This window comes from Acinetobacter sp. GW821-FHT01C12, from assembly GCF_059422625.1.
In genome coordinates, this window is the sequence record NZ_JBWKXD010000009.1 from 1 (window position 1) to 57,671 (window position 57,671).

The following is a 57,671-nucleotide window of genomic DNA, read 5'->3' on the forward strand; positions in this document are numbered from 1 at the left end:
GTTTTACCATGGTCGACGTGACCAATTGTACCCACGTTTACGTGTGGCTTATTACGTTCAAACTTAGCCTTAGCCATTTGCTCTTCCTCGTTTATGTCGAACACGAGTTAAACAACTCAGCATCGACAATCGTCTAAAAAACTAGACACCTAATACTTGAAAAGCAGACTAATAAGCCTGCTTTTGAGAAACTGGTGTAGAATAATCTACCAAATTGTATCTGGAGCTCTTATCGAGATTTGAACTCGAGACCTCTCCCTTACCAAGGGAGTGCTCTACCACTGAGCTATAAGAGCATCATCTTCGATGGAGCGGGAGACGAGGGTCGAACTCGCGACATGTAGCTTGGAAGGCTACCGCTCTACCAACTGAGCTACTCCCGCTTAATGTTGGTAATTACCACTTATCGAAGTAATGGTGGTGAGAGAAGGATTCGAACCTTCGAAACTTTCGTGGCAGAGTTACAGTCTGCTCCCTTTGACCGCTCGGGAATCTCACCTTTACACTTACTTTCAGTGTCGTTCTTCAACATTATAACACAAAACCTTAAGATGGTGCCGGCACACGGATTCGAACTGTGGACCTACTGATTACAAGTCAGTTGCTCTACCAACTGAGCTATGCCGGCGTTTCTTAGTGTTTCGTACGTTTCGTATCGGAACGGTGTGCAGTTTAGCAAAACTCAGAATCCTTGCAAGTGTTTTTTGCAAAAAAAACCTCAAAAACTCATAAAATCAATCCGTTTGACGATAATTCAACCGCTTTGATCACTGCGCGAGCTTTTATTTGGGTTTCATTCCACTCTGATTCAGGATTTGAGTCAACAACTAACCCTGCGCCAGCCTGCACATAGACCTTATTTTCACGAATAACACAGGTTCTGATCGCAATTGACATGTCCATTTCGCCATGCCAGCCCAAATAACCCACTGCACCACCAAAAATTCCACGTTTTACCGGCTCAACTTCGTCAATAATTTCCATTGCACGAATCTTTGGGGCACCTGAAAGCGTGCCTGCTGGAAAAGTTGCCTTAAAAACATCCAAAGCATCGACATCATCCAATACTTCACCTTGTACATTGGAAACAATATGCATGACATGTGAATAACGTTCGATCACCATTTGATCAGTCACTTGCACTCTACCGATTTTCGAGACACGCCCCACATCATTACGGCCTAAATCAATCAGCATTAAATGTTCCGCAATCTCTTTTTCATCGGAAAGCAAATCTTTTTCAAGCGCCAAATCTTCTTCTTTGGTTTTTCCTCGCGGACGTGTACCTGCAAGCGGACGTACAGTCGCGATCCCATTTTCGAGTCGAGAAAGAATTTCCGGTGAAGAACCTACGATATGGAACGGCTTTTGATCTAAAAGGGTCTGCCCTTGTACCAAAAATAAATACGGTGATGGATTGAGATGTCGTAATGCGCGATAAACCTGTAAAGGCTCACCATCAAAATCCGACACCATACGATGCCCAGGAACAACTTGCATCACATCACCAGCACGGATGTATTCTTTAACTTTCTCAATTGACTCAAGGAATTTGTCATGCCCAGTCAGTGACTCAAAATGCGGAGCGGTATGTTTTTTAGCAACCAAGCTGATTGGCATAGCCAATAATGCCTCAATCTCATCCAGCTGTTGCTGAGCCTTGGCATAAGCCTCTGTATCATTAACACCTGCATGTACGATTAAAAACAAAGTATCTTTTAAGTTATCAAATACAATGACGGTTTTAGACAACATCATCCATAAGTCTGGCAGTCCAACGGGATCCGCCTCAGGCACATTCTTTAACCTTGGCTCAATATAACGTACTGCATCATAACCAAAGTAGCCCACCAAGCCGCCAGTAAAATTAGGCAGTGCGGGTAAATCTTGTTGGGTGGGTACTTTAAACTGCGCTTGAAAATCACGGATATATTGAAAGGGATCTGCACATGGCTGGGTATCTATCGAGCCATCTACCGATTTGATCGTAAGCTGTCCTGCATTACAGGAAAATACGATTGATTCACCCAGTCCAATAATTGAATATCTTGCCCAGTTTTCGCCACCTTCGACAGATTCAAAAAGATAAGCTTGTTGATGCTGTTTTAAACGTGCGAATACAGACAATGGCGTATCTGTATCGGCTAAGCGTTGGCGGTATACAGGGATAAGGTTATAACCCGCTGATTTTAGTTGTTCAAATTGCGCTAAGGTTGTCATCAGGAATTCTCTCTATTTTCGATAATACTAAGTATGGATGTCTCTGCATTTCACTTAGTGACGCCATCGAAAAGTGCGTTTGCTATTCATTCCTCTTCCCTTTTTTCGCAACAATTTAATATACCAGTGTTAAGCCAAAAGCTCTGTTAAATCATCCACCACTTGTTGTGGCTGACAGAGTTGAATATCTTCACCGTGATTATAACCATAGCTGACCACAATACAATCAACCTCTGCACGGCGTGCAGCCTCGACATCATTACTTGAATCGCCAATCATCAAGGTTTTGTCCGTTGATGACTGATAAGTTTCAACACAATACAACAATGGTTTTGGATGAGGTTTGCGCACTTCAAAACGATCACCACCTATTACATCGACAAAATAGTGATCCATTTGCAATTCTTCTAGAATTTTTCGTGCAGGCTGTTCTGGTTTATTGGTCACACAAATCAATTTCTTATTGTTTTCAATTCCCCACTCTAAAAATTCTAAAATTCCAGAGAATGGTTTGGTATCAACACAAGGCTCTGCATTGTAAATTTCCAAGAATGTATCCAAAAGCTGTTGATGCAGTACAGGATCCACCTCACCCTTTAAATACTTCAATGTACTTTCACAAAATAATGAGGTGCCTTTACCAATCCAAACCCGAACCTGTTGTTCAGTGACTTGGGGTAAGTTCAAACGCGCTAGACTTAAGTTCATGGCACGATATAAATCAAATGCTGAATCAACCAAGGTCCCATCCAAATCAAATAAAATCAGTTCGCGTTGGTCTAGCTTTGCCACATTCATGATTTACACCTAAATCGAGTTTTAATTTTAAAAACGAAAATACAAAAAACAAAGGCATGCGATTGCATGCCTTGAGTGTAGCGCATTCGCAAATTATTTAAACAATAGCCATGCAATAATTGCCAAAATGATCAAAATCACCAGTGTTGCCAAACCTAACTTTGCATTTTTCTGGGTTTCGACGTGTTCTTCTGCAACAATCTCAGGTGCTTTAACCTGCTCTACTTTTGGCTGTGTAGCCGCATAAATATCCACACCTTCTGGAATTGGCGCAGGTTTAGGGATTGCTACACCAGACGGCATACCTTCACGGTTGATTTGCACACTGCTATCTCGTTCTGAAAGCTCAGGCATGCCCTGTTCATTCATCTGATCTGCCACTGTACGTTCTACTGGGGCAGCTGGTTTAATTTCAGCAGTCGCCACAGCCTCAGCAGGTTGTTGAACTGGCGTTTCTACTGGAACTACAACCGGTTGAACTTCGACCTCAGGCGCTGCCTGTTCAGTTTGCAAAACAACAGGTTTTACCGGTGCAAGTACATTAAATTTAACACTGGCAAATTGAACAATATCACCATCCATCAACAGTTTATCTTGATCGATACGGATATCATTCACAAAAGTACCATTGGATGACTTTAGATCTTGAACCCAAAGCGCATCTTCTTTTAATAAGAATGCAGCATGGCGACGTGAAATTTCCGCAGCTTGCAATAACAGGTCTGCATCTTGATGGCGTCCAACCAGCATATCACGGTCAATCGTGACTTCCTGCCCTTCTAACTCACCTGTAATTGCTTGTAATTTCCAAGTCATGATTATCTTCCCATTCTAATTCAAGTCTATCTTAGCATGACATTTCTACAGTGCTAAATCAGCGTAAAACCAAGCTTTATGTTGCCCACGCCACAACAGAACACACCACAATACTTTAACAAGCTATTTTAAATATCAAATAAAGCATGCGATTAGAAGCACTTGTTACGCGAAGCCCACAATGCTACTGCTTGCGGATATCATTTGGTTCCTCTGCAACAGGTGTAGTCACCGCATTGCCTTGTACTGCACCTGTCTTGGCACCTGTAGGCACTTTTTGATACTGACTTGATGGTTGTGCTGTCGGTTGCGGTTGTACTAGCTTAGGCTGCGAACTTGGTGTGGAGTTAATTGGCAGTCGTTGCTGAAAAACATCATCTACATTGGCTGGGAGTTTAGCAAAGTTACCATCTTTATCCATCGCCAATTGCAGACTATACAGCTGATCATAACGTTGTTGAGATACACGACGTATATCAGCGTTATCACCAATTATCGTTGGATGGATAAACACCAATAAGTTACGTTTAGCATTTGATTTGCCTTCCGCTCTAAATAAACGGCCTAAGCCAGGGATATCACCCAAGAAGGGTATAGATTGGCGTGTATGGGCAGTATCATCTGAAATCAAGCCACCTAACACCACGGTTTGCCCATGATCTGCAAGCACAGAGGTCTTGATAGAGCGTTTACTGGTGACCAAATCTGTTGCCTGCCCTTTATTTTCGGCGACTGCAGAGACTTCTTGTTCTACCTCTAAACGAATCGAACCGCCCTCACCAATATGCGGAATTACCTTTAAGGTCACCCCCACATCCTTACGTTCAATTGAGGTATATGGATTGACAGTGCCTCCTGTCCCAGTACTGACTGAACCTGTAACAAATGGAACGTTTTGACCAACGACAATATACGCTTCTTCATTATCCATTGTGACAATCGATGGCGTAGATAATAAATTTGACTTGGTATTGGCTTTTAAAGCCTGAATCACTGCACCATATAGTCTACGTGAACCATCAGCACCTTCTTTATAATCTCCTAAAACAAGAGAGGCACCTGGACCGACAGCACCACCTAAACCAGCCGCACCACCTGATAGATAGCCTGCTGCCAATTTAGCTAAACTTGTACCCACTTTATCAAAGTTAATTAAACCCACACCACTACTTAGATCACCCATTGCCCATTGCACACCGAGTTGATCAGTATCATTACCCTCAACCTCAATAATCGTCGCTTCAATCAATACTTGTTGACGACGGACATCAAGCTGTTGGATGGCGGCCTCTATTTCGCGCATCAGTTGTGGCTCAGCTTTAACCACCAACGCATTTTGAGCACCATCTGCAATAATGCTCACACCATTGGCATTAAAACTGGTGATATTATTTTGATTATTGTTATTTGAGTTGCTGTTTAAATTAATTGCTGGTGTTGAAATACTGCTTCCAGTGCTTGAGCCGGTATTCGATGATGAATTGTTATTATTGTTAAAACTGTTGCTATTGCTGTTGTTAGAACTACTATTAGAAGAATTATTTGAACTAGAATTGACTGCCTGACCTGTGACTAAGCCTTGTAAAATTTCAGATAAATTCTTTGCACTGGCATATTTTAATTTAAAGACTTTAAGACCGCCTAAACGATCCGCAGATGGTACATCCAACATTTCAATCATATTGCGGATACGTTTACGCGTACCTGTATCCCCTTTAATCAAAATACGATTGGTCCGTGCATCAGCAATAATACGAACCCGTGCCCCAGCAAAGTCTTTCGATGCGCCTGTCGAACTCATGGCATCCAACTGCTTAATGATCTCTTCAGCTTGACTCTGTTGTAAAGGAACAGCTTCAATATCATTTTGCCCAGTACCATCCAAGTTGCGAATAATGGTTTCAAGTTGATAAATATTCGCTGCACGATCAGACACAATTAACGCATTGGTGCCTTGTATTGCCGCCAAATGCGCAAATTGTGGCATTAATGGGCGTAATGCTGGGATCAAATCATTGGGGTTGGTATTTTCCAACCAAATCACCCGTGTTACAACCTGATCACCACGTGCATTATTGCGTGGGTCATAAGGTACACCCGAGTTTTTTACATTACTGTCTGGTACCAAGCGAATGGTATTCCCCGATGGAATAGCCACCACACCATTGACATTCAGCACCCCTAAAAATAGGTCATAAACTTCATTTTTATTTAGAGGTTTATTTGAAATAACCGTGACATTGCCACGTACACGGGGATCGACCGCAAAATTTTTGCCCGTAATATCTGCAACTTCGTTGATAAAAGCCGTGAGATCAGCATCGCGTAAGTTAATTTTCCACGTCTGTGCATGTGCTGCTGTACTGACCGCAACCATCATTGGTGCCGCTGCAACTAAAGCCCAAAGTGGTCGATTGTGATTCAAAAAAGCCATAACTTATTATCTATCCTAATTTTATTTGTAGTCCTAGCCACTTACAAACTTTGCTGAATGGTCATCACTTGATCACCACGCTTAATTTCAATTTTTACTTTGCCATCACGCTTTGCTTGTTCTAGCAGCTGAACATCACTCTGTCCTTGACCTACTGATTGTCCATTGAGTGAAAGAATACGATCTCCAGATCTTAATCCCAGTTTATTTCGGAGCGCTGCGGGGGTCTGATCTGTCACTTCATAGCCTTGACCGCCACTTGCGTTAACCCCCATGTTCTTTAGGTATTCGTCCCGATTTTCATTCATCTTCTCAATCGCCTGCCCTAAAGCATTTTGGCTTGAATTTTGTTGTGGCGATGGCACAGGATTACTTGCTGGCGGGCTGGTATTTTGATCTGTCGATTGCCCTGGCATAGGCTGATACAAACTATCCAGCCCGGTAAAACGTAACTCTTTACTGTTATTTCCATTTTGACTTAAAACAATATGATCCCAATATACTTCGGATAACTGATAACTGGTACCCTCAATTGGATCACCCACCGCATAACGATCTGCTGTTTCTTTGACTTTAATCACCGCTGAAGAGAAACGCGCAGGATAACTCACAACTACACCTTGCAAGACCATCGGAATACTGTCATCTGCTGTCGCACTAGAACCCACTTCCTCAAACAATGAAAAGCTTGAAATATTGGGCACTTGGATTTGTTGTGAACCTAGACTCACTTGCTCTGGTTGCATGACTTGTGGCGGTGCAACCACCCACCAAAAAATCGAAGCCAGTTTCCAGCACAATGCTAAAATTAAAAGAAATAAAACAACAGGTGCAAGGTGCTCTGTTTTTTTCCAAGAAATATTTTCAAAGCGTTCTTTTATATTCATTAGAAACCACCTTGAATGAGTGGTTGTCTAGAACTAATCACAAAAGTATCTAAACCAGCCTTTCCATCATAGGAAGGCACATTGAGTAACATGCGTTGGGTTAATTGCACATCTAACATCATGGTTGGATCTATGCTGATATTGGCCATCTTCTGGCTACGTTGATCTTGTATATCCAAAATCAGTTTACCCGCCTCATCTTTAAGTTGTGCATTTAAAGACGGGATATTCATTTGATCTTGACGCTGTCCAAAAGTATAACCAAGCTCACCACCACCCCAATGCAATTGACCATCTACATCACTAAATCCAGTGTCTTTTTTAAAACGTAGGGTCATATCTGAAATTTGAATTGCATTCGCTGGCCACTGCCAATTTGCAATATTCTTTAAAGTTTCTGGTGCAATCTGACCTTGCATCTGATTAATAATTATTTTTTTACCAATACCATAACCGACAACCCCATTGAGCTGAGTTTGCCCACTATGCACTTCAACATTTGCGCCCACACGTAATAAAATCAGATCCCACGGGCGTGTTCTCCACGAAACGGAACCACGTAAATTACCCTTGCGCCAATCTGCTTGCCCTTGCCAAATATTTCCACTGACATTTTGTAAGGTTTGATTGTTCTTATAAAATTTAGAAATCAGCCATGTTGCAGGGACTTGCAAAAGTACAAAAATTAAAAAAGCGACAACTCCAGTAATCCACCACGTGATCTGTTTTGATTTTTTATTCATTCATCTTTACCATCATTCATTTATTCTTCCATGCAAGATGATGCCCTCTTGTTTATACATTATGCATAATTTTTGCATAACGCCAATTCACTCGTATAAAAAAACCAAGCAGATTTGCTTGGTTCTTTGATTTTAAGGTCTTTGAATGACACTTAGATGAAGATTAGATCAAGAAATCTTCTAATTTTGCACCTTTTTCGATTTCTGCAACCAACCAACGTGGTTGTTTACCGCGCCCAGTCCAAGTTTCAGAAGTATCTTTTTTATTGCGGTAACGCGGCTCAACAGCTTTACGCGTTGTCTTTTTACGCTTTTGCGCGCCGTACTCAATAAACTGTTCTAAAGTTAAACCAGCAGATTGCGCAATTTCAATAATTTTATTATAGGCATCTTCAATTGCTTGGTCTTTTTTACTTTCAATTAAAGCTTCTGCTTCAGCTGTTAACTTTCTTAACTCTTCAACCGATAAATTACTAATATCAGGCATCATTAACTCTCCACGTAAATTTCTTAATACTTATTTAAAATAACTTCATAGCAATAGTATTTTCATTTATTCCAATAAGCAATACATATATTCCCCAATAAACACATAAAACAACAAAAAGATTATTATAATTACCTCAAAGCGCTTATTTTTAACATCAAAATAAAGCGAATGCAAAAGAATATGCTGTCTTATGTTTTAAATATAATGATGATAACTGAGGCATTTTTATGTATTTTTCAAATCATTATGCACTGTTGCTTCTAAATCAATTATAATTTTTCGCAACTGTTGGGGAATTAATGCTTTTTTCATCGCTACTTTATCGACAAAAACAATAACTGCTTCTCCGTCCGCCACAATCTGCTGTTGTTGCTGACTGAATAATACATAATGCATGCGTATAGCACTATTTCTCATTTCTTCTACCCGCGCACCAATATGTAGCACATCAGGATAAAATACAGGTTTTAAATATTTGCATTGACTTGAGGCAACCACAGTTAAAACATCTTGGTCAAATACATTTAAATGATCAAAATATTCAATACGTGCACTCTCAATATAACGATAATACATCACATTATTTACATGACCAAAAGCGTCCATATCGCCCCATGCAACCTTTTGCTCATAAACGATCGGGAATTGTGTCAATGGATTCATGCTGGGTTCTCAAATTTTAAATTGAATATAATTGCTATCTTTTTCAAAAATTGAATTCAATTGTTGAATTAATTCATCATTTCCATTTAAAGTGGACTTGATTCTTAAATAATTCATTAGAATATCATTTGGATATAATGACAGAAGTTGATCTGCTTCATATTCCCGCTGTGTTGCAATATATATATGCCATTTAGCAAAGCAAAAAACAGGAATGTTCATATATTTAGATTCAAGATTTATAATCTGTTGCTCTAAATATTCATAATCTGGATTCTGTCTAAGCAACTGTTGCTGGAACCATAAGTGGAACACATCTTGGTCAAATTTTTCATTAAGTATTTGAATCACCAGCTGCTGCTGTTGCTGAGCAAGTTCAGGTAAGCGGGTAATAATTTTTAGCCAAAGCACTTTTGTCTCATAAGGCATTTGATCGAGTTGCGGTTCTATCTCTAAAAATTTTTGCTGTAATAGTTCAGTATCTTCAAAACTTGCTTGGTCATAACAACCCAAAAGCTGTATTAACCATTGCTGTTTAGTCGCAGTTTCTAATTGTCCGAATTGAGTTGAGTGTAAATATTGCCACGGATATTGTAGGGCGAATTGTCCCCATAATTTTTGCACGGACAATTTATAACTTTCTGAAAGTTGATTCAGCCACGGCGAAAGTTCATGTCCATTTAAAAACTCTAAATGGGTCAGCGCTTGTTGACTGTCCTGTTGGGCCAAATAAATTTCGATACGTAAGATTTCCGCCAATTCAAAAGCGGATGGGGAGCTGTGTTCTAAAGCCTTTAATGCTTCTGAATAATGCAGTTGTTTGAGTAATAATCGGGATTGCACAATCGGCTTTAATAAACCAGATTGATCAAAAATCGTTTGAATCACCTGCTCTTGCTCATCTTCACCATCTAATAACCACAATACACCAAACTGTTCAAATGGGTGCAACGTGCTAAAACTCAGTACTTGTTCTAGTTTTCTTTTTTCTCGGCGAATATAACGATTGAGGAAATACCATGCCACATGCATCAAAAAACTGATGCCAACGCCAGCAAATGTTAAGAACCATAAATTGGTTTGAACTTGAATATTGTGCCAGAGCACATAGACATAACCCGAGCCTGCGGTATAACTCAATACACTCAGTACAGCCAGAATAATCAGGCTAATAAAGGCATAGATCAGAAAAATATGTTTCATCGATCTACCCCAAAACAGCCAAGCTATTCAGCTTAGGAATCGGCGGCTGCGATGTTTGCTTCATTTTTAATATTTTTTGCTTAATCTTCTGACTAGCAGCATCGGGTAATATATCCAATTGTTGAATCATTTGATTCAGCATCTCTTGATATTCAGCAGTTTGCCCTTTGACTAATAATTGTTGCGCCAGTAATAATCTTAATTGGACTTCTTTTAAAATAAATTTACGGTTTGCCAATGCAGGCGTGTTTGTTTCAACAATATCGACTTGAAACCATTTTTCCCAAAAGTATTGCGACTGATCTTGATCTGGTTTTAGTTGATTATTTTTCAATTCGGTGATGAGTGCTTGATCAACTTGTTTAAGTAAAGCCTCTAGTTGATCTCGCTGGGCATTTCGTTCAATCACAAAGTGTTGAATACTCTGTATATCTTGCGCAATGGTTTGATGTAGGCTTTGTTTTACTGCATCTGCCAACGCATACTGATCTAAAGATTGATTTAACTGAGTAAGATGCTCAAGTGCATACACAAACTGTTGTTGTTGCATAGCAAATTGCACCAACTCTAGTTGCTGTTTAACCACTACACTGGGATGAATACCAGCAATAGGCGTTTGAATCGAAGCGGTTTTCTTTGCCACCTCTTGAGTCGGTTCATCTGTTTGTCGTTTTACTGCCACCAATTGATCATTCAAACTGGCATTCTTTTGTTCACTTTTATGCAGTGTTTGTTGAATATCATTGAGTTGTTGTGAAACAAGATAGAAGTTATAACTCAACTTAATGAGCCATCCTAAAGCGATCAACAATAAGACATAAATAAACTTCTTCATAACTTCCTTTGCAACTGCACTATGGTTTGTAGAATGGTTTCTGGCGCTAAATTTGAAATTTGAGTGCTATTCAAACAGGCCTGAGCTGCATTTTTACCATGTCTTAATAATTGATACAAACGCTCACCCAAAACTAAATAATGACAAGCACTCACGATCTCTTGATGATCTCGGGTCAAAGCCAGCCAATTGTGCCAACTGGCTTCACTGCTGATACAACACCAATAGGGCTTTTCAAATTGCTCAATTTTGTTCACAAAATCTAAAAATTGTGCCTGAGTTTGTTGAGGAAATGCGCGGTCATATAAAATAAAGTTTAAAACATCAATATGACGCGCTTGGCATTGTTGCATCATAAATTGACGCCCACCTTCACCACGCCAAAACGCAATTCTCTTGAGCTCTTTTACCTGATTAAACAGCGGTAAGCTTAGCATGCCTTCGGATGTTTCCACCGCAGGAACATGGCTTTCCACCCCATAATCTAAGAGTCGTTGCGCAGTTTTTTTCCCTACAGCAATCCACTGAATATGCTGGATCTGTGCAAGCGACAAACCCGATTGCTGAAGATATTGCATACCAATCTCAACAGCTGTAGGACTGACCACAACAATAATTTGAGTCGATAACAGCTGTAAATAAAGTTGTTGTAATGTGTTGTTATATGGACGTGGTGTTAATGCCAATAATGGCAGATCAACCACGTCAAAACCTGACTGGCGCAGACATTGGGTTAATGGCTGAGCCCGATCGATGGGACGCGTATTAATAAATAGCATTGAAGCCTAGAAACTAAGCTTGATAAAGTGCTTTGAGTATTTCTCCAGCACCTTGTTTAAGTAGGTTTTGTGCAAGTTGCACACCTAACTGCTCTGCTTGATCTGGCGTACCACTGACTTGGCTACATAATAGCGTTTGGCCGTCCGCACTCCCTACACGCCCTTCCAAAGACAATGTTTGATCCTTCAATGTGGCAAAACCTGCGATAGGCACTTGGCAGCCACCTTCTAGATAAGCATTAAAAGCACGTTCAGCACGAACACAGGCATTGGTTTCAACATGCATTAATGGCATGATTAAATCCAAAATCTCTTGATCAGCTGAGCGGCACTCTAAACCCAGTGCACCTTGGCCTACCGCGGGTAAGCTAATTTCTGCTGGTAGTGTATGACGAATACGGTCTGAGAGTTCTAAGCGTTTTAAGCCTGCACTGGCAAGGATGATGGCATCATATTGACCTGCATCCAGTTTGGATAAGCGTGTTCCAACATTGCCACGTAAATCAATCACATTTAAATCAGGGCGCTGTTTTAAAATCTGACATTTACGGCGTAAGCTCGATGTGCCAAGTGTTGCGCCTTGTGGTAAATCATCAAACTTTGCATAATGGTTAGAAACAAAAGCATCAAAAGGGTCTTCACGTTCACAAATGACCGCAAGCTCCAAACCTTCTGGTAATTGCATCGGCACATCTTTCATGGAATGAACGGCTAAATCTGCACGACCATCCATTAAAGCAGCTTCTAATTCTTTGACAAATAAGCCTTTACCACCAATTTTGGCCAAAGGGGTATCTAAAATTTTGTCACCTTGGGTTACAAAGGTAACCAATTCTACTTTTACATGCGCGTGTAATTGCTCTAAACGATCACGAATATGCTCAGCCTGCCACATTGCGAGCGGGCTCTGGCGAGTTGCTATTTTCAAGGTTTTCATCATTTCAGCTTTGCCAAACTTTTAAACACTCTAAACTTACTCTGCAATCGTAAAAATGCAAGTAAATTATCAAAATGATTTAAGCTTCCCATCAAACTATAAATTCTGCATCCGTTCGCGCAGTAACGGTAAGTGACGACGACTGACTGCCAAACGCTCGTCTAACTCACGGCATCGTACCTGATACTGACCGGAGGACACCATTTCCAACCCATCCAAATAATCTAGAGAAATTAAAGCATTACGATGAATACGAATAAATCGATCTGCGAACTCTGTTTCTAAATCTTTGAGCGTTTCATCAATAAGCACACTGCCATTTTTATGGCGCACGGTGACATATTTTTGATCTGCTAAAAAATAGTAAATATTTTCAACAGGAATTAGCTCCAAACCTCGATAGGTTTTTGCAGCAATTTGCTGTCTTTGCACTTTTTCTTCCATGAGTTCTTTTTTTTCTAAGTGAGTTAATTGAGCTTGAGTCAGTTTAGTGACACTCTCCAAAACCGTTTCTAAATCATCCTTGGCAATTGGTTTTAATAAATATCCTTTTGCTTGAGATTGAATGGCTTGCAAAGCATGTTCATCAAATGCCGTACAAAATACGATGGCTGGCGTCGGATTAAAATGTGCTAAATGCTGCGCACAGCTTAAACCATCCATTTCTGGCATTTGAATATCAAGCAACACCACATCTGGCTCGAACTGCTGAACCATTTCCAATGCCTGCTGACCATGTTGCGCTGTTGCAATAACCTGATGCCCAAGTTGCGACACCAATCGTGATAAGCGTTCCACTGCAAGCGGTTCATCATCACAAATCAGGATGTCCATTGCTCCTCCTTACCCAAATATATCGTCTTTATTTTAATGAATTTCCCAATCATCTATTTTTATACTGATATTGGATTACCATTGTAAATAATCCATTCCCTGCATAATTCCGAAAATAAACAGAATCGCCAAAATGTGCTTTTAGACGCTGTTTTACATTTTCTAAAGCAATTCCATGCCCTTCTCGTACTTTTATTCTATCTTGTAAAAATGGGTTGGTAATGACTATGTTGACTTGATTTTGCAATATTTCAACCAGTATGCCGATCTTGGCATCGATAATCTTTTGCTCAACCCCATGAAAAATACTGTTTTCAATTAAAGGTTGTAAGGTTAATAAGGGAATTTTGACCTGATCTAATAACAGCGGTTGTTGAATATTCCATTCCACATTTAAACGATCTCCCAAACGAATTTGCTCTATTGCAATATATTGTTGAGATAACTGTATTTCCTCTTTTAAAGTCACGAGCTTTAATTCTTGAAAACTGGCTCTAAACAATTTGGATAAATCTATCAGCATTTGTTCAGCTTTATCGGGATCAATCGCAATTAAACTCACCACGCTATTTAAACTATTAAATAAAAAATGTGGATGAATACGTGCTTGCATGGCCTGAATACGCGCATTCAATTCACTGTTTTGCTGCAATACTGCTTGTTCACGGATATACAAGTAGCGTAAACAAAATGCGCCCAGTAATACCCCATAACTGACATGCAAAATAAGATTATGCGAAATGTCTTGCATGGAAATATTTTGTAAAGAAAAATGCGTTCCCCAATAATGAATAATATTTAAAACCAGTGTTGTACACAGCACAATCGCCTGTAAAAGGATAAAACTGAATATTGAAATAGATAAATAGGTATACTGCGAGAGCCGTTTTTCAAATACATCCTGAAAAGCTGCAAAGGCCAATAATATCCAATTAATATATAAAATATATTCTAAAACATGCCAAAGATTTAAATTGCCCCATGATTGTGCTTCGGCCAGTGCCAATAAAAAAGCCAACACATTACTGGAGATAAATAATTCGAATAAATACTTGCGGTGCCCCATTTTGCTAAAAAAATAAGACTGATAAAAACCGCGCCCAGATTTTATTGATGAATGATTGCGCTTTACTTCGGCAAGTGAGGCTGAATTTGTTATACTGCGTTTAGTTCTACTGCTTTTTTTCCTACTGAGCCGATATGACCACATCTTCTAATTCCTCTAATCCGTCACAAGCCCAAACTTCAGGCATGTGGGGCGGTCGTTTCTCTGAAGCTACTGATGCCTTTGTTGCTGAATTTACTGCATCAGTTCAATTTGACCAACGCTTTTATAAACAAGATATTGCTGGCTCGATCGCACATGCGACTATGTTAGCAAAAGTTGGTGTCCTTACAGAACAAGAACGTGATGACATTATCAATGGTTTAAACACAATTAAAGCTGAAATTGAAGCAGGTCAATTTGAATGGCGCATTGATTTAGAAGATGTGCACATGAATATCGAATCTCGTTTAACTCAGCGTATCGGAATTGCAGGTAAAAAATTGCATACCGGTCGTAGCCGTAATGACCAAGTTGCCACAGACATCCGTTTATATGTGCGTGACGAAATTGATGCGATTTTGACTTTACTGGAAAAATTACAAAAAGGCATCTTGGGCTTAGCAGCGAACAATACTGACACCATCATGCCAGGCTTTACCCATTTACAGACTGCGCAACCTGTGACTTTCGGTCATCATTTGATGGCGTGGTTTGAAATGTTGGTGCGTGACTCTGAGCGTTTAATCGACTGCCGTAAACGTGTCAACCGTATGCCTTTAGGTTCAGCTGCGCTTGCTGGAACAACGTATCCTATTGATCGTGCGTATACTGCGGAACTGTTAAACTTTGAAGCCGTTGCTGAAAATTCTTTAGATGCGGTATCTGATCGTGACTTTGCAATTGAATTTAATGCTGCTGCATCTTTAATCATGATGCATTTATCACGTATGTCAGAAGAAATGATTCTTTGGACTTCTGCACAATTTAAGTTTGTGAATATTCCTGACCGTTTCTGTACTGGCTCATCGATCATGCCACAAAAGAAAAACCCAGATGTTCCTGAACTGATTCGTGGTAAAACTGGCCGTGTCTATGGCGACTTAATGAGTCTGCTCACCCTCATGAAAGGTCAACCTTTGGCCTATAACAAAGACAACCAAGAAGACAAAGAACCTTTGTTTGATGCGATTGATACAGTGCGTGGTTCATTGATGGCTTTTGCAGATATGATTCCTGCACTTGTACCAAATATTGAAATCATGCGTGAAGCGGCGCTACGTGGTTTCTCTACCGCAACAGACTTGGCTGATTACCTTGTAAAAAATGGCGTTGCTTTCCGTGATGCACATGAAATCGTAGGTAAAGCCGTGGCTTTAGGTGTGCAAGAATCGAAAGATCTTTCTGAGTTAAGCCTTGAGCAATTACAACAATTCTCAGATTTAATTCAAGCAGATGTGTTTGAAAAAGCTTTAACCCTTGAAGCATCTGTCAATGCACGTAATCATATTGGTGGTACTGCGCCTGCACAGGTTGCTGCTGCCATTGAACGCGCTTATATCCGTTTAGAAAAACTTTATGCATAAGGAGTTTTGATATGACTCGACAAGTATTTTGCCGTAAATATCAAAAAGAGTTAGAAGGTTTAGACTTTGCACCTTTTCCAGGTCCAAAGGGTCAAGTGTTATTTGACACAGTGTCTAAACAAGCTTGGCAAGAATGGTTAAAACACCAAACCACGTTAATCAATGAAAAACGTTTAAACGTGTTTGAACCAGATGCAAAAAAGTTTTTAGAAGAACAGCGTGAAAAATTTTTGGATAATGATCAATCATTGGAAATGGCGGAAGGCTTAAAGCCTGAGTAATGACCGAAGCCTCCTAAGGCAAAAATCCAAAAATGATGTGCATCTTATGCCCATCTAAACAATCCCCGTCAGGGGATTTTTTTATTGCTTCATCGTACAAGATGATCGCGATCACATGAGCTTATAAATTTAATCTTATATATTTACTTTTCCCACGCATAAAAAAAGGAGTCTTGGAGACTCCTATAAAACTTAAAACACGGCAGTGGGTACATGCTGTGCAATCAATATACATCGATGGCATGGCTTAATATTGACCAAAGATACCGAAAACGTTGACCAATCACGACAAATTATAGATTTTACACGACGCAACCATTTCATTTCACAGCAGTTTTAAACAGATCAGAACAATCAACAACGTTCAAAAACCCAATTAGGCCACAGAATCGTTGAGCTTTTGCGTATTGTCCTCAACCAATAGCGGTTTTTTCTCTACCCATTTGGCTGGAAAATATTTTTCTATGCTGGATGATAACCAGTTTGCGATTGGCTGAGGCAGTTTCACACCTAAAGGATTCTGCTCTTGCAGATCCGCAGAAGAAATCACCCGTGTTCCCATCAGGTAGTCAAACCAAGGCTTAGTGACACACCAGTTGGCATCTTGGTTCGAGTTCATATGGTGATCATAATGCCAAGGAATTTTCTTCATCGCCCAATCCGGCTCTAAATGTGCACGGCGATGGATATAATAATAATTACATGCACTATAAAGCGATGCCGCAACCATCCCTTTCGAAATTGGGTAGAAAATCAAACTTGCCGCACCTGCAACCACCGCCAAAGAAACGATTTCATTTTTGGTTCGCCAATTTGAAATCCCTTCTACATAGCCATCATCATGAAAATCTTGTTTACGCACTTCACGATGGTGTTCCCAATGCGATTTCATACTGCGTGGCACTGGACTGAAACGTGGTTTCCCTGGGCGATGTTGACCATGTAAAATATAGTTATGCGCAACCCATTCAAAGCCATTTGCGACGACCAATCCGACTAAAAAACCTTTTAACATAATCAATCCCTCTTGCTTATTGTGAATATAAAACATGCTGGGGAATAGGTATTGACATCAAAAAGTATTTTCATTGACAAATTACGACAAATTAAAATAGTATAATGTTTAAACTACAGCTGACGTAGATCACACAATAACAAGATGTGTAAATGATGCAATTAAAGGACTATGCGGGCTCGATATATGGCGGGCTTGGACAATTACTCTATACTTTTAGTGAAGCTAAAGGTCTAAAGATCTCATCCAAATTACAACAGATTCAAAATGTTGAACGTTTTGACTATACCGTTTGGCGTGAAATCTTGGATGACATTCAATCACAAGTACAAAGCCCAGCTTTGGGTCTAGACATCTCTAAATATGTACAACCCAAACATATTGGTATCATTGCCTATATTGCACAATCTTGTGACACGCTTGGAGAGGCACTCACCCGCTATCATGATTTTCATCGATTGATTTATGATGGAAGCCCGCTGAAAGTTGAATATTATGATGAACAGCACATCTCGGTACGTTGGGAAAATCTACCCACACATTTAACCACTCAAATTACTGATGAAATTGCGATAGCCGTGGTAATTCAGTTTTTAAGACAATTTATATCCGATGATATAACGCTGTATCAGGTTAATTTTATTCATCCTCAACCTAAAAACAGCATGCTGTATCAAGCATTCTTTAAGTGTCCTGTGCTCTTTCAGCAAGAAAAAGTCGAACTGATCTTTCCCATCAGCGCACTTGCGATTTCCTTTAAACGCAGTGATCAAACCCTGCAAAAACTACTGATGCAACAAGCACAGGCCTTGCTTGAAAGCTTACCCAATGCCACCCAGTTAGATGAACGCTTACAACAAAGTATTTTATTGGGATTACAAAAAAACAATTATCAAATCGAAGCGATTGCCAAACAACTGAATATGTCGATACGCCAGTTACAACGCCATCTACAAAGCCAGCACACCACCTATCAACAACGTGTTCAGGATGTCCGCCAATTATTGGCCTTTCAGTATCTACAAGATCCACATTTAGGTCTGCATGAAATTGCCCTGCTTCTCAGTTATTCAGAACAAAGCGCTTTCCAACGTGCGTTTAAACAATGGACCGGCTTAACACCGCAACAATGGCGTCTTCAGCATCGAGAGTTTAAATAATTGTGTATTAAATTTATAGATAAAAACAGCATGTTTCACCATTCTCACCACTCATTTGTTTAGCATTAAATAGCTGTAAAATATAATTTTTTAAAATAAAATCAGAACATTAGCCGATATTGATATGAATATTTTTTATTTGTGATTTTATTTTCATATTTTTAGACTATTATCTTTATACAGAAAATAAAAGTTGTATCCACCCCACGGTTATCAACTATCTAAAAATAGTCATATAGCCCCATTCCGTTCAAAAAAATAATTTAGGAATCAATATGAATAAATATCTCGCAGAGTTTATCGGAACCTTTTGGCTGGTGTTTGGAGGATGTGGTAGCGCAATATTTGCCGCTGCTTTTCCAGAACTGGGCATCGGTTTTGCTGGTGTTGCACTGGCATTCGGTTTAACCGTACTCACAGGCGCTTTTGCTTTAGGGCATATCTCAGGCGGGCATTTTAACCCTGCGGTCAGTGTGGGTTTATGGGTAGGTGGCCGTTTTAATGCCAAAGACTTAGCGCCTTATATTATTGCTCAAGTCATCGGTGGTATTTTGGCCGCATTTGTTTTGTATTTAATCGTACAAGGTCAGGCGGGATTCACAGGAACTGGCGGATTCGCCAGCAATGGTTTTGGTGATTTATCCCCTGGAAAATATTCTTTAGTCTCAGCCTTGTTAATTGAAATCGTATTAACCGCCTTTTTCTTAATTGTTATTCTCGGTTCAACAGATAAACGTGCACCTGCTGGCTTTGCCCCGATTGCCATCGGTTTAGCACTTACTTTGATTCACTTAATTAGTATCCCCGTCACCAATACTTCAGTCAATCCAGCTCGAAGTACTGCTGTGGCTTTATTTGCTGAAACAGCAGCATTGAGTCAATTATGGTTATTCTGGGTGGCACCAATTGTCGGTGCAATCATTGGGGCATTGATTTATAAGGTTGTGGGTAATGAGCCTCAATCCTAAATAGATTTTCAATGTAAAAAAACCTGCTTCGGCAGGTTTTTTTATACATATAAACTAATGAATTAGAACATAACTAATTCAAAAATGGCTTAAAAATAAATATGGTCTTTAAAGAAATGGATTCTCTATTTCGCCTTCGCTTTGACGCGCAAGCTGTTCTGGTAGATCACTTTGCTTCTCTAAACTTGCTACAACTTCATTGAGATAGTTTTGTAAAAGCTTAGCCGCTTTTAAGCCAGCTTGATCTTTGGTGATCTGTAAATTGCCATAAATACTGACACAGTCAGTTTGATTTTCTAAGGTTAAATCATGAATTGAATGTGATTCGGTGCCATTCTCAAACGGTTTAAACATTTTTAATTTTCTCAATTTTTTTCGATCTTATTCACAGTATAAATAGATTCTCAAAAGATATTGCACCATCAACGCTGAATTATTTCAAAATTTGTAAAATATATTGCAACAACGCTTCAACCAATTGTTTCACCAAAGCATCTTTGGTTTCTGGGTCTACTTTTGGCAATTGCATATCCGATGTCGCTGTTGAACCACTTTTGGGTTGGAACTGCTTTTGCAGTGCGCTAATTTTATCCTGACTGACCTCTTCTGCACATTGGCTTTCCGCATCCCAATGCGAATACTCTATTTCTTTATTGGCCTTGACCTGTTTTGCGTTCAAAGGCAATTTATACGTATTGCGCTTTTGCTCTTCGGTCAGTTGTGGAAATAAATTCATCCCCAACTGTTCTTCTAAATAGCATACGCTGACCACTTTAACCTGAAGTGAATCATTATTTGGCGCATAGTACGCACCAATGATCCCGTGTTTAGGCAAGTAAATCGCTTTATAGATCGCGGTTGGAACAATTACACCCTTTCCAATGGTTTTTAGTTTTTTCCCAGAAAACACTGGGCCAGTGACCACATAAACATCTTTCTTTTGCTTGGTGACAATTGCACGGGTTGCTTCTTCTAACTCACGCCAAACTTGTTGGTTATTTTTAGCAGCTTGCGGCACCATATTGGCTAAAGAAAAGCTGTCGAACTGTGATTCTTTATTGGGCATATCGGCATTGGGTGACATATGACCACGATCATATCCTGAACCACGATAATCCGATAATAATGCACGATGTGTAGTGTTTACACGTGGCTCTTCGTGGAAATTATCTTCACGTTTAATCTTTTGACTTAAGCGCTGTGGAGATAAATATTCTGCTGTCCATAACGGTGTTTTAGAAACACCCGAATACATTACATTAAACCCGTTAAAACATAAGGGATAACTGTTTTTCTTTAAACTTTCTTTGATTAAAACAGGCGGTTGCTCTCGATAGAACTGATTTAAACACGCAGAGTTATTGGTACTACTTTGGGTAAATGGCAGTAACTGAAAAATTTTCTCTTGGCCAAACGCAATCGCAAAACTTCCAGTAGCAACAACACCCAACACCATTTTAACTACTGAATTTTTCAACAAAGGCTTCCTAAACAAGGTTAAATAAACAATCCACTCAAAACTGATACAAATTAAGTTTTTGAATTTAAATAGCTTAACAAGTCAATAAACTGAAAGATATTGTGTCGATCTTCAACCGAGTAAAGCTTCTACGATTTGTGCTTAACTAAACAACATTCCATGTAACAATTTATTGTTTATTTCACAAAAAATGCTAGAAAATCAAATATCTTACAGATGCTTTATTACACTTGCGAAGATGATTATGTCATGTTGCGCAGTGTTGTTCGACAGCCTTGCGACACAGTTTGTCGTATAGGATCGTTTTATGCGGATGTCTCGTGATTTTCTGGGGATAATTGAATGATAAAAGCATTCAAACTCAGCATTCTAAAGGGTTTGATACTGTGTCAGTGCAATATCAGCCTATCTACTTTTGCAGGATCAAGAACACAGAGGATAAGAATTCGTATTTTCAGGATTTAGAGAAACATCCTTACTAAAGATGAAGTGAATCAATGTAATACATCAGCCCATAAAACCCATGGGCAAAAAAAAGCCAGAATGACTTCTGGCTTTTGATTGATATGAATTTAGATTTCGATCTGGCTGCCCATTTCAACCACACGGTTTGGCGGGATTTGATAGAAATCACTCACCGGACTGGTATTACGTTGCATCGAAATAAACAGTTTTTCACGCCATGGCGCCATTCCATCACCCACGGTATGAATCAAACGATCACGTGAGATGAAGAAGCTGATATGCATCATGTCAAATTCAACTTCAAGTTGCTTATAAGCCAACTCAAGCGCATTTGGAATATCAGGTTGATCCTTAAAGCCATAGTAAACAAAAACCCGTTGGAAGCGCTTATCTAAGACTTCAACACGGATTCTTTCTTGGTCTGGCACATAAGGAACATCACGGGTAATCACCGTCACCATAATATTGCGTTCATGCAGGACTTTATTGTGCTTGATATTGTGCAACATCGCATGAGGCACAATATTTGGATTACCGGTTAAGAATACCGCTTGACCGGGTACAAACTGTGTTTCATCACTCAAACTGACACTTTTAATAAACAGATCCAACGGCAAGGCATCTTTTTCCAAACGGTTAAAGACAATTTCTCGCCCAGTTTTCCACGTCATCAGAATAGTAAATACGATTGCACCGATCAGGATCGGAACCCATCCGCCTGAAATGATTTTTAATGAGGTTGACCCAATAAAAATACTATCAATCACTAAAAATGGGATCGCGAACAATGCCACTTTCCACTTTGGCCAACGCCAAAAACCATATGCCAGTATTGAAATCAAAATCGTATCGCATAGCATGGTCATGGTAACCGCTACACCATAAGCATTGGCAAGATTGGCACTGTTTTGGAAAATCACAATCAATAAAAGAATCGAGACGTAGAGTATCCAGTTGATAAAAGGCAAATAAATCTGACCTTGTTCCACATCAGAAGTGTGATGTACGGTTAATCTTGGCAAATAGCGTAGCTGAATGGCTTGGTTTGCCATTGAAAACACACCTGTAATCACCGCTTGTGAGGCAATCACCGCTGCTGCTGTGGCTAAGGCAATCATGGGGTATAAGCCCCACTCAGGTACAAGCAAATAGAATGGGTTTTCAATCGCACTTGGATTACGTAGTAATAATGCACCTTGCCCTGCATAATTTAATAACAGACAAGGTAAGACAATGATAAACCAGCCTAAACGAATCGGCAGTCGGCCAAAATGCCCCATATCTGCATAGAGTGCTTCACCACCCGTAACCGTCAAAATCACCGCACCCATGGTTAAAAACGCCACAAAGGGTTGATGAAATATAAAGTTCAGCGCCCAATGTGGACTGAGCATGCTTAATACATAGGGGGTTTGGCTAATACTATGAATACCGATTAGACCGATAGAGGCAAACCAAGTTAAGGTGATTGGACCAAAAAACTTACCCATGGTTCCCGTACCATGTCTTTGCACCAGAAACAGTGCAGTAAGAATACCGATTGCCAAAGGCATCAGCCATTTATTAAACATGGGTGTGGCAATACTCAGCCCTTCAATGGCTGAAAGTACTGAAATTGCTGGGGTAATAATGCCATCACCAAAAAACAGCGATGCGCCAATAAACCCCAAGGCAATTAAATAGATTTTGCGATTATCTGCGATACGATTAGAGCGTAAGTTCAGCGCCAGCAAGGACATGATACCACCCTCACCATTGTTATCTGCTCGCATGATAATGGTGACGTATTTAAAGCTAATGGTGAGCATCATGCACCAGAAAATCAGTGACAAGATCCCAAGCACGGTCGCTTCGGTGATGGCAATGTGTGCAGTCAGAAAACATTGGCGTAGGGCGTACAAGGGACTGGTTCCGATGTCTCCAAATACCACCCCTAATGCTGCGAGTGTGATCGCAGGTAACGCGGCTTTTTTTGCAGTACTTTGCATAGATTCGTCTTCAAAAATTTAGACACTATTTTTGCGCAATCATATCACTGTGAAATTTTTTTTGCTCTAAATCAATTGTTGCTTGGCAGAAATCTTTTTTTTGGTTATTATCCCACGCCTTGGTGAAGTGTCCGAGTGGCTTAAGGAGCACGCCTGGAAAGTGTGTATACGTTTATAGCGTATCGAGGGTTCGAATCCCTCTTTCACCGCCATATTTATTCCAACCTCATCAATTGGAAGCTTAAACGCCTAAACTATAATGGTTTAGGCTTTTTTGTGTTTAATACTATCTGATTAGAATTACTAGAGAGCTTATTACCGCCCACAGGCAGAAAGCAGTATTTTTCTTACAATCACAGCACAGCCAAGCCTATGAGTAGTAATGCAATTTTGTGTGTGATCCGTACAATGGGTTATAACGGCAAGATGACAGGTCTTGGTTTCCGCGGACTTGCATCAACAACATTACATGAGCAAGGCTATATGCATGATGCTATTGAAATACAGCTAGCGCATACTGTTGGTAATGCTGTATCTCAAGCATATAACCATGCGCAGCACCTCGAATATAGAATAAAAATGATGCAGGAATGGGCTAATTTTATTGATGGGTTAAGGAAGTAAGCAAATATAAGGAATTGTTTAGAACTGGAAGTAGAGTTTCAATTTGAATTATTTTTTAAATACTTACTAGGCCAGGTTAGTAATTTCAAATTACTTAAGCCTTGCAAAATTATTCATGTACTTTCTTCATAATATTATAAGAGATATTTGCAGCACGGAGAAAAGTCATTCCAGCATAAATAATATATCCTAACCATATGAAAAATAATATTCAAAATTATTTTTAAGAAGAAAAATTCTGTAAAAGAAATAATAGAAAAACTAAGACCCCTTAATTGAGCTAATTAAATAACCATGTAGTTCAGTGATATAACCAGAATCTTTTAATTTTTCTAAAATATCAGTATTTCTTAGTGTCATGAACAACCCCATAATGGCCCCAATGAACCCAGCCCAAATTGCTCCAAAACGAATTCCAACAGATAAAAACTCAGCTTTCTTATCTAGAAAGCATGATATTAAAGATAAATCATATTTTAAATATATAAATAGTAAAGGCAGCTAATGCCAATACTATAGGGCCATATCTTTCACGATTTAAACCAGAGAATATGCTCATTATTGGGAACCTAAGAGTATTTTCTTCCATCCATTATATGCTTTTTCAAGATGTTCGTATCGTACGGCCTCAGACCATCTTTTATTAGAACTTAAAGGTACATTTTGAAAGACTTTTTCTCTCTATCTTTAATTAAATCAACAGTTTCAGGAGTATCGCCACCATCATCAAAACCTGTTGCCCTGACAGTCGAGGCAATACCATCTCTTGCAATCATTTTTGGAAATTTTTTAATACCGGCTTTAACTAAACCATCTTCAGGCTTTGCTGAGATTTTTAAATAGACACTTTTGGGGTTTAATTTTCCAACAGTGTCTATAGCCTGAGCCAATGTTTTTCCTTCTTGCCTCATTGCTGAGGTCATTTGATTGGGATGAATTTTAATTTCTAACTCTGTTAATGTATCTTTATTCTCCAACAGTGCTTCAGCATCTGGTTTTAATTTGACTAAAAATTCATATTGTTTTGGGGTTTCATTCACATCTTGAATATAGATATTTAAATACTCATTAATTGCACTTACTCTAACGGTTGTTTATGTTCAAATTTATTTACTTTATATAATTCAATAGTAAGTGATGGATTATATTTAGCCATGTTCTACCCTAAAAATTTTAAATTATTGGTTATTAAAAGAATATAACAGATTCTTTAAAAAATTATGCTTCTAATACTGGGTTAAATCAACTAATAATTATATAATTTCAACAATTTTCTGCTCGTTTAAATATTTAATCAATCCATCGCACATCCCTACCTCCCAATAATTTACAAAAGGTGCATCATCAATATCAGGCTGAATTACCTCACTAATAATTTCCTGAATACTAATACCTTGGTCCATTTCTCGCTTAATTGATCTTAGTTTAGATCGCAATGATGCCGTAGCCTGTTTAGCATACCTACTCGATAAATTGAAATCATTAAAGTATTTATCAGCTCTTTTATTATCAACCTCACTCCAATCATCTGGAGCATTGACGTAATATTGGAATTCGCCAGGCTCATCAAAACTTGAACCTGCAATGTAATTTGCTGTTATCCACTGCTCTTCAAAAAATATTGGTTTGTCTAGATATGGATGTATCGTTTGCTCTTCATCAGTTTTTGCATATCCAACTTTCTTTTCCCCCATATTACAATCTCGACAAGATGGTACAAGGTTTAAAGGATATATACTAAATTGAGGAAATTCTGCTTTAGGTAAAAAATGATCTAGAGTAGCCGGATCCCCAATACCGCCACAAAAAGGACAATCACCTTTCGCAGACGCTAATATTGCATCGTAGATTACTCTTACTTTTTTAGCTTTAGGCACAAAATATTGCGTATATAATTTCTCATAATCATCTTTAGTACTTCTAATGCATATTGCATCATGAAATCTGATTAATGGCACATAAGTATAAATTATCCCCTGATTAACCCCAGCATCATATAAATTTGCGTCTAAAAGTAGATTTCCCTTATTAGCTTTAATTCTCGCTTTTATACTTTGAGTATCCGCGATTCCTTCAATACATAAATCAATTACATCATTATAGTTATGATCCGGCTTAATTAATCTTTTCATTATTGATCACCTTTATCCCTTTCAGTAATCATTACTTTTAGTAAGGCTCGGCCTTCAAAACCAATCTGATTATCAAATTCAGTAATAATTTCTTGATAGCTCTTTCCTTCATCGATAGCCTCTTGAAGTAAACTATGAAATCCTGAAGTTGTAACTTCCAGTCCAAAAACTTCGGTAGTTAAATCACTTACACTTTCACCAAACGTTTCTATTTTTGGTAAATCAATCTGCATACTTTTACCATGTCTAAATAATTTCCAAACACAAGCTCGCGGAACTTCTTGAAGAACTACCGGAGAATGAGTTGCTATTAGTGCTATAGCATTTCTAGATTTTAAAAGATCAGATAAAGCTCGTATAAATGCCGACAATAAAGGTGGATGTAAATGGCTTTCTGGCTCATCCAATAACACTAGAGAACGCTCATCAACTTTTTCAATCAGTCTTGTGATTGTCATAAATACGACTGAATGTCCCGAGCTCATACGTTTTAAAATACTTAAAACATGATCTTCATATTCTTGTTTCATTCTTTGTTTTTTTTCTACATATTCAACAGAATCAGACCTGTCATTAATACGGTAACTCTGTGCTAGATCTTGATAAAATTCCTTTAAATTTCCTAAATTCATTTCAGCAAAATTTTTATCTGATGATAGTTTTTGAATAACTGTCATCCATCTTTCAGCTTTATCTTGATGTGCAAAGCAATTCATCAGAGATCGAATGCATTCGATTCTCAATTCTTTAAAACCCAATAGCTGTTCATCATCACCTGGTTTTTTTAGACCTAAATAAAAATAACACGTTCCTTTTGCAGGATCAGACTGCTCAGCTGGAGGCATAAATGGGTCAAATGCGCTAAAAGATACCGAAATTAATGAGCTAAAATAATCTTTATCATTCGAATTATATCTATGATCTAGAGGCTCTATTCGGCATCGTTGATTATTTTCAGAGCCTCTAATAGATGAAATAATATCATTTAATACTGTGGTTTTACCCACGCCATTACGACCTATAAGTGCATGGATATTTGTTGGAGGTTTAGTATCAACCTCTACATTAAAATATAATTTGATACCACTCATTTTCTCACTTTCATCACGTATGAAATGAAATTGAAAAGGCGTAGATTCATTGTCTCCATCTAAAACACTTTTAAATTTTCCTCGAATTGAGGCTATATATACGTCCCTTAATAATGAGCTACCAAAAACTGTTTCATCTTCAATTATTGGAAGCAAGTCTGGATGAGCAACTAAGTCATTTAGCCCTTTTAAGTAACTTGTTCTTGTTCTCTCAGGCATAGCACTTAATTTTTTATAGTAATTTGTATTTTGACCTAAAGAGAAATAGTCTTCTGAAAGCTTGTTAAAATGCTTATCTATTTTTTCAGATGTTGCATTAGCACTTCCTTCCTCTTGTCCCTTATAAGCAATTTTTACATCTCCTAACTCATAACCTTTGCCATTTTCATCAAAGACTTTTACTTGGAATAATGTGTAATATGAAAAGTCATTCCAATTATCGATACGCAAATATGCCGTATTCCGGCCTTCGCTAGGCAACCATGTACCACGACTTAAAACTTTAAATTCCATCTTAATAATGCTCCTTGATATACCCGTAAGCCTTATCAAAAAGCTCTTGATCCTTCCCTAAACCAAACTTATTCAATGTAATGATTAATGCTTTTTTAACCTCACGTGGGCCACTTATCGAAGTTTGCCAGCCATCAAATCGTGTAACTTTTACAATCTCATCTATTTGCTCTACGATCTGACGGATAATATCTGGTGTCTTTTCAGGTCGCGTTTCAATAAAAAGCTTGGTTAAAGCCTTTTTATTATCAAGCTCAGTTACTAGCGTATCTCCTGTTTCACGTTCTGCCTGAACAGTTTCTTTTGCTGTTTCAAGCAAGCCTTTCAACCAATCAATCGCTTTAATTACGCCGGCTTCATAATCTTGGCGCAATTTTTCTAAACGCTCACCAAGTTTTACAAAGCGTGGATCATCATGACCACGTAATCGACCAAGTAAATTGATTTCAAGCTGACTTGCTTTACGCTCTTGCTCTTTCTCTGTAAGCGTAAAGATTGCATGCTCATCCATGGTCAGTGAGCTAATATCATCACGAATACGGTTTACATCGGTATTTTCATGGATCATCTGAATCACTTGAGGACCAAGTGCTGCCCAAATTAACGAGCCTGTACCTGTTGCAGGACGAATACTTTCATAAATTTGTGCAAGCCATTTAAAATCTTGCCGATATGGATTTAAGAAGTTATCGGGATAAATCGCTGTCCAAAGTTTATTGACCACACCAAATGCACGAGCAAAGTTGTCTCGTTTTTCATTGATAGGTAGGCATTCCTGTGCAGCCATAATACCTTCGAAGCCTTCCACTGTTCGATCTACACCCGGGAAGAAATCTAAACACTTCTGTAAAGCAGGTTGGAATAACTCTTTAAAGCTCTCAATTGCCTCAACCACCTTATCAATATCTTCTGGGTCATAAGCAAGCGCCGTGCGTAAATTTTCAAACACGCCAAGATAATCGACAATTAAGCCCATCTCTTTTTTAAATCCGTCTTTTTCATATAGACGGTTAGTTCGACACATGGCTTGAAGTAAGGTGTGATCTCGAAGCGGTTTATCCAGATACATGCAGTAGCAAATCGGTGCATCAAAGCCAGTCAGCAACTTCGCTGTCACGATAATAATCTCTAATGGATTCTCAGCGTCTTTATAGCCTTCTAAAATATCTTTCTGTGTTTGGCTATCCGCATCAATTTTTTGCCAACGCTCAAAGTCATCTTTTTCTACTGGTAATTTGAGCTCTTCTTTCCAACGGCGCCAGTCTTTATTAAGCTTCCCTTTTTTATCACCCTCAGTCACTTCAATTGGGGCACGGTCCACATTCATAATGACTTCAATACTGTCCTTACCAAATTTCTCTTTCAGTAAGTAGTACATTTGCACACACGCATCACGATCATAGACTACGACCATCGCTTTAAGCTTTTTTGGTCTGACATGTGAGTTAAAGTGTTCAACAATATCTTCACTAATACGTGCCATACGTTTAGGCGCTTTAAGCATTAGTGCTAACTTACCCGCACGGCGCGAAAGTTGTGCTTTTTGGTCATCAGACAGATCATTTTCTTTGGCAAGTTTTTCAAACTCAGCATCTATCGTTTCACGGTCTACACGTAGCTCGGCCAAGCGAGGCTCAAACTTCACAGGATTAGTTGCAGCGTCACGGATAGACTGTTTATAGCTATATTTATTCATATAGCGACCTTCATCCTCTTCTGCACCAAAGAGCTTAAAGGTATTTTTTTCTAGTCCTGAAATTGGTGTCCCCGTTAAACCAAAGAAGAATGCATTTGGTAATGCCCAACGCATTTTTTCACCCAATGAGCCTTCTTGAGTACGGTGTGCTTCATCCACTAGGACAATGATATTACTTCGGTCATTTAAGCCATTTGTATTATCTTGATCAATCTCAACATCTTGGAATTTAAAGATGGTTGTGATGAGAATGCCACGACTGTCTTGTTCAATATGCTGTCCAAGTTTTTTACAGCTTTGAACAGGTACAAGGTTCTTAATATCTGCACCACCAAAGGTATCGTTAATCTGACCATCTAAGTCTTTACGGTCTACAACCACCAAGACTGTCGGATTCTTGAGCTTCTTGTCTGCACGTAACATTTGTGCTGCATACAGCATGAGTAATGATTTACCAGAACCTTGGAAATGCCAGATTAAACCTTTCTTTGGATAGCCTGCTTTCACACGATCTACAATTTGCGATGCTGCTTCAAACTGAGGGTACCGTGGCAGAATCTTAATTTTTGTTGGTGCTAAGTTCTTACCAATTTTTACCGATGAATATAGTGTGAATGATTGTAGTAGTTTTAATAGTGTATTTGGATTCAATAAGCCTGCTGTGCTTTCAAGCACTGATGCCAAGCCCGGTAAAATTTCGTCTCGCTGTTCCGTCTTATGCCATGGACCCCAATCTTTTAATCGTGCGTTGATTGCGCCGTAGGCAAAGGTTTTACCTTCTGAAGCAAAACACAGTAAGTTAGGTACAAAAAAAGGAGCAACGTTACTCCAATAATTTTTTGTTCCACCACAGAAATCAGCAGCTCCGTCTTCCCAGCTTATTGCAGGACGGGTTGCTGTCTTCATTTCACCGACGACAAGCGGTATACCATTTACGTATAAGACAATGTCAAAATACGCTTCTGTGGTTGCAATAAAATGGACTTGTTTGGATACCACATAATGGTTGTTTTCAAGATTACTGTAGTCAATCATGTGAATGGTGACATGTTCACCATGCTCACCAAAAGGTAATGACTTCTCTGCTTTTAGCCATTCATAGAAGTTTTCATTGGCTTTAACCAAGCCTGTGTGCTTTGCATCTAAAAATACAGCACGCAGTTTATAGATGACTTCATCCGCATAGTCTGGATTGGCTTGGATAGCAGGGTTGAGTTTAATCAACGCCTGCTTCAGCCAAGTCCCCACCAAGACATCTTGTGGAGATTTAGGAATTGCATCTCCCGATACAAATTGCCACTTCACCCCATCTAAATTTTTTAGTTTTTGGACAATTGCTTCTTCTGGTCCATTTGATTCGTTAAACATATTAACCCTAAATAGTTGCTACTAGCATTTTTTGAATATTCAGCAAATTATTTTGCTTTTGTGATAGCAAGTCTTGCAATGTTATTAATTTATCTAAAGTATTAGTAAGTTTATTCGCCTCACTTTCACTTATATCAGGCACACTCCAAGCATTTAACTCAGCACTTGAAATATTAGGAAAAGTAGACCCTGCCCCTTTAGCCTGTTGATATATCAGCTCCCTTAAATGACAAAGAATATGATAAACATACCTGTTTGATACTCCCTCTCTTGCTTTAATAGCGGCCAATCCTCTACCGATACAATACTCTTGATCAGCTATATTCATTCTTCCTGTTGTACTTCCTCTAACACAAAATAGAATACTTCCTTTTTCAGCTATTCTTGTGATTTGAGAGGTAAACTGAACAGGAATTGGAGAAGTTTTTGTGAATTCAGTTGGGCCATTGAGCAAAGGCATAGTACTAGCATCTTCAAGCTCAGTGACATTTTCACCTTTAGGTGATTGCCCCATAATTATTTCAGCTATAGCACCTAAATTACTCGTTTCCTTACTTTCAGTGAAAAATTTATTCCTAATAGTTTTTATTAAATTATCAATTTGATCATTCAAATTATTTATTAAACCAAACATAAGGTTTATTCTTGATAAACACTCAATACTATTAGAATCAAATGTAGTTAAATTAAAACTTAATTTTTCTAATTCCTTAAATTTAGTTCGTGGTGATAATGAACCTGATGATGTCTGAATTGCATGATTCCAAAATTTTTCCGATTGAATTATGAAAGGTAATAATTGAGCTATAAAATCCTTACTGCTTGGTTCAACAACAATAATATCTCCGCTACAAACACCTTCAAACTCAGCAATAGCAGCTTTTTTAAGGTAAGGACGGCGCTTACCAATTAAGATATGTCCTTTTTTAAACACACGTGTAAAAGTTGGATTATCTTCAGCAATTAAGCCCCAACGTTTAATTTTTAAGGAGCCTGAATCTAAATGCTCTAAACCAATATATTTATCATAACCATCTGCAATTGGGTCTTTAGTCGTCAATTTTACTTCACGACAAATATCACCAAACTTTACTTCTTGATATTCCATATTCAAATCAGTACTCATACATCTTGCTCCACTGATTGAACATCTAAACTTTTTAAATCTTTCATCAAATCTGCAACTAAATCTTTTAACTGTTTACGGTTATCTACCCAATCATCCAAAAGCTGATCCATAGATACCGTTTCTTGTTCTTTCTTTAAAGACACATATAAAGGAATAGAAAGGTTATGATTGTTTTGACGGACTTCATCTAAATCCACCAAACGTGCAATCTCACTCTCTTCAGGCTTAAAGTAAGCATTCACTAACACTTCTAAATCTTTTTCAGAAAGTCTGCTATGCGCACGCTCACGCGTGACATGCTCTACACCGTTAATAAAGAGAATCTTATTTTTACGTTCTTTAAGCTTATTGGTTCCCAAAACAACAATACAAGACTCCATTGGCGAGTTATAGAACAGGTTTGGACCTAAACCAATGACCGCATCAATAACGTCTGATTCGATCACTTGCTTACGAATTTCAAACTCTGAATCACGGAACAATACGCCGTGTGGCCATAGCATCGCACCGCGACCTGTATCTGGCTTTAAACTCTTAATGATGTGTGTATAGAAGCCATAATCGGCACAGCCTTGTGGCGGTATACCATACATATTGCGATGAAAAGGATCTGCTGAGAATTTCTTACGGTCCCATTTTTTAATTGAGTACGGCGGGTTAGCCAAAATCACATCAAACTGCTTAAGCTGATCTTTTTCAATGAACTTTGGCTCACCTAAAGTATCACCACGGCGTATATCAAACTCTTCAATGTCGTGCAGGAACATATTCATACGCGCAATTGCAGACGTCAGTAAATTGACCTCTTGCCCATAGAGCTTAACACTGCGCCATTCTTCGCCATTTTCACGCAAGTCCATCACAGCATTGAGCAACATCCCGCCGGTGCCACAAGTTGGATCGTAAGCGGTTTCGCCTGGCTTTAATTCCATGATACGAGTCATGAAATGTACCACAGTACGGTTGGTATAGAATTCCGCCGCCGTATGGCCTGAGTCATCCGCAAACTTCTTAATCAAGTATTCATAAGCCTGTCCAAGATCGTCTTGCTTGACCTTATGTAAACCCAAATCAATCTTACTAAAGTGCCCAATCAGGTCTTTGAGTAAATGGTCTGGCAAACGCTCTTTATTAGTCCATTGCGCATCACCAAATACACCTGCTAAACGCTCATTTTTCGCTTCGATAGTGCGTAATGCCGTTTGAATGGCTTTACCAATTTCCTGAGTCGTTTCTTTTACTGTTTTCCAACTTGCATCAACAGAAATTTGAAAGCGATGGAAATACTCAGCATCAAACAGGTCATCCGTACCCATTTCTGCACGAGCATCAGCTAGCTCATCATCATAAACATCAGACAAACGTTTAAAGAAAAGAAGCGGAAAGACATACTGCTTATAATCTGACGCATCAATTTGCCCACGGAGGAATTCGGCAGCACCCCAGAGTAGGTCTTCTAATTTTGCATTTTCACTCGCCATTTGACTTAACCTACATCCTTAATCTTAAACCCTTGGGCTTTTAACAACGTTTCTAACTCTTGTTCAGCTTTCTCTAAATCTTTCATTTTGTTGGTGAAGTCACTTAAAGCCTGCTCTAGTGTCATGGTCTCCTGTTCTAAAGGCTTTTGAACATAACGTGCAATATTTAAGTTAAATTCATTCTCTTCAATTTCAGCAAATGGTACCCAACGTGATTGCCCAATCAGCTCTTGATGTTCATCTTTTGCCTTGATGTAAAGATCATAAATTTCATCAGATTGCCCATTAGTTAATGTGTTTTGTGCACGACCTTTAGTAAAGATTTCTTCAGCATTAATGAAGAGCACTGGTGGATTAATCCATGTTCCATCTTTTTGCTGAGTAGGTTTTCTATCTTTACGCAATACTAAAATACAGGCAGCAATACCTGTTCCATAGAATAGGTTTTGTGCAACACCAATCACGGCTTCAAGCTTATTGGATAATAAAAGTTGTTTACGAATCTCAAGCTCTGAGCCACCTCGGAATAATACGCCGTGGGGTAATACAACCGCCATGCGACCATCATCTTTGACTGAAGCCAACATGTGTTGAATCCATGCAAAATCACCGTTGGTTTTTGGCGCCAAGAAACTCTTACGTACAATTTTGTTTTTTTTAGGTTCTGCGCTACTTTCATCAGGTTCTTCAACCATATAGACATTTCGTGCATACGGATCTGAGGACCATTTGTTATAACCCCATTCTTTCAAGCTGAATGGTGGGTTTGCAATCACGCAGTCAAATTGCTCAAGCTGGTCGTTTTGCAGGAATTTAGGCTCAAGTAAAGTATCACCACGTACTATTTGGAAGTCTTCTTGTCCATGTAAGAACAAGTTCATACGAGCAATAGCTTCAGTTGTCAGGTTCTTCTCTTGGCCTTTCAAAATTAATGAACGTGGATCACCACCATTTTCAGCAACGTGATGAATCGTTTCCAAAAGCATACCACCCGTACCACACGCTGGATCATATATGCTTTCACCTGACTTTGGATCAAGAATATTCACTAACAAGCGAACAATTGAACGTGGTGTATAGAATTCACCTGCTTTTTTATTAGCTTTATCTGCAAAACGTTTAATCAGGTATTCATATGCACGACCCATGTCATCATTGCGAACGTCATTAACACCAAGGTGATACTTATTAAAATGTCCCAATAACGTAATTAACAGCTCATCTGACAATCGTTCTTTATTGGTCCAGCTTGCATCACCAAAAATACCATAAAGATTTTCATTGGCCTGTTCAATTTTATTGAAAGCCTCTTTTAAATGCTTACCAACATCTTTTGTATGTGCGATCACATCTGTCCAATGGCAAGCTTCCGGAATATCAATACGGTGGAACATTGGCCCACGAGCGAGCTCTTCATCACCTATCTCTTCAATTGCCTCTTCTAGCTCTTCGTCATAAACATCACAAATACGTTTAAAGAAAAGTATGGGGAAAATATAGGTCTTATAGTCTGAAGCATCTATCGGACCTGTGATGAGATGTGCTGCTTCCCACAAATGGGTTTCGAGATTTTTCAAATCTAACAAGGTCATAACAATAAAAAGCATCAAATTCAAAGAATACAAGTATAATTGATAATTACAATTTTTGGTGCCTAGCAGCAAATTTATTGAGTTCAAACAGATAAATATAAGTTACTATTTTTTAAACTAGGTTTTCATTTATTTTGTTTATACAGAGATACGACTTCAAGCTAATTTTAAATTAACGATTAAAAATTTACTTCATGAAAAATTATATTCCATTCAATGCTACTGCATTACCATTTACAAAACTTACCAGCGAGCAATTTGAACAATATTGCGAATGGCTACTTTATAAAGACAAAGAATTAACCAATGTTCATCGTATTAAAGGCAATGGGCACTATCAAGGTGGGCTTGATATCAGTGCCAATTTTGTAAAATCTCCTAAAAAGCTAGCTGTGTATGAATGCAAATGCTGGAAAACTTTATCAATTCAAGAACTAGATAAAACTATAAAAAAGTTCAAGCAGAACGACTTACTCCCTAACATAAATAAATATGTCATTATCCTTGCGCAAGAAGAAGTACCTAGAAATATTTCAAAGAAATGGAATGAAATACACATAGACTTACATTCTTTAGGAATTGAATCCGAGTTATGGACAGCCATTACCTTAACCACAATGTCACAACCCTATCCAGACATTGTTAGCAAATTCTTTCCCATGGCTCCAGAAAGCCAGTTTTATAATGAATGGATGCTTAAAACACACTTTATTGAAACATTACATAAAGCGTTAATCGATCCTAATGAAAATAATCGAGAAACTGCTAAAGAATTTCTTAATTTCTCTTCATTAAATTTTTCAGATTTTGACGAAACCTTTTTTGAGGATGGCAATTGGAAAATTAAAAAAAAATGGATTGAAATTTCGGCTTTATTACCTACACAAAACCATGTCGGCTCTGCCACTATTACGGTCAAAACTCATGATGCTCATGGAGTAATTGTAATTTTAGAAAATAAATGGATGTTAGAAAATTTCTTAGGAAACTCAGGACAACCCACTCACTCTCGCTATAGACCATTTTATATTGGTAATCCATTAAATCAATCTGAAATTATAGACTTACAAAACTGTCGTTTTAATCTCCCAATTGAAGTTATTCAACAAATTACAGAAGTTGCGGACAATCTTACTATTGCCTATCTTGAAGCGATACAAAAAATTGAAGATAAATGGAAAGCTTATAACTTTCCATTTATTTCATGGCATGGACGAACATATATCGCGTTATGTACATTACCCAAGGAAATTTGGGATTTGATGATTAATTTTACAAATGTTCATGATGTAGACAATGGAAATACTGAATGGCATATGTTTTCAGCATCTCGGAATTTCATACAACTATATACAGGAGAAAAATATAAACCTGTAGAAGATGTTTATCACGGTATGTTTTGGGCAGAAAATATTGAAGATATCAATGATAAAGATGAACTCACCTTGTTATGGGAACCGCCCCTTAGCAAAATTCCTGTATCCGAAAAACAATGGTGGCCTTGTCAAACTTCTTTTGAATGGATAACAGAGAAACTTATTCCTGAAGCTATTAATTGGAATAAAAAGAAGAATTTTTTTTCCTACTTTAGTTACTCAAAAAAAATCAAAAAATTAAAAGATCTAAAGAACTTTGGTTACATGAGGGATATTCGTAAATTTGCGTTACTCAAGGATCATTACTATCGAAGTTTAGGTGTATTAAAAACAATCGAGATCTTGCAAGCTTTCTATATTTCCCCCCAAAGTAGCCGTGCCTATTTCACTATGAATGAGATTTCACAACTATATCTTTGTCTCATTTCTTTAGTCGAAAATGCAAAAGGCTATTTTTCTTATATATCTTCTAAACTTGATTTTTATAATGAAGAATTCGCAAATTTTGAGGAACTTCTTAATGCACTCAGAAGTAGAGTAGAAGAAGAGATCTTTTTAATGAATAATCATGAAATTGAACTTATTTTCAGAGCCATGGGTGAATGTATCTATCGTGATGATTCATGGATAGATATCAAATTAAAAGAGGAAATTTATTTAGCTATTAAACCTTTTATAGAATTCCATGACCATCAACTACTTATAGATAGATACTCTAGATTTATGTAGATGCTTATGGCTTATTTACCCCATAACAAATACCCATTCTCCTTTGCCTGTCTGTATGCCCAACTCGCAACACTATGCGATCTTTCAATATCCGTCAGAAATCCAAGCTTTGATAACTCGTCCGCAATGAGACTATCAAAGTTTTGGTTTCTCTCTTGCCATTGAAACAAAAATTCTTCTGATGCTAAGAAATCACTTTTAGCTAAATTGCATTTTTCATCTGCAAGTACAAAATTATGACCTGTATCTGCTGGGTACATAGCCCAAGGTATAAAATGATCTACAGCCCACTTATTTTGTTTAATTGGCTTTTGGCAGTAGAAACACTTACACATTTGTAGGTCAACTAAAAATTCTCCTACTTGGCGGAGTTGATTTCGACTTGGTTCAAACATGAATGTTGCTAGATCAGGCAAACCATCTAAAACCAATAAATTCCCTTTATTTAACCTTACAAAATCAACCCATTTCTTTTGACATAACTCTTCAATAATTTCACTAAATTGACGCAAGCAATACATGACGTTTGGTAAAAGTATGAGCTGTTTTCGAGAATCTTCTAAACGATATAAAAACTCAACATTTTGGCCTTTAAAATTTTGCAAATAAGTTACAGGCATCCTCTTTACGGTATCAGCCACTTTCTTTTTCAATTGCAGCCAGTACAAATGATCTCGTCTAGCTAAGGCTAGAGATTTATAACTTTGCTGGGCAGTGTGAATTAAGCTAATAATTCCTGCTTGCTTGCCATTATTCTGCTGTAATAGGAACGGTTCATTTTCATTAAAATGGAATGGAAGCGTTTGTTTCCAATATAAATCTATAAATTTCTCAGAAATATCTAAATAATCTAAAGTTAAACTTTCTGCCGTGTCTTTTCCTTGTTCAATTGCCAAACGACAAAGACTCATCAATAAGGCGAGTTTATACGTTGAAGAAAAACTTCCTGAATGTAGTATTTGTTGAATCTGTTTCAAAAACTTGAGCTGTTGCTGTGGTGAAGGTATAAATATTGACATTATTTATTCATTTTTTGAAATACGATATTAAGCCAATCTTCATTATGATCAGGACGTTTATCAATGATAATCCATTGTTGTAACAGTAAAATATTATCAAACTCTCTTAATAAGTTTCGTATTTGTAATTCATTTAAATCTGTAAAATCCCTGCCATCTTTATGGCGATCTTTTTCACCATATTTAAATGACATATAGCAAATACCATTCATCTTTAACGCTGCCAAAATTTTACCTATTACTTCAGGTAATCGTTTTCTTTCGCAATGCAGTAACGAAGCACATGCCCAAATGCCATCATAAAGATTTAAGTCAGACAGCTCATAGAAACTTTCAAATCGTACATCTATTCCAACTAATTTGCTGGCTTTATCCACTAACATTTTTGAATAATCTGTTGCTACAACTTGATAGCCTTTATTCTTAAAAGCCAAAGTATCTCTACCTGAACCACAGCCCAAATCAAGTATCAATGCATTGTCTGGTAAATATCTTAAAAAGGATTGATATAAACTCTCCATATCTATTTGAAAAGTAGATCCAAAAAATTCTACTGCATTGATATCGTAATAATTCAAGTTTAGTTTCATCATTATATTTGGTAATTTTCCAATTCTACCAAAAATAACAGAGCTATTACTCCCTCTATTCGTGACTTTTCAACTGACGGCCCTCACTCCATTGATGTATCTTCAACCTACTAAGACCAAAATGAAATGATTACCCTTAAGACTTCAACCTTTTTATTTTAAACCTACCCAAACAAAACTCTTTTCAACACACACATTTGACTAAAAGTGCCCGCACTATTATCCTTTCCCTGCTGGCCTACATTGCCAGCCGGTTTTGACAGACCGTTGTATATAGCGCATCGGATTTTTACTTTCTGAGTATAAGTCTTATGTGAAACCTTCTCGTCCCCCTTTGCGGTAGAACGGGAGGGGGACGCGTTCGCGCGTGCTGGTTCTATATGCCCAGTCTGTCAACCCCTTTTCGTTCTGCCTCCATAATCAATTGACAGTGATTCGGCAGAACTTCTATTGCATATAGGAGTAGTCGCCATGACTAAGCATTTTTTACTTTTATTCTTTTCTCTAAAGCCATATTGGGAACCTCCCTGTTTCTGGCAAAAATCATAGATTTCATTTCGGCTTAAATTGATCTAAAGACTTATAGGTACTTTGGACTGCCTACACGTGTCTTTAATTTGATCACTTTGCTGAATTCAGCTATTTCAAAATAATCAAAACAATAAATGGGAGAGAATCATGAAAACTCTAACTTCAATTTTAATCATCAGTTGCTCACTAATGACACTGGGCTGCGCCAGCAAGTCAGAGCGAGAATTTATCAGCGGTTGCCAATCCACAGGCATGGAACGTAGTGCATGCAAATGTGCCTACAAAAAACTCGAAAGCAAATATGGAGAAAAAGGTTTAAAGAACAATCTTTACACACTGAGCCAGACTGAATCATTTCAATACGACTTGATGCAAAGTGGCCTGCAATGCATGAGGGAATAAGCTATGAGAGCCATTGCAGGAATCATTTGTGTGATTGTGGTCATCTGTTTTCTCGGCCTACCGTTTATTGGCTTGATGATCTTTTTTGGACTGTTCTACCTACTTCTTAAATTTGCGCTTGGGGGAAAATAAATGAATACATCAATTAAGTCTTTGCTGATCAGAGCTTACTTTATTATCGGGTTGCTGTTTGCCATCTATCAAAACTTTTGGGGCCAACAAAGCTATAAATCATTTGCCTATCACTTAGGTCAAGGCATCGTTTGGCCTGCGGTGATGTTTCCCTCAGTCGGAAAATTCATTGGGGGAATACTTATTTTATTGATCATTGGCGGAATGGTTTTATTCCGTTCTAAATAAATGACCAATATGGCTACATTAAATAAAATATTAAAAGGATATAATTATATGAAAAATCATCAACAAACCATTTTCAATCTCATCATCGTGATTGCCCTTGCTGGGATTGCCTATCTTTTACTTATTCAATCTAAGCAAAACAAACAGGACAATAATATACAAGCAAATATTAATCCTGACCAATTACAAGTCTCTCAACTTGAAGCAGATCAACAAACTATTCCAGCAACTAATCTCTCTATTCCAACTACTGAATTACAACGGTCGAAAACATCTAATACACGATCAGATTCTAAATCAATCCCAGTCGTTGAGAGTTGTGGTGCTAACGAATACAGTGTGGATTGTTATAATGATTCTGTACCGCGTTTAAACTTTATGTACAGTATGAATTTGGATAAGCCTACCTTGATTGAATCCATAAGTTTAGGTAAACCTATTGGGTTCCCTGATATGCTGATTAATGAAGTTAAAATAACAGCTAAAGATGGTCATTCATGTGAAGTAGATACATGGAGTCTAGATGGTGAAACTTTAACTGATATGGGGCTAAATGTTTCACTGATACCCTGTCCAGAAAAACAGATCAAACATGTTGATATAAAAATTAATGGAAAGTTTTACCGGTTCGTTTAGTTTTTCAGACAAACCGACTTGTACAATATACAAATCGGTTTTATTTTTCATTGAAATGCCAAACTGTCTTGTGGTTTCTAAGACATTACCATTATTTTCTTCAATTAGTTTTATTACTTCTGCTTTAAATTCAGCTTTATAAATCTTCTAGTTTTTGCTCATGGTTAAATTCTGATAAGTATCTATATTTCATCAAGTTAAAGCCTCTTTTTTTAAACATGCATCATTTAAAACCACAGCCTCTTCTTAATCAAAGACAACGATTTATTAACATCTTATAAAATAGAAATTCTCTTAATCCATTTAAAGTTATCAATTATCCTTCAAAAACTCTATAAGTAATCAGTATATTAATTTTAGCTAAAAAATCTGTAACATCAACAAAAAAGAGTGTGCTAAATACATTGAATTCATTTGGCTGTACTATCTCAATACTTGTTTTTTCAATTTCATGAGAACCAAATTTCTCAGCAATTTCATCTGAAAAAATGTACTTTACATATAAATTAATTTTATCTGTTAATAATTGAGCATGAGCGGTATTTTTTTCATCAATATCACTATTACGCACGCTATCATCATCCCAAAAGTAACTATCTAAAATCATTAATTTCAAATGTTTTTCATCTGAAATATATGCAATATAGTCTATTTCATCAAGATTTGTGATACTCATATTAATGTCCAACTTAAGATAACTATCCGGCTGTAAAATTAAAAATAGCACTATTTCCTGATTGTGCTTAAAAGAATATCCATGGCCCCTTAACTACCCCCCTTTTTAATCTGTGGCTTATTTACTTTTTGACCTAGTGTAAAAGAGACTCTACAAGATACTTTGCATTGAGGATAAAATTTAGCACATAGACGGCTATGTTGCACATAGATTTAGGAGTTAATACTTTCCCAAGTAATTAAAATTTAAGGTATCACGTAGATATGAGGTCTGCCTAATTCAGTAAATTTATTCAATACCACTACACATGCATGAATTTAATTGACCCAGCTTTCAAAGTTTCTTGCCCTCAGTTTGTCGCCTAGTAATTTAACGCAGTGCATCTTAGTTCCCACTAAACTTCCTAAGTGGTAGCCTGATCATTTTTCTATATCGTCCGGCCTAAATGCTTTACTTTATCGAGTAGCACATTACGTTTCATCGAACTTATTCCAGTATCTTTTCATGATTTTCCATTCTTCCTTTGTGGAATAATCGAAACAATATTAACAGCAATATAATGTATTTAAAAATCAATCTAAAATAGGAATAAATAATAAAAGCTACCTAAGAATTTCAATAATTTAAAAATCTAATATCCAATTAATTTCTAATTTAAACCTACAACAATTCACTCCTATGTTTTTCTGACAAACAACTCTCTTGATAATCCATTATTTTAGAATTTCCTTCTAAAAACAATTTTATTTTTTTATAATCTAAATCCTTATTAATGTTTAATGAATAATAACTACCACCAACAAACCCAACCCAGTTTATACTGTACCCCTCGATTTCTTTTAAAATTTTCTGCACAATTATAGGATCATAATTAAAGAAGACGATTCTTATAGTAGAGTTCTCTGATGTCTCTAATAAATCCTCAAAATATAGTTGTTCATCACCTAACTTTTCTACCAAAAGAATATCACCTAAAGCCAAATTAGGTGCATACAAAGGAATATTTTCAATAACATATTTATCCAAACCAATCTTACGACCGAATACAAGCTCTTTAGATAAAATATTATCCACATTATAATAAGGAACTATAATTTTTTCTACACTCATCTAATCAGACTCAATTAATTTAAAAATCCATTAAAAATAAAACCGATAAAATAAACATTTTATTCTAGAATATTTATTCTATTAAAATTGAACACCATTTCAAATAATAATTATCAGCAACTTCATTCGGGAACCGACTTGTAAATTATACAAATCGGTTTCTATTTATCTAACACCTCAACTATAAGTTTTGGACTGTGTTGAAAGCATAGAACTTGTCATACCGATTGGCGTTACGGATATGCTGGTCGGTTTCTATTTATATAGCGCCCAACTACTCATCGCAAACAGCTTTTGATAAAAACATTTCACTGAACCTCAGCACAGTAAAACTAATAATAGATCTATATAAAAACTATTTGTTTCAACCTATAACATTGTTTAATACTTTTCAGCTTATCTGAACTTGATCGCTTACTTGTACGCTAGCTTGAGCGGTAACTTGATCGCTTAGAATTGCATCTAGTCATATGTCTATAGCACAACCAAACCCTCTATTAACCATAACACTGTAGCCGAAATAAAAAACAATCTTTTATCTCGACTCAGTTGGCATTACAACATCCGCAGACTGACACACCTCTTGCCACTTGAGTTTAAAATCATCAATGGCTTTTTGTCGGGTTAAAGGAATTTGATAAATTGGGACACCCTTTGCATCGTCAATCATACCTTTTAACAATACCTGTTCTTTTGCAGACAATGCTTCAGGATTAAAATCAACATCATCTAACGACAAACCGTTTTGACGTAACTGCATTAACATTTCGGAGGTCTGTTCAAGTAACTGACATTCTTTAGGAGCTTCAGCATGTGCGGCAGAAACCAATAATAATAAAATACTGAATCGTTTCATTCTCAATTGTTCTAGTTTTTACTTAACTTAGTTATACGATATTTGAGCTCTTTTTTGAAGCAAATAGATACATATCCACTCAACTAAAAAGACAATTGACTATTTCAATTCCAACTTTCTTGAATTAGTATCAAGTGAAAAGAACTTCTAGCACGATTCAAAGGAGGTGAAATACAAAATAAAAATCATATAGATGTAACGTTCTCTTAAGATAATCATGATGCGGTACTTATTAGCGATTCAAACAAGTTAAAAGCATAAAACTGCTATTCGGGAGTGACAATGAATAACAGCGCCAATTATGTAAGACAAGTCAAAAATGCTAAACGTGGTGGATACACCCCAACTATTGCCAAAGATGTAAATAAGCATAAAATTCAGAAAGCTATCCAATTGATTGAGCAATGGAGAAAACTCGCAAACGAATTGAAACCCCAAATGCAAATAGATATGGCAATCACCCTAGAAGAATGCGCACAAGATCTGGATCATATTTTAAGGAGAAAATAAGTCTATATTTCAAAACTGATAAAGATTTATTGATTTAACCCCAAATACTCAAGGCTTACCCCTCCGTAAGCCTTTTTAGTCGGAAGCTTAAAGCGATTACTAATCGTTGCTCTAGTTGTCATTACTCTAATTGCCGTTACTCTAGCTATCTTTGCTATTTTGTCTGCCCGCAAATTAAAAGCGGAAAAACCCTTTGCTCTCTAAAAATCTAAGCATTCATACCACACGGCATTATCAGCTTCTAAACAAGACCCGATCGCTAAAACTATAAATATTAAAGATTATTCAATTGTTTATTTTTTGGCTTGCAATCTTATAAATATTCTGTAAAATTCTCGCCACGTTGCCGGCATAGCTCAGTTGGTAGAGCAACTGACTTGTAATCAGTAGGTCCACAGTTCGAATCCGTGTGCCGGCACCATTTTTACTTAGCCTTGCTTTTTTAGTGAGGCTTTGTTGTTTTTGGCTTAGGCATTTTCTTATAATTTTTAAATCTACTTGCTATCATCACAAATCATAAAAATTACGTTTTGACTGCACTGAGCTGTATATATCGAACGATTCCCTCTTCAAATAGCCTTTGACAAACTTTTGCGGTCATTTGTATTTTGATTTGATCTAATCCTCCATGCGCTGTTTTCGCTCGTGTCGCAATATATTGACTAAAGCCAGCAAATACTGCTGTGGATATATCTTCAAGCGCGATTTGCTCAAGACCATGCTGTTGCAGTGCATGATTGATTTGGGTCGCAGTCATTAGTGATTTTAAATCGACATCAGCGGCTTTAAGTAGCCATTTATATTTCATTTTTTGTTTTGAATTTAAAACTGTGTCTGAAAGCATCAACGTATGAAAACCCAAACGACCTTTTGAATTTAAAATTGGAACAACTGAATTTAAAAATAAATTTAAATCGCTGTGGTAAACCGCATCAATACACAACACCACATCAAAAGGTTGCGTCAATAAAAGCGTATTTAAATTTAAAAAAGATTGGCAGTGAATCGCCTTAATCTGTGGGAGTTGTTTTTGAATTTTATCAACACACTGTTGTTGTAACTCAACCGCTTCTAAGTCTTGAATTTGATAGTGTTCTAACCAGTATTTTAAACTGGCACCCTGACCACAGCCTAGGTCTATTACCCGATCATGTTGATTAAGCTGTACCGCTTGTGCAAGTCGTTCAGCAAGTTGCTGACAGGCTTGAGGGTAAGAGGATGTAGCCTTATCCCAATACCCTAAGTTGGTCCAAGCACACTCAGCATCATCTCCTAACATTTTTGCATCGATTGCATATTTATGTTTTGGAATTTTTTGCTGAATCGCTTGAAGCCATTTCATTTTAAATCATTCACTTATTCAGTTATGAATTCATTAAGCTTTATATGAATTCATTGAGCTTTAATAGCCAAGTTGCGGAGCCACCTCAACTTTAGGTTTTAATCCTACAAATGGCAATGGTGCACCAAAAATTTCTGCGATATGCATTGCAGAAGTCACTGCAGATTCAAGAATGGGCAAACCATCACATGACCATGAGCCACAATAGAATACTTTGCGGTTGGCGACTTTATGACGCGCTTGCAATTCGATGTTTAAAGCCACTGTTTCAGAATCCACCACAGCACGGGTTAAGGTCACTGTAGAAATGACTTTCTTCGGATCGATACTGGTCACAGGACGCCATGTTTGGAACACTGGAGATTTACCCACCAAACTTGGTTCAATCGAATTCAGCCAAACTGTGAATTGTTGTTTGGTAAATTTACGATCCATCATATAGCTCAATACAGCCCAATCTTTACGATTTGGCGGCATCACGGATGCATCGGTATGCATAACCAATTCGCCTTGCTCAAACTTAAATTTTTGCAATAAAGCGATATCGTCAGCAAATTGTTGTTTATTTAAAAAGTTTTCTAATTTATTAGTCGGTGTTGCAACCACTACACGGTCAAATTGAAATTGCTCACCTTGTGCATTTTCAACCAGAACAGCATTACCCTGTTCCTCAACTTTGGTAATTTCAGAACCGCTATGAATATCAATACCTTCAATCAATTTATCGACAAAAGCAGGCGTTCCACCATGTAAACGCAATAAAGCATCACCATCGGTTAATTGCTTTAAAAAGATTAAGAGCGGTTTTGCTGGCCATTCACCAATAGTTTTAGGGTCACAGGTGCAAATGGTATAAAGCACAGGCATCACAGCACCATGCCAAAATACCTCTTCAATATCATTGTGATTGATAAAATCAGCAAGGGTAATGTCTTGATTTTTAGATTTAAAAAATTGAGAAATGGCGGTTTTAAGCTGCAACATCCCTTTGACTAAACGCCAACCATACTGCTTAATCCCTTTACGGTTATTGATAATGGGGAAATTACCAATACGGGTACGTGATGTAGTCAACCAAGTTTCTGTTTTATCTTCAAATAACCAACTGCATGCCATAAAGGTACGCACTGGAAAGGTTTTTATGCCAAGGTGTGTTGCAAGGCTCAGTGTATTTTTCCATAAATGCTGATTCATCACGCGCAAAGGTGCATCAATTAGACCACCTTCAAACTCAATGCTGTGACTATCCATACCACGACCAGGTAATGCTTCGAAGATGGTAATGTTATGACCTGCATCTTTAAGAATTCTTGCGGTGGCCAGGCCAGCCATACCACTACCAATCACTGCAATATCCAAAGTTATTATCCGTGCGTAACCATTTTTTTTATTATGAGCTATAGCCGATTAAATCACGGTATTAAAAAGTTCCAGTTTTAACTTTTTTTGTTGGAAATTTTTTAGGAAAAATCTCCATTCCTCGGTGTTTATTTAATTTTAGTGGTTTTAGACCAAGCTCTTGTGCGACACCCTGCTTATACTTGATTGATATTTATATATATAAAAAAATACTGTTAAAAACATACAGATAATTTAACTATTTATTAAAAAAACATTTACAAATACCAATTTATTAATTATTATTTACAGCATAAAAACGATAAATAATTCACATTTACAATAAAAACAAATAATTATGACAACACACACAATAAAAGAAACTACAGCATAAAAAGGATCTCTATAGTGTGGAATAGAGATCCTTTTTTTTTACTTTGAATTTGCTTTTTAAGCAGATCAATTGCACCACTTGTAAAATGACGGCATACAAAAAATACTAAAACAACGGATATAAATTAACCAAATGAAATATATTGTGCTTTACTTCACATTTTTAATTAATTATGATGCGCGAATAGCAAAACAACCCAATCAAAACAAGACATAATCATCTAAAGAAAAAAACTACAGCGTAAGAGAGCTTCTGTTCAATAAGAGCAAAGCTCTTTTCTTTTTTTAAATTTCTGACCTTTTGGTGCTAAAAATTTTAAATATAAAAAAAGCGGATTTTACAATCCGCTTTTTGACTTCTCTCTATATTTCATACATGCCTGAACGTATAGACGAAAGGCATGCAAGCTATCCGTTATACACAAATACCTTTCATCAACATCAACTAAGCTTCCGCTACAATTTCACCAAATTTGCCATTATTGAAATCGTTAAACGCTTGCACGATTTCTTCTTTGCTATTCATTACAAATGGACCATAGCCTTGAATTGGCTCATTCAGTGGTTTACCTGTAAGGACCAAAAACTTAGCATCTTGCACCGCTTCAAGTTGAATTGCTGCATCGCCATCTTTTTCAAACATGACAATCGAGCTATCTAGCACCTTTTGTGTACCATTGAGTAACATTTCACCTTCGAGTACAACCACCAAAGTATTGTGGTCAACTGGCACATGAATAATTTGCTCATGACCCGCTTTAAGCTGACCATCCCAAACATTGACAGGGCTAAAGGTTGAAGCAGCACCTTGTTGTTCAGCATATTTCCCTGCAACCACACGTAAGTGGCCTGCATCATCATCAAAATGAATCACAGGAATATCTTGCGCAGAAATTGCTTGATACTTAGGTTGGGTCATTTTATCTGCCGCAGGTAAATTCACCCAAAGCTGAACCATTTCAAAGATTCCACCTTTTTCAGTGAATTCGTGTGAATGGAATTCTTCATGAACCAAGCCTGCGCCCGCAGTCATCCACTGCACATCACCTGTTTTAATGGTTCCACCGCCACCATGGGAGTCTTTATGGGTAACTTCACCTTGATAGGCAATCGTTACTGTTTCAAAGCCACGATGTGGATGTGAACCTACACCGTGCTGTTCATGGCTAGGTGCAAAGGTATAAGGCGCTGCATAATCCAATAATAAAAAAGGACTAATCGCTTGACCTAAACGATCATAAGAAAACAAGTTTTTTACAGGAAAGCCATCACCGACCCAATGCATATTTTGATTGCGGTATACACCAATAATTCTTTTCATCTCAATACTCCTATCTCTAGGCTTTAATATGAATCCATTTTAGGTTTTTTAAAGTGATCAATACAGCAATCTACCAATACGCTGAATCTCAAATATAGGATATTCAATAGCAACTGCACAGCGTAGTTTTTAATCAATCATCTTATTTATGAGATTATTAATCTCAGTTTATAGGCTTAAATATCATGATTAAGCCACGTAACATGAAATCCATGCAAAATAATTTGTTTTGTATTTAAGCACAATTTAAATTTTAGTGACTTCAAGGATATAAAAATGGGAAAACCTTACGTTCGTTTAAACAAAGATGATGCTGCGGTATTGTTAGTCGATCATCAAACTGGATTACTTTCTTTAGTCCGCGACATTGACCCAGATAAGTTTAAAAACAATGTTTTGGCGCTGGCTGCGGCGGCTCAATATTTTAACCTTCCCACTATTCTCACCACCAGTTTTGAAGATGGCCCCAATGGTCCACTGGTCCCTGAGTTAAAAGCGCTTTTTCCAGATGCGCCGTATATCGCTCGCCCTGGTCAAATCAACGCTTGGGACAATGAAGACTTTGTCAAAGCGGTAAAAGCAACAGGGAAAAAACAACTGATTATTGCGGGTGTTGTCACCGAGGTTTGTGTTGCCTTTCCTGCACTTTCTGCCCTTGAAGAAGATTTTGAGGTCTTTGTGATCACCGATGCTTCAGGAACATTTAACCCGCTGACACGTGACTCGGCTTGGGACCGTATGAGCAATGCAGGTGCGCAATTAATGACTTGGTTTGGTGCCTCTTGTGAGCTACATCGCGATTGGCGTAATGATATTGAAGGTTTAGGTACGCTATTTGGTAACCATATCCCTGACTATCGTAATCTGATCAACAGCTACACACAAAACACTTCTCAAAAATAAGATAATCGTTGTCGCTAGGAATGTAAGTCTTTGCATTCCTCGCTTTTGTCTGTGCATTTTATTTGTACAAATTTTAAAATACTTTCCTATTAATGATACTATTTTATCATCAACACACCTGAGATGAAGCTGTGCACTCTTTTGATGATTATTATTATTTCTATCTGGTGGTAAAACATGGTGGATTTAGTGCTGCAAGTGAAGCCAGTAATATCACCAAGTCTAAGCTGAGCCGACGTATTCTGGATTTAGAAGCCAAATTTAATGTGACTTTGATTCAACGCTCGACACGGCATTTTAAAGTCACACCACTAGGACAAGAATTCTTTGAGGAATGTGCAAAGATTATTGAACAGGCGGATAATGCTCAGAATGTCTTATTAAAACAAGAAATTGAATTACAGGGTCTGATTAAAATTAGTTGCCCACCCGTGATGATGGAACATCAAATTCGACCAATTCTAAATCAGTTTTTAAAAAAATATCCCAAAGTTCGGGTTGAATTGGCACTCACCAGTCGACGTATCGATGTGCTGCATGATGATATTGATTTGGCCATTCGTACTAACTTTTCAAGCAATGAAGACTCCAGCATTATCGTTAGAGATGTGATTAAAACCACGCACTGTTTAGTGATTAGTCCTGAACTTTTAGGCGATCGTGAAATTCAACATGTCACAGAACTTTGTGAATTTCCAACCATTGTATTAGGTACAGATAAACAGCACTATCATTGGCATTTACATCATATTCAGCAACGAGAAGAAATTGATATTCCGTTACAGCCTCGGGTCAAAAGTAATGACTTAATGGGTGCGTATTATGCGGTACTCGATGGCTTAGGCATTGCTGATCTTCCCTATTTAACGGTAGAACGAGACATTACTTCAGGGCGTTTAATCCATCTGTTACCAGAGTGGTGTTCTAATATCGGTGTTGTACAGTTGGTCTATGCATCACGCAAAGGTCAACGCTTAGTCATGGAAAAATTGATTGAAGATTTAGTCGATGGTATTCGCGCCTACGCACCTAAACACGATGGTTATATTTTATAAAGTCAACAATCGAACAATAAAAAACCAGAAGTTTAACTTCTGGTTTTTCAATTCTAATCCTAGGCAATGATTAGATTTTACCGATCAAATCAATTGAAGGTGCAAGTGTTGCATCGCCTTCTTTCCATTTTGCTGGACATACTTCACCTGGGTGTGCGTGCACATATTGTGCTGCTTTCACTTTACGTAGTAATTCTTGTGCATCACGTCCAATGCCACCAGCATTGATTTCAATAATTTGAATTTTACCTTCAGGATCAATCACGAAAGTACCACGATCTGCAAGGCCTTCAGCTTCAATCAACACTTCAAAGTTTTTTGCCAAAGCCCAAGTTGGATCACCCACCATTGGATATTGGATCTTTTTGATTTCATCTGAGTTGTCATGCCATGCTTTATGGGTAAAGTGTGTATCAGTAGAAACTGAATAAATTTCTACACCCATTTTTTGGAATTCAGCATAGTTATCTGCTAGATCGCCTAACTCTGTTGGGCAGACAAAAGTAAAATCAGCAGGATAGAAAAATACCACAGACCATTTACCCAAGAAGTCTTTTTCAGACACTTCGATAAATTCACCATTTTTATATGCAGTTGCGTTAAATGCTTTAACTTCAGTATTGATCAAACTCATTTGGTCTTCCTTCAATAGGTTTCAGGGATTGCTTATCTGTGAAATCACTATACGAAAAATTATTAAATCGGTAAAACTGGAGTTTTTAATAAAAATAATCGGTTTTATAGATTTATTTTTCCAATCTGTTGGCTTGGTTTAATCGAAAATATTATTTCAAACTTTGCTTGACCTTTCGCCTTTTACTCTATAGATTTTCTTTTTGAGTGGACTTTAAAAAATGACGTTCTCAATTCTTTTGGAGCAATTCCAAAACCTTCCTTTTGGTACAGACGCTTTTAAACAACTGAAAATAAACTGTGAATCTCAAATTGCTCATTCTGAGTCTGATTTTGAGAAAACGGCGATTTTTATGATTTATGGTTTTGCCAAAAACTATGTCTTACTTTATGAAGATCAAGCCATTACTGCTGAATTTGCGGCAAAAGCAAAAAACCAATTGCTAGGCTATATGCAGCAACTGGACACAGCAATTCAAACTCAAGATCGTGCGACCATTCTTAATCACTTAGATCAAGTCACAACGCACTATATGCAAAGCTCACGAATTTTTTAATCATAGCATCCATGATTTAACAAGCTTGGTTATTCAACCTTGTTGTTGCTGATATACGCTTTCTAAACTGCACCAAGCCGCATGTGCCAATGCTGCTTGGTAAACTTTTGGCGTAGCTTTCACTTTACCTGACAACCATGCCCGACAATAACTTTCTGTCGATCCAACCATAAATGACAATAATAATTCATGGGGAATGTTCTCGATCACCCCATAATCGGGTTGCTGTTTCATCCAAGCCAATAAGTGCTGATTACGTAAATGATTCTGCTGTTTTAGCTGATCACGCTGAGAACTTTTAGAAATACTAAAATTGGCAGTATATAAAAATCTAGCGAAATCAGGATAATCCATCACCCAGTCTATATAACTTGCTGTCATCACTTGGATACCCTGCTGTAGACTTTGTGCAGACAATAATGCTTGATCACGGCGTTCTGCTTGGTCTTCTATGGCTAAAATATACAGGGCTGCCACTAAACCTTCTTTATTTTTAAAATGGTGATAAATCGCCCCCACACTGGTTTGCGCACGTTCACGGATCATTTCTATTGTTGTTGTTTCAATCCCATATTCTAAAAAACAGGCTAATGCTTCCGTTAAAATCACACGTTTTAATTCTGCACGACGTCCACTATAACGACGTTCCAACAAACTTTGATTATTCATGTACAGCCTTTGATTTTATTTAAGCATTTTCTATATGACATTTTACGCGATTCAAATCGTCTGTCGAGCCAATAACAGAATTTAATTCTGTATTAGAATAATATTCTGTAAGCTAAATAAGGAATACAACAATGAGCCAAACCCTAAAACTGTGGAATAGATTTAAAAATAAGCCTGCTGGCAAATGGACATTTTCAAAATTATTGTGCTTAAAAGCGCCTTATTTCAGCAGTATTTCACCTGTTTTTGAACGACTTGAAGCGAACTATGCTGAAATTAAAATCAAAAAACATCGTGCTGTACTCAATCATATTGGTACAGTCCATGCTATTGCCATGTGTAATATGGCTGAGCTTGCTGGCGGAACCATGACCGACGTAACCGTGCCTTCCACGCACCGTTGGATTCCCAAAGGGATGACGGTTGAATATCTAAAGAAGGCTGAAACTGATTTAATTGCGATTGCCACGCCTGTTGAAAGCAATTTTCAGTGGAATCAAGGTAGTGATTATTTGGTCAATGTGGAGGTTAAAGACACACAAAATAATCTGGTGTTTAAAGCTGTGATTACCATGTGGGTTTCTGCGAAAAAGTGATTGTCTAAAACCAAATCAGGAAGCTCATAAAAAACCCTTTGTTTTCACAAAGGGTTTTGATAAAGCTTGACCGTTCTTATCAATTAAAACGGTAAGTCATCATCCAAATCCGCAGGGGCAGCAGTAGGTGCTGATGGTGCAGCTGCAGGTTTAGGCGATTGAAAACCTTGGTTTACATTGTTTCCGCCATTGCCATAGCCACCTTGTGGATTGGCATTGCCGTAACCACCACCTTGATTACCTTGATTCGCATAACCGCCACCGCCTTGGTTGTTGTTAAAACCACCTTGCTGGTTGTTATTGAAACGTGGTTGGTTATAACCACCATTGTCAGCAGCAGCGCCTTCACCTTGTTGACGGTTGTTATCAAGCATCTGCATTTGTTCGCCACGAATTTCAGTGGTATAGCGCTCTTGACCATTTTGATCCGTCCACTGACGGGTACGTAAAGAACCTTCAATATAAACTTTTGAACCTTTACGTAAATACTGCTGTGCAATCTCACCTAAACGGTTGTGCAATACAATACGATGCCATTCCGTTTGTTCTTTTCTTTCACCGGAATTTTTGTCTGTCCAAGATTCACTTGTCGCAATTGAAAATTGAGTGAGAGAACCCCCATTTGGGAAAGTTTTAGTCTCAGGATCACGACCTAAAGTACCAACTAAAATAACTTTATTTACACCACGCATTAGATGTTATCTTCCTATTCGATTCTATGTTTTACTTTATAAGAGTTATGTTTAAATGGCTACCTCTTTCCCAAACAACTGCGTTAAATGTTGTCGCGCAGCATCATCAATTTGCTGTTTATCAACCTTTATATACGCAACTTGCTGGTCAGACATAACCACAACTTCCTCAATACCACGAATTGACAACAACTGAGAAGTCCAATTATCGGTTTGTTTATCCTCAGGCAATCGTAATACGATTGATGTTAAATATCGTGGTTGAGCTAGCCCAAAACTAATGAGCAACCAAAGTATAGCAATAGCTGATAAGACACTCCAACCCATTGTTGTATTATTGAGCAAAATTAATTGTCCACCGAGTGTCCCACCAAAAAAAGCCCCTAAAAATTGAGCACTTGCATTAACACCCATCGCTGTTGCTTTGGATTGAATCGGTGCTGCTTTAGACAGCCATGAAGGGAGTAATGCTTCCATGACATTAAAGGCAATAAAGAACAATCCAAGGCCTAACAACAAGATATATTTGGATTCATAACCAAAAATCAGAACGACTAATCCCGCGATAATTCCCGCAATCGCTGTTAGAAAAATGCTGCGCATTTTACGGTATTTTTCAGCCAGAATAATGCTCGGAAATGCAAAGAACAGACTGATGACCAATAAAGGCAAATAAACAATGCCATGTTGCGCCAAAGGGATCCCAGCAAAATTGATCAATTGAGAAGGCACATAAACAAACATTGCGGTAAGCAATAAGTGCAGCGCAAAAACTGAAACATGCAGACGATTCAAATCGCCCATTTTTAAGACTTGTTTGAGCTGATGCAGATAACCTTGTTTAAAGTTTTTATGATGACGTGTGGTTTTAGGCACCATAAACAACATGAGGATTGCCAATAATCCCATGATTGTTGTTACCCAGAATAACCCTGAAATCCCCACCAAACTGGTGAGCCAAGGCCCTAAACTAAAAGCCACAACAAAAGACAATCCGATACTCATGCCCATCACAGCCATGGCTTTGGTCCGATTCTCTTCACGGGTGACATCCGCCAGCAAAGCCATAACAACCGCAGATACAGCCCCAGCGCCAGCAATCGCACGGCCAATAATGACCCCATAAATGGTTTCAGACATTGCCGCAACAGCACCACCCAAAGCAAATAGCAGTAAGCCAAAAACAATCAAAGGTTTACGGCTAAAACGATCTGCCCATAAGCTAAAAGGAATTTGCAGAAGTGCTTGGCTGAGGCCATAGACACCGACCGCTAAACCGATCAAAGCAGGTGTGGCATACTGATAAGACTGACCAACCACCGCAAACACAGGGATAATCATGAACAACCCCAACATGCGTAAAGCAAAAATACTACTTAATGCAAAGGTCGAGCGGCGTTCTAAAGGATTCATCATATCTACTGGCTTATCAAAACTGGCGAGCTAATTATCAAACACATCATCGCATATTGTGGCAACTTTGTGGAAACATTGAGCATAAAAAAGAGCACTGTTAAAGTGCTCTTGTATTGTAATCTCTTTTCTTAAAAAAGGATTAACTCTGTTGTTCAATTCGCTTGTTATATTGAATCGATGCAATGACTGCCCAAACAATAAAGGCAACACCAATCAAACCTGTTACCACCTCAGGTACATGTAAACCTGTACCACTTGCAATCATGATAAATGCCAAAGCACCAATGGCATAATGTGCACCATGCTCAAGGTAGATATAGGCATCAAGTGTACCTTTATCGACCAAGTAGATTGTCATTGAACGGACAAACATCGCACCAATGGCCAAACCAAGCATAATGATGACAACATCAGAGGTAATCGCAAACGCACCAATCACGCCGTCAAAACTAAACGATGCATCTAAGACTTCTAGGTAAATAAAGCCACCAATACCCGCTTTGATCACACCTGTAGGTGCACCATTGGCATCATGACCCACAGCATTGCCGTCTTCATCCACTTCTGGCTCGCCACCCAGTAAATGACTGAGTACTTGTACACCGATATAAATCACGATGCCCCAGATACCTGCCATTGTGACCACAAGGCGTTTCGCTTCATCTACATTTGCAGCCATAATCAGCAATGCCACTAAAGCAAGGAATACCGACATTGCTGGTACATTGGCCAAGTTGGCTAAACGCTTTTCAATCCATTTAAACCAATGGGTATCTTTGCCTTCATCCAAGAAAAAGTTTAAAAATACCAATAACAAGAATGAACCACCAAAAGCGGCAATTTCAGCATGATGTGCCAATAATTTTTCTGAGTATTGAATTGGATCATTTAATGCCATTTTCACAACATCAAACATGCCCATATCCGCTGTGACTGCAACAATCACAACAGGAAATACCAGTCGCATACCAAACACAGCAATCAAAATACCAACGGTTAAAAAGATCATTTTCCAGAAATGATCCCAATTACGTAGTACAGATGCATTTACAACAGCATTGTCAAAAGACAGAGACACTTCCATCACAGCAAGAATTGCCGTAATGGTCAGTGCAGAGAGCATGGCTTGCACGCCTGCATTTGGACCATGGGTAAAGCCCCAATATGCAGAGATTGCCAAACACACGATCGTAAAAAATATTGAGAAACCAAAATGTTTCATCATGGGAATTCGACCTACGGAGAATAGTTTTTGAATCAGAAAACTGAAATAAAAATCGCGTTTTTAATGCGCACATTATGACGACTTTTTCACATTTATCCAAAGTTCTTTGTCATATTTTTATGCAAATACAGCCGAATTTTCTGCATTCAAATACCTAAAGCAATTTAGAGTTGTTATAGTCTTGCACACTGAAATCATTTTATAACTTGAATCATTGCATAGGAAAATGACATGTCTTTTTCTCAAGACGTATGGCAACGTAATCTTGCTTTATATAACAAAACTTTAGCGCTTCCATTTAACCAAGAACTTGCGACAGGCTCATTAAACAAAGAAGCTTTTTGTCATTATGTGATTCAGGATGCGCATTATCTGGTGGCTTATGGTCGTGCATTGGCTGTCTGTGGTGCAAAAGCATTTGATGCTGACGATATCATCCAATTTACCCAAGGTGCGAAAGAAGCGATTGTGGTTGAACGTAGCCTACACGATGGATTTATGAAAGATTTTGGGATTAGCAAAGCTGACTTTGAGAATACCCCGCTTACCCTTGCCTGCCATCACTACACTGCTTTTTTAACTGCGACGGCTTGGTCTGAAAGCTATCCTGTGGTTTTGGCTTCGTTACTGCCTTGCTTCTGGATTTATGCAGAAGTTGGAAAAGATATTGTGAGTAAATCTATTGCCAATAATCCATATCAAGCATGGATCGATACCTATTCAGGTGAAGAGTTTAACGAAGCAGTTAAAAATGTTTTAGCGACGATTGACCGTATTGCAGAACATTGCGATGCAGATACCCTTGAGAAAATGCATAAAGCCTATACCAAAGGCGCTGAATTAGAATGGTTGTTCTGGGATAGCGCTTATCATCAAAGACAGTGGTTGGGCTTAGATCAGTAATTTATAGATTCAATACTTTCCCACTATCTCTTATTACATATAGTGATTTAAGGATAGTGGGCGTTGGAAACATAAATAAAATACTGCTAAAAAGAATCAAACTAATAATTTAATGAGAGCTACAAACATAGCCGTGTTACAGATACTGAAATGGTTGTAATGTTTAAGTTTGAGCCTTAGTTAAGAAAGATAAAATTATGAAAGAATAATCAGAAAAGAATGAATTTATTAAAAAAATATAAACCAATAAAAAGCTGTTTTGATTCTAGACAAAAAAATGTATAAAATAACATTTTAGAAAAACTTCCCATATAATTTAATAATACTGGATAATCAAAAATGAACGCATTTATAACTTTAGGCGCAAAGACTGACCATGGTGGCATTGTTGTTGAAGTGGATAATTCATTTATTATAGATGGTAAAGCTATTCATCTTGAGGGCATGAAACACTTTTGTCCAAAATGTAAAGTGATGGCCAGCGCAATATCATTAGGTAAGGGTTTCGTTGTTGTTGGTACAAGAACAGCAATAATGGCTGGAGATAAGACGATATGTGGCGCTACTTTCTTCCCAAATC

54 protein-coding genes, 6 tRNA genes and 3 pseudogenes (1 of these 63 running past the window's edge) are annotated in these 57,671 nt (G+C 37.8%); 19 read left to right on the forward strand and 44 right to left on the reverse strand.

Features of this window, described 5'->3' with window-relative positions:
- From AC07WY_RS16735 to AC07WY_RS16825, 19 genes and pseudogenes are all read right to left on the reverse strand, one after another.
- Window positions 1-77 (reverse strand): annotated as a pseudogene (locus AC07WY_RS16735) (hypothetical protein); the annotation flags it as partial.
- A gap of 144 nt (window positions 78-221) precedes the next feature.
- Window positions 222-296, reverse strand: a tRNA-Thr gene (locus AC07WY_RS16740).
- Window positions 297-307: 11 nt separating this feature from the next.
- Window positions 308-383: transfer RNA gene (locus tag AC07WY_RS16745), tRNA-Gly, on the reverse strand.
- Window positions 384-415: 32 nt separating this feature from the next.
- Window positions 416-499 (reverse strand) — tRNA-Tyr (locus AC07WY_RS16750).
- Window positions 500-552: 53 nt separating this feature from the next.
- Window positions 553-628, reverse strand: a tRNA-Thr gene (locus AC07WY_RS16755).
- Window positions 629-726: 98 nt separating this feature from the next.
- Entirely contained in the window at window positions 727-2,220 is a 1,494-nt protein-coding gene (gene trpE / locus AC07WY_RS16760) for an anthranilate synthase component I (protein ID WP_494736779.1), read from the reverse strand.
- A gap of 129 nt (window positions 2,221-2,349) precedes the next feature.
- A complete protein-coding gene (locus AC07WY_RS16765) occupies window positions 2,350-3,018 on the reverse strand; it encodes an HAD-IA family hydrolase (RefSeq protein WP_004718496.1) in 669 nt (222 codons plus the stop codon).
- Between the two features lie 93 nt (window positions 3,019-3,111).
- Complete coding sequence (locus tag AC07WY_RS16770) at window positions 3,112-3,834, reverse strand: FHA domain-containing protein (protein ID WP_262087096.1); 723 nt, start codon at window positions 3,832-3,834, stop codon at window positions 3,112-3,114.
- A 184-nt stretch (window positions 3,835-4,018) separates the two neighbouring features.
- Window positions 4,019-6,268: a type II secretion system secretin GspD gene (gene gspD, locus AC07WY_RS16775; RefSeq protein WP_494736780.1), complete on the reverse strand. Its 2,250-nt coding sequence runs from the start codon at window positions 6,266-6,268 to the stop codon at window positions 4,019-4,021.
- Window positions 6,269-6,309: 41 nt separating this feature from the next.
- Window positions 6,310-7,155, reverse strand: a complete 846-nt coding sequence (locus AC07WY_RS16780) for a type II secretion system protein N (protein WP_004818497.1) — start codon at window positions 7,153-7,155, stop codon at window positions 6,310-6,312.
- Entirely contained in the window at window positions 7,155-7,898 is a 744-nt protein-coding gene (gspN, locus tag AC07WY_RS16785; protein WP_151802444.1) for a type II secretion system protein N, read from the reverse strand. Before gspN ends, AC07WY_RS16780 begins: the two co-directional genes overlap by 1 nt.
- Window positions 7,899-8,061: 163 nt before the next feature.
- Window positions 8,062-8,388, reverse strand: a complete 327-nt coding sequence (locus AC07WY_RS16790) for an H-NS histone family protein (RefSeq protein WP_262087091.1) — start codon at window positions 8,386-8,388, stop codon at window positions 8,062-8,064.
- A 225-nt stretch (window positions 8,389-8,613) separates the two neighbouring features.
- Complete coding sequence (locus AC07WY_RS16795) at window positions 8,614-9,051, reverse strand: acyl-CoA thioesterase (protein ID WP_419335684.1); 438 nt, start codon at window positions 9,049-9,051, stop codon at window positions 8,614-8,616.
- 9 nt (window positions 9,052-9,060) lie between these two features.
- Window positions 9,061-10,254, reverse strand: a complete 1,194-nt coding sequence (locus AC07WY_RS16800) for a tetratricopeptide repeat protein (protein WP_239046630.1) — start codon at window positions 10,252-10,254, stop codon at window positions 9,061-9,063.
- A gap of 4 nt (window positions 10,255-10,258) precedes the next feature.
- Window positions 10,259-11,089 carry a hypothetical protein gene (locus AC07WY_RS16805; protein WP_494736781.1) on the reverse strand — a complete coding sequence of 277 codons (831 nt, stop codon included), beginning with the start codon at window positions 11,087-11,089 and terminating at the stop codon, window positions 10,259-10,261.
- The gene (locus AC07WY_RS16810; protein ID WP_494736782.1) at window positions 11,086-11,868 is read right to left on the reverse strand and encodes a uroporphyrinogen-III synthase; all 783 of its coding nucleotides are present in this window, start codon (window positions 11,866-11,868) and stop codon (window positions 11,086-11,088) included. The genes AC07WY_RS16805 and AC07WY_RS16810 overlap by 4 nt, the downstream gene beginning before the upstream one ends.
- A gap of 13 nt (window positions 11,869-11,881) precedes the next feature.
- Window positions 11,882-12,805, reverse strand: a complete 924-nt coding sequence (gene hemC, locus AC07WY_RS16815) for a hydroxymethylbilane synthase (protein ID WP_244015944.1) — start codon at window positions 12,803-12,805, stop codon at window positions 11,882-11,884.
- Between the two features lie 96 nt (window positions 12,806-12,901).
- Window positions 12,902-13,639, reverse strand: coding sequence for a LytR/AlgR family response regulator transcription factor (locus AC07WY_RS16820; protein WP_004818489.1), 738 nt, complete (start codon window positions 13,637-13,639; stop codon window positions 12,902-12,904).
- Between the two features lie 49 nt (window positions 13,640-13,688).
- Complete coding sequence (locus AC07WY_RS16825) at window positions 13,689-14,849, reverse strand: sensor histidine kinase (RefSeq protein ID WP_016539114.1); 1,161 nt, start codon at window positions 14,847-14,849, stop codon at window positions 13,689-13,691.
- On the opposite strand from AC07WY_RS16825, the gene argH reads away from it, so the two are divergent.
- Both argH and AC07WY_RS16835 read left to right on the forward strand, forming a co-directional pair.
- On the forward strand, window positions 14,840-16,270 hold the full coding sequence (argH, locus tag AC07WY_RS16830; protein ID WP_004718519.1) for an argininosuccinate lyase: 1,431 nt from the start codon (window positions 14,840-14,842) through the stop codon (window positions 16,268-16,270). The two genes, AC07WY_RS16825 and argH, sit on opposite strands and share 10 nt — an antisense overlap.
- An 11-nt stretch (window positions 16,271-16,281) precedes the next feature.
- A complete protein-coding gene (locus tag AC07WY_RS16835; protein WP_004818487.1) occupies window positions 16,282-16,551 on the forward strand; it encodes an oxidative damage protection protein in 270 nt (89 codons plus the stop codon).
- A gap of 376 nt (window positions 16,552-16,927) precedes the next feature.
- Here the strand turns inward: AC07WY_RS16835 and AC07WY_RS16840 are convergent, their stop codons facing one another.
- On the reverse strand, window positions 16,928-17,566 hold the full coding sequence (locus AC07WY_RS16840; RefSeq protein ID WP_034618016.1) for a sterol desaturase family protein: 639 nt from the start codon (window positions 17,564-17,566) through the stop codon (window positions 16,928-16,930).
- Window positions 17,567-17,718: 152 nt separating this feature from the next.
- Between AC07WY_RS16840 and AC07WY_RS16845 the strand changes: the two genes are divergently transcribed.
- Both AC07WY_RS16845 and aqpZ read left to right on the forward strand, forming a co-directional pair.
- Entirely contained in the window at window positions 17,719-18,726 is a 1,008-nt protein-coding gene (locus AC07WY_RS16845) for an AraC family transcriptional regulator (protein WP_494736783.1), read from the forward strand.
- Between the two features lie 275 nt (window positions 18,727-19,001).
- Window positions 19,002-19,694: an aquaporin Z gene (aqpZ, locus tag AC07WY_RS16850; protein ID WP_004718527.1), complete on the forward strand. Its 693-nt coding sequence runs from the start codon at window positions 19,002-19,004 to the stop codon at window positions 19,692-19,694.
- 108 nt (window positions 19,695-19,802) lie between these two features.
- On the opposite strand, the gene AC07WY_RS16855 is transcribed toward aqpZ, so the two are convergent.
- The 3 genes from AC07WY_RS16855 to AC07WY_RS16865 form a co-directional block, all read right to left on the reverse strand.
- A complete protein-coding gene (locus AC07WY_RS16855) occupies window positions 19,803-20,048 on the reverse strand; it encodes a hypothetical protein (protein ID WP_004718529.1) in 246 nt (81 codons plus the stop codon).
- 79 nt (window positions 20,049-20,127) lie between these two features.
- Window positions 20,128-21,150: a DNA/RNA non-specific endonuclease gene (locus tag AC07WY_RS16860; RefSeq protein ID WP_494736831.1), complete on the reverse strand. Its 1,023-nt coding sequence runs from the start codon at window positions 21,148-21,150 to the stop codon at window positions 20,128-20,130.
- A gap of 596 nt (window positions 21,151-21,746) precedes the next feature.
- Complete coding sequence (locus AC07WY_RS16865; RefSeq protein ID WP_004718533.1) at window positions 21,747-23,627, reverse strand: potassium transporter Kup; 1,881 nt, start codon at window positions 23,625-23,627, stop codon at window positions 21,747-21,749.
- A gap of 121 nt (window positions 23,628-23,748) precedes the next feature.
- On the opposite strand from AC07WY_RS16865, the gene AC07WY_RS16870 reads away from it, so the two are divergent.
- Both AC07WY_RS16870 and AC07WY_RS16875 read left to right on the forward strand, forming a co-directional pair.
- Window positions 23,749-23,839 (forward strand) — tRNA-Ser (locus tag AC07WY_RS16870).
- An 82-nt stretch (window positions 23,840-23,921) separates the two neighbouring features.
- Window positions 23,922-24,251, forward strand: a pseudogene (locus AC07WY_RS16875) (tyrosine-type recombinase/integrase); the annotation flags it as partial.
- 650 nt (window positions 24,252-24,901) lie between these two features.
- Here the strand turns inward: AC07WY_RS16875 and AC07WY_RS16880 are convergent.
- From AC07WY_RS16880 to AC07WY_RS16910, 7 genes are all read right to left on the reverse strand, one after another.
- Window positions 24,902-25,291: a hypothetical protein gene (locus AC07WY_RS16880; RefSeq protein ID WP_494736784.1), complete on the reverse strand. Its 390-nt coding sequence runs from the start codon at window positions 25,289-25,291 to the stop codon at window positions 24,902-24,904.
- 213 nt (window positions 25,292-25,504) lie between these two features.
- Window positions 25,505-26,383 carry an HNH endonuclease gene (locus tag AC07WY_RS16885; RefSeq protein ID WP_494736785.1) on the reverse strand — a complete coding sequence of 293 codons (879 nt, stop codon included), beginning with the start codon at window positions 26,381-26,383 and terminating at the stop codon, window positions 25,505-25,507.
- A complete protein-coding gene (locus AC07WY_RS16890) occupies window positions 26,383-27,987 on the reverse strand; it encodes an AAA family ATPase (RefSeq protein ID WP_494736786.1) in 1,605 nt (534 codons plus the stop codon). The genes AC07WY_RS16885 and AC07WY_RS16890 overlap by 1 nt, the downstream gene beginning before the upstream one ends.
- A gap of 1 nt (window position 27,988) precedes the next feature.
- Entirely contained in the window at window positions 27,989-31,051 is a 3,063-nt protein-coding gene (locus AC07WY_RS16895) for a type I restriction endonuclease subunit R (RefSeq protein WP_494736787.1), read from the reverse strand.
- A 7-nt stretch (window positions 31,052-31,058) separates the two neighbouring features.
- A complete protein-coding gene (locus AC07WY_RS16900; protein WP_494736788.1) occupies window positions 31,059-32,177 on the reverse strand; it encodes a restriction endonuclease subunit S in 1,119 nt (372 codons plus the stop codon).
- Complete coding sequence (locus tag AC07WY_RS16905) at window positions 32,174-33,661, reverse strand: type I restriction-modification system subunit M (protein ID WP_494736789.1); 1,488 nt, start codon at window positions 33,659-33,661, stop codon at window positions 32,174-32,176. The genes AC07WY_RS16900 and AC07WY_RS16905 overlap by 4 nt, the downstream gene beginning before the upstream one ends.
- A 5-nt stretch (window positions 33,662-33,666) precedes the next feature.
- On the reverse strand, window positions 33,667-35,253 hold the full coding sequence (locus AC07WY_RS16910) for a type I restriction-modification system subunit M (RefSeq protein ID WP_494736790.1): 1,587 nt from the start codon (window positions 35,251-35,253) through the stop codon (window positions 33,667-33,669).
- A 194-nt stretch (window positions 35,254-35,447) separates the two neighbouring features.
- Here AC07WY_RS16910 and AC07WY_RS16915 point away from each other — a divergent pair, with 194 nt between their 5' ends.
- Window positions 35,448-37,358 carry a hypothetical protein gene (locus tag AC07WY_RS16915; RefSeq protein ID WP_494736791.1) on the forward strand — a complete coding sequence of 637 codons (1,911 nt, stop codon included), beginning with the start codon at window positions 35,448-35,450 and terminating at the stop codon, window positions 37,356-37,358.
- A gap of 11 nt (window positions 37,359-37,369) precedes the next feature.
- Here the strand turns inward: AC07WY_RS16915 and AC07WY_RS16920 are convergent, their stop codons facing one another.
- A complete protein-coding gene (locus AC07WY_RS16920) occupies window positions 37,370-38,377 on the reverse strand; it encodes an HNH endonuclease (RefSeq protein ID WP_494736792.1) in 1,008 nt (335 codons plus the stop codon).
- Window positions 38,377-38,967 (reverse strand): class I SAM-dependent methyltransferase, encoded by a 591-nt coding sequence (locus tag AC07WY_RS16925; RefSeq protein ID WP_494736832.1) that lies wholly within the window; start codon window positions 38,965-38,967, stop codon window positions 38,377-38,379. The genes AC07WY_RS16920 and AC07WY_RS16925 overlap by 1 nt, the downstream gene beginning before the upstream one ends.
- Before the next feature lie 678 nt (window positions 38,968-39,645).
- Between AC07WY_RS16925 and AC07WY_RS16930 the strand changes: the two genes are divergently transcribed.
- Genes AC07WY_RS16930 through AC07WY_RS16945 form a run of 4 tightly spaced genes read left to right on the forward strand, consistent with a single transcriptional unit; the run spans window position 39,646 to window position 40,896 of the window.
- A complete protein-coding gene (locus tag AC07WY_RS16930) occupies window positions 39,646-39,900 on the forward strand; it encodes a hypothetical protein (RefSeq protein ID WP_494736793.1) in 255 nt (84 codons plus the stop codon).
- A gap of 3 nt (window positions 39,901-39,903) precedes the next feature.
- Window positions 39,904-40,032 (forward strand): hypothetical protein, encoded by a 129-nt coding sequence (locus AC07WY_RS16935; RefSeq protein ID WP_494736794.1) that lies wholly within the window; start codon window positions 39,904-39,906, stop codon window positions 40,030-40,032.
- On the forward strand, window positions 40,033-40,260 hold the full coding sequence (locus AC07WY_RS16940) for a hypothetical protein (RefSeq protein ID WP_494736795.1): 228 nt from the start codon (window positions 40,033-40,035) through the stop codon (window positions 40,258-40,260).
- A 9-nt stretch (window positions 40,261-40,269) separates the two neighbouring features.
- Window positions 40,270-40,896 carry a hypothetical protein gene (locus AC07WY_RS16945; protein ID WP_494736796.1) on the forward strand — a complete coding sequence of 209 codons (627 nt, stop codon included), beginning with the start codon at window positions 40,270-40,272 and terminating at the stop codon, window positions 40,894-40,896.
- Between the two features lie 316 nt (window positions 40,897-41,212).
- Here AC07WY_RS16945 and AC07WY_RS16950 read toward each other — a convergent pair whose 3' ends face one another.
- The 4 genes and pseudogenes from AC07WY_RS16950 to AC07WY_RS16965 form a co-directional block, all read right to left on the reverse strand.
- On the reverse strand, window positions 41,213-41,572 hold the full coding sequence (locus AC07WY_RS16950; RefSeq protein WP_494736797.1) for a DUF6572 domain-containing protein: 360 nt from the start codon (window positions 41,570-41,572) through the stop codon (window positions 41,213-41,215).
- Window positions 41,573-41,817: 245 nt separating this feature from the next.
- Window positions 41,818-42,110 (reverse strand): annotated as a pseudogene (locus AC07WY_RS16955) (IS5/IS1182 family transposase); the annotation flags it as partial.
- A 122-nt stretch (window positions 42,111-42,232) separates the two neighbouring features.
- Window positions 42,233-42,682, reverse strand: a complete 450-nt coding sequence (locus AC07WY_RS16960) for a DUF4265 domain-containing protein (protein WP_494736798.1) — start codon at window positions 42,680-42,682, stop codon at window positions 42,233-42,235.
- A gap of 535 nt (window positions 42,683-43,217) precedes the next feature.
- Window positions 43,218-43,538 carry a hypothetical protein gene (locus AC07WY_RS16965; RefSeq protein WP_494736799.1) on the reverse strand — a complete coding sequence of 107 codons (321 nt, stop codon included), beginning with the start codon at window positions 43,536-43,538 and terminating at the stop codon, window positions 43,218-43,220.
- A gap of 282 nt (window positions 43,539-43,820) precedes the next feature.
- Between AC07WY_RS16965 and AC07WY_RS16970 the strand changes: the two genes are divergently transcribed.
- Both AC07WY_RS16970 and AC07WY_RS16975 read left to right on the forward strand, forming a co-directional pair.
- A complete protein-coding gene (locus AC07WY_RS16970) occupies window positions 43,821-44,048 on the forward strand; it encodes a hypothetical protein (RefSeq protein ID WP_004718547.1) in 228 nt (75 codons plus the stop codon).
- A gap of 345 nt (window positions 44,049-44,393) precedes the next feature.
- Window positions 44,394-44,469 (forward strand) — tRNA-Thr (locus tag AC07WY_RS16975).
- 102 nt (window positions 44,470-44,571) lie between these two features.
- Here the strand turns inward: AC07WY_RS16975 and AC07WY_RS16980 are convergent.
- The 3 genes from AC07WY_RS16980 to AC07WY_RS16990 form a co-directional block, all read right to left on the reverse strand.
- On the reverse strand, window positions 44,572-45,390 hold the full coding sequence (locus AC07WY_RS16980; protein WP_494736800.1) for an SAM-dependent methyltransferase: 819 nt from the start codon (window positions 45,388-45,390) through the stop codon (window positions 44,572-44,574).
- Window positions 45,391-45,450: 60 nt separating this feature from the next.
- Window positions 45,451-46,749 carry an FAD-dependent oxidoreductase gene (locus AC07WY_RS16985; RefSeq protein WP_034611315.1) on the reverse strand — a complete coding sequence of 433 codons (1,299 nt, stop codon included), beginning with the start codon at window positions 46,747-46,749 and terminating at the stop codon, window positions 45,451-45,453.
- Window positions 46,750-47,566: 817 nt separating this feature from the next.
- Window positions 47,567-48,442: a pirin family protein gene (locus tag AC07WY_RS16990; RefSeq protein ID WP_105713878.1), complete on the reverse strand. Its 876-nt coding sequence runs from the start codon at window positions 48,440-48,442 to the stop codon at window positions 47,567-47,569.
- A 276-nt stretch (window positions 48,443-48,718) separates the two neighbouring features.
- Between AC07WY_RS16990 and ycaC the strand changes: the two genes are divergently transcribed.
- Window positions 48,719-49,345: an isochorismate family cysteine hydrolase YcaC gene (gene ycaC / locus AC07WY_RS16995; protein ID WP_004818434.1), complete on the forward strand. Its 627-nt coding sequence runs from the start codon at window positions 48,719-48,721 to the stop codon at window positions 49,343-49,345.
- Window positions 49,346-49,476: 131 nt separating this feature from the next.
- On the forward strand, window positions 49,477-50,400 hold the full coding sequence (locus AC07WY_RS17000) for a LysR substrate-binding domain-containing protein (RefSeq protein WP_434278580.1): 924 nt from the start codon (window positions 49,477-49,479) through the stop codon (window positions 50,398-50,400).
- 70 nt (window positions 50,401-50,470) lie between these two features.
- Here the strand turns inward: AC07WY_RS17000 and ahpC are convergent, their stop codons facing one another.
- Window positions 50,471-51,034 carry an alkyl hydroperoxide reductase subunit C gene (gene ahpC / locus AC07WY_RS17005; RefSeq protein ID WP_004718560.1) on the reverse strand — a complete coding sequence of 188 codons (564 nt, stop codon included), beginning with the start codon at window positions 51,032-51,034 and terminating at the stop codon, window positions 50,471-50,473.
- A 220-nt stretch (window positions 51,035-51,254) separates the two neighbouring features.
- Here ahpC and AC07WY_RS17010 point away from each other — a divergent pair, with 220 nt between their 5' ends.
- The gene (locus tag AC07WY_RS17010) at window positions 51,255-51,590 is read left to right on the forward strand and encodes a hypothetical protein (RefSeq protein WP_262087067.1); all 336 of its coding nucleotides are present in this window, start codon (window positions 51,255-51,257) and stop codon (window positions 51,588-51,590) included.
- Window positions 51,591-51,623: 33 nt separating this feature from the next.
- On the opposite strand, the gene AC07WY_RS17015 is transcribed toward AC07WY_RS17010, so the two are convergent.
- Window positions 51,624-52,259 carry a TetR/AcrR family transcriptional regulator gene (locus AC07WY_RS17015; protein ID WP_262087065.1) on the reverse strand — a complete coding sequence of 212 codons (636 nt, stop codon included), beginning with the start codon at window positions 52,257-52,259 and terminating at the stop codon, window positions 51,624-51,626.
- A 131-nt stretch (window positions 52,260-52,390) separates the two neighbouring features.
- On the opposite strand from AC07WY_RS17015, the gene AC07WY_RS17020 reads away from it, so the two are divergent.
- Window positions 52,391-52,855 carry a hotdog fold domain-containing protein gene (locus tag AC07WY_RS17020; RefSeq protein WP_004818430.1) on the forward strand — a complete coding sequence of 155 codons (465 nt, stop codon included), beginning with the start codon at window positions 52,391-52,393 and terminating at the stop codon, window positions 52,853-52,855.
- 83 nt (window positions 52,856-52,938) lie between these two features.
- Here the strand turns inward: AC07WY_RS17020 and ssb are convergent, their stop codons facing one another.
- From ssb to AC07WY_RS17035, 3 genes are all read right to left on the reverse strand, one after another.
- Entirely contained in the window at window positions 52,939-53,547 is a 609-nt protein-coding gene (gene ssb, locus AC07WY_RS17025) for a single-stranded DNA-binding protein (RefSeq protein ID WP_004718569.1), read from the reverse strand.
- Between the two features lie 51 nt (window positions 53,548-53,598).
- Window positions 53,599-54,963, reverse strand: a complete 1,365-nt coding sequence (locus tag AC07WY_RS17030) for an MFS transporter (protein ID WP_016539108.1) — start codon at window positions 54,961-54,963, stop codon at window positions 53,599-53,601.
- Window positions 54,964-55,102: 139 nt separating this feature from the next.
- A complete protein-coding gene (locus tag AC07WY_RS17035) occupies window positions 55,103-56,185 on the reverse strand; it encodes a DUF475 domain-containing protein (RefSeq protein ID WP_171066888.1) in 1,083 nt (360 codons plus the stop codon).
- Window positions 56,186-56,419: 234 nt separating this feature from the next.
- On the opposite strand from AC07WY_RS17035, the gene tenA reads away from it, so the two are divergent.
- On the forward strand, window positions 56,420-57,091 hold the full coding sequence (tenA, locus tag AC07WY_RS17040) for a thiaminase II (RefSeq protein WP_004818427.1): 672 nt from the start codon (window positions 56,420-56,422) through the stop codon (window positions 57,089-57,091).
- Between the two features lie 339 nt (window positions 57,092-57,430).
- Window positions 57,431-57,671: the 5' portion of a PAAR domain-containing protein gene (locus tag AC07WY_RS17045; protein WP_494736801.1), read on the forward strand. Its footprint extends 299 nt past the window's final position; the window shows 241 of its 540 coding nt (coding positions 1-241); it begins with the start codon at window positions 57,431-57,433; the stop codon falls past the right edge of the window.

Bases quoted from the DNA above. Each gene is read 5' to 3' on its own strand.
- AC07WY_RS16820 (WP_004818489.1), bottom strand. From the start codon at position 13,639: ATGGACATCCTGATTTGTGATGATGAACCGCTTGCAGTGGAACGCTTA.
- gspD (WP_494736780.1), bottom strand. From the start codon at position 6,268: ATGGCTTTTTTGAATCACAATCGACCACTTTGGGCTTTAGTTGCAGCG.
- AC07WY_RS16805 (WP_494736781.1), bottom strand. From the start codon at position 11,089: ATGAAGAAGTTTATTTATGTCTTATTGTTGATCGCTTTAGGATGGCTC.
- AC07WY_RS16855 (WP_004718529.1), bottom strand. From the start codon at position 20,048: ATGTTTAAACCGTTTGAGAATGGCACCGAATCACATTCAATTCATGAT.
- AC07WY_RS17010 (WP_262087067.1), top strand. From the start codon at position 51,255: ATGACGTTCTCAATTCTTTTGGAGCAATTCCAAAACCTTCCTTTTGGT.
- AC07WY_RS16770 (WP_262087096.1), bottom strand. From the start codon at position 3,834: ATGACTTGGAAATTACAAGCAATTACAGGTGAGTTAGAAGGGCAGGAA.
- aqpZ (WP_004718527.1), top strand. From the start codon at position 19,002: ATGAATAAATATCTCGCAGAGTTTATCGGAACCTTTTGGCTGGTGTTT.
- AC07WY_RS16925 (WP_494736832.1), bottom strand. From the start codon at position 38,967: ATGAAACTAAACTTGAATTATTACGATATCAATGCAGTAGAATTTTTT.
- AC07WY_RS16780 (WP_004818497.1), bottom strand. From the start codon at position 7,155: ATGAATATAAAAGAACGCTTTGAAAATATTTCTTGGAAAAAAACAGAG.
- AC07WY_RS16885 (WP_494736785.1), bottom strand. From the start codon at position 26,383: ATGAAAAGATTAATTAAGCCGGATCATAACTATAATGATGTAATTGAT.
- AC07WY_RS16905 (WP_494736789.1), bottom strand. From the start codon at position 33,661: ATGGCGAGTGAAAATGCAAAATTAGAAGACCTACTCTGGGGTGCTGCC.
- AC07WY_RS16765 (WP_004718496.1), bottom strand. From the start codon at position 3,018: ATGAATGTGGCAAAGCTAGACCAACGCGAACTGATTTTATTTGATTTG.
- AC07WY_RS16900 (WP_494736788.1), bottom strand. From the start codon at position 32,177: ATGAGTACTGATTTGAATATGGAATATCAAGAAGTAAAGTTTGGTGAT.
- argH (WP_004718519.1), top strand. From the start codon at position 14,840: ATGACCACATCTTCTAATTCCTCTAATCCGTCACAAGCCCAAACTTCA.
- AC07WY_RS16835 (WP_004818487.1), top strand. From the start codon at position 16,282: ATGACTCGACAAGTATTTTGCCGTAAATATCAAAAAGAGTTAGAAGGT.
- AC07WY_RS16920 (WP_494736792.1), bottom strand. From the start codon at position 38,377: ATGTCAATATTTATACCTTCACCACAGCAACAGCTCAAGTTTTTGAAA.
- AC07WY_RS17015 (WP_262087065.1), bottom strand. From the start codon at position 52,259: ATGAATAATCAAAGTTTGTTGGAACGTCGTTATAGTGGACGTCGTGCA.
- AC07WY_RS16910 (WP_494736790.1), bottom strand. From the start codon at position 35,253: ATGACCTTGTTAGATTTGAAAAATCTCGAAACCCATTTGTGGGAAGCA.
- AC07WY_RS16895 (WP_494736787.1), bottom strand. From the start codon at position 31,051: ATGTTTAACGAATCAAATGGACCAGAAGAAGCAATTGTCCAAAAACTA.
- AC07WY_RS16945 (WP_494736796.1), top strand. From the start codon at position 40,270: ATGGCTACATTAAATAAAATATTAAAAGGATATAATTATATGAAAAAT.
- hemC (WP_244015944.1), bottom strand. From the start codon at position 12,805: ATGAAAACCTTGAAAATAGCAACTCGCCAGAGCCCGCTCGCAATGTGG.
- AC07WY_RS16960 (WP_494736798.1), bottom strand. From the start codon at position 42,682: ATGAGTGTAGAAAAAATTATAGTTCCTTATTATAATGTGGATAATATT.
- tenA (WP_004818427.1), top strand. From the start codon at position 56,420: ATGTCTTTTTCTCAAGACGTATGGCAACGTAATCTTGCTTTATATAAC.
- ssb (WP_004718569.1), bottom strand. From the start codon at position 53,547: ATGCGTGGTGTAAATAAAGTTATTTTAGTTGGTACTTTAGGTCGTGAT.
- AC07WY_RS16990 (WP_105713878.1), bottom strand. From the start codon at position 48,442: ATGAAAAGAATTATTGGTGTATACCGCAATCAAAATATGCATTGGGTC.
- AC07WY_RS16950 (WP_494736797.1), bottom strand. From the start codon at position 41,572: ATGAGTATCACAAATCTTGATGAAATAGACTATATTGCATATATTTCA.
- AC07WY_RS16800 (WP_239046630.1), bottom strand. From the start codon at position 10,254: ATGAAACATATTTTTCTGATCTATGCCTTTATTAGCCTGATTATTCTG.
- AC07WY_RS17020 (WP_004818430.1), top strand. From the start codon at position 52,391: ATGAGCCAAACCCTAAAACTGTGGAATAGATTTAAAAATAAGCCTGCT.
- AC07WY_RS16790 (WP_262087091.1), bottom strand. From the start codon at position 8,388: ATGATGCCTGATATTAGTAATTTATCGGTTGAAGAGTTAAGAAAGTTA.
- trpE (WP_494736779.1), bottom strand. From the start codon at position 2,220: ATGACAACCTTAGCGCAATTTGAACAACTAAAATCAGCGGGTTATAAC.
- AC07WY_RS16890 (WP_494736786.1), bottom strand. From the start codon at position 27,987: ATGGAATTTAAAGTTTTAAGTCGTGGTACATGGTTGCCTAGCGAAGGC.
- AC07WY_RS16840 (WP_034618016.1), bottom strand. From the start codon at position 17,566: ATGTTAAAAGGTTTTTTAGTCGGATTGGTCGTCGCAAATGGCTTTGAA.
- ycaC (WP_004818434.1), top strand. From the start codon at position 48,719: ATGGGAAAACCTTACGTTCGTTTAAACAAAGATGATGCTGCGGTATTG.
- AC07WY_RS16980 (WP_494736800.1), bottom strand. From the start codon at position 45,390: ATGAAATGGCTTCAAGCGATTCAGCAAAAAATTCCAAAACATAAATAT.
- AC07WY_RS16795 (WP_419335684.1), bottom strand. From the start codon at position 9,051: ATGAATCCATTGACACAATTCCCGATCGTTTATGAGCAAAAGGTTGCA.
- AC07WY_RS16860 (WP_494736831.1), bottom strand. From the start codon at position 21,150: ATGGTGTTGGGTGTTGTTGCTACTGGAAGTTTTGCGATTGCGTTTGGC.
- AC07WY_RS16930 (WP_494736793.1), top strand. From the start codon at position 39,646: ATGAAAACTCTAACTTCAATTTTAATCATCAGTTGCTCACTAATGACA.
- ahpC (WP_004718560.1), bottom strand. From the start codon at position 51,034: ATGAGTTTGATCAATACTGAAGTTAAAGCATTTAACGCAACTGCATAT.
- AC07WY_RS16915 (WP_494736791.1), top strand. From the start codon at position 35,448: ATGAAAAATTATATTCCATTCAATGCTACTGCATTACCATTTACAAAA.
- AC07WY_RS16810 (WP_494736782.1), bottom strand. From the start codon at position 11,868: ATGCTATTTATTAATACGCGTCCCATCGATCGGGCTCAGCCATTAACC.
- AC07WY_RS16965 (WP_494736799.1), bottom strand. From the start codon at position 43,538: ATGAAACGATTCAGTATTTTATTATTATTGGTTTCTGCCGCACATGCT.
- AC07WY_RS17035 (WP_171066888.1), bottom strand. From the start codon at position 56,185: ATGAAACATTTTGGTTTCTCAATATTTTTTACGATCGTGTGTTTGGCA.
- AC07WY_RS16940 (WP_494736795.1), top strand. From the start codon at position 40,033: ATGAATACATCAATTAAGTCTTTGCTGATCAGAGCTTACTTTATTATC.
- AC07WY_RS16935 (WP_494736794.1), top strand. From the start codon at position 39,904: ATGAGAGCCATTGCAGGAATCATTTGTGTGATTGTGGTCATCTGTTTT.
- gspN (WP_151802444.1), bottom strand. From the start codon at position 7,898: ATGAATAAAAAATCAAAACAGATCACGTGGTGGATTACTGGAGTTGTC.
- AC07WY_RS16970 (WP_004718547.1), top strand. From the start codon at position 43,821: ATGAATAACAGCGCCAATTATGTAAGACAAGTCAAAAATGCTAAACGT.
- AC07WY_RS16845 (WP_494736783.1), top strand. From the start codon at position 17,719: ATGATGCAATTAAAGGACTATGCGGGCTCGATATATGGCGGGCTTGGA.
- AC07WY_RS17030 (WP_016539108.1), bottom strand. From the start codon at position 54,963: ATGATGAATCCTTTAGAACGCCGCTCGACCTTTGCATTAAGTAGTATT.
- AC07WY_RS16825 (WP_016539114.1), bottom strand. From the start codon at position 14,849: ATGTGGTCATATCGGCTCAGTAGGAAAAAAAGCAGTAGAACTAAACGC.
- AC07WY_RS16865 (WP_004718533.1), bottom strand. From the start codon at position 23,627: ATGCAAAGTACTGCAAAAAAAGCCGCGTTACCTGCGATCACACTCGCA.